This is a genomic window from Microcoleus sp. POL10_C6 (assembly GCF_036701585.1).
Lineage (GTDB): Bacteria > Cyanobacteriota > Cyanobacteriia > Cyanobacteriales > Microcoleaceae > Microcoleus.
In genome coordinates, this window is the sequence record NZ_JAUBRB010000032.1 from 1 (window position 1) to 57,671 (window position 57,671).

Annotated in this window: 55 protein-coding genes, 1 tRNA gene and 1 pseudogene; 28 read left to right on the plus strand and 29 right to left on the minus strand. The window is 45.7% G+C overall.

Annotated features, from left to right (window positions below; genetic code table 11):
* Positions 1-126 precede the first annotated feature (126 nt).
* From QUA34_RS18170 to QUA34_RS18195, 6 genes are all read left to right on the plus strand, one after another.
* Positions 127-208 (plus strand) — tRNA-Leu (locus QUA34_RS18170).
* 204 nt (positions 209-412) lie between these two features.
* Positions 413-3,775, plus strand: a complete 3,363-nt coding sequence (locus QUA34_RS18175; RefSeq protein WP_333388832.1) for a hypothetical protein — start codon at positions 413-415, stop codon at positions 3,773-3,775.
* A 295-nt stretch (positions 3,776-4,070) separates the two neighbouring features.
* The gene (locus QUA34_RS18180) at positions 4,071-4,946 is read left to right on the plus strand and encodes a DMT family transporter (RefSeq protein WP_333327882.1); all 876 of its coding nucleotides are present in this window, start codon (positions 4,071-4,073) and stop codon (positions 4,944-4,946) included.
* 352 nt (positions 4,947-5,298) lie between these two features.
* Positions 5,299-6,972, plus strand: coding sequence for a methyltransferase domain-containing protein (locus tag QUA34_RS18185; RefSeq protein ID WP_333388833.1), 1,674 nt, complete (start codon positions 5,299-5,301; stop codon positions 6,970-6,972).
* A 76-nt stretch (positions 6,973-7,048) separates the two neighbouring features.
* On the plus strand, positions 7,049-7,918 hold the full coding sequence (locus QUA34_RS18190; RefSeq protein WP_333327744.1) for a calcium-binding protein: 870 nt from the start codon (positions 7,049-7,051) through the stop codon (positions 7,916-7,918).
* Positions 7,919-7,958: 40 nt separating this feature from the next.
* Complete coding sequence (locus tag QUA34_RS18195) at positions 7,959-8,786, plus strand: Uma2 family endonuclease (RefSeq protein WP_333388834.1); 828 nt, start codon at positions 7,959-7,961, stop codon at positions 8,784-8,786.
* A gap of 12 nt (positions 8,787-8,798) precedes the next feature.
* Here the strand turns inward: QUA34_RS18195 and QUA34_RS18200 are convergent, their stop codons facing one another.
* The 3 genes from QUA34_RS18200 to QUA34_RS18210 all read right to left on the minus strand — a co-directional run bounded on the left by QUA34_RS18200 (position 8,799) and on the right by QUA34_RS18210 (position 10,935).
* Positions 8,799-9,605 (minus strand): MOSC domain-containing protein, encoded by an 807-nt coding sequence (locus QUA34_RS18200; protein WP_333388835.1) that lies wholly within the window; start codon positions 9,603-9,605, stop codon positions 8,799-8,801.
* 115 nt (positions 9,606-9,720) lie between these two features.
* Positions 9,721-10,020, minus strand: coding sequence for a putative quinol monooxygenase (locus tag QUA34_RS18205; protein ID WP_190656699.1), 300 nt, complete (start codon positions 10,018-10,020; stop codon positions 9,721-9,723).
* Positions 10,021-10,257: 237 nt separating this feature from the next.
* A complete protein-coding gene (locus tag QUA34_RS18210; protein ID WP_333081268.1) occupies positions 10,258-10,935 on the minus strand; it encodes a hypothetical protein in 678 nt (225 codons plus the stop codon).
* Positions 10,936-11,077: 142 nt separating this feature from the next.
* On the opposite strand from QUA34_RS18210, the gene QUA34_RS18215 reads away from it, so the two are divergent.
* On the plus strand, positions 11,078-11,557 hold the full coding sequence (locus QUA34_RS18215; protein WP_333388836.1) for a hypothetical protein: 480 nt from the start codon (positions 11,078-11,080) through the stop codon (positions 11,555-11,557).
* A gap of 118 nt (positions 11,558-11,675) precedes the next feature.
* On the opposite strand, the gene QUA34_RS18220 is transcribed toward QUA34_RS18215, so the two are convergent.
* Positions 11,676-12,179: a hypothetical protein gene (locus QUA34_RS18220; RefSeq protein ID WP_333388837.1), complete on the minus strand. Its 504-nt coding sequence runs from the start codon at positions 12,177-12,179 to the stop codon at positions 11,676-11,678.
* A gap of 445 nt (positions 12,180-12,624) precedes the next feature.
* Between QUA34_RS18220 and aroA the strand changes: the two genes are divergently transcribed.
* Positions 12,625-13,980, plus strand: coding sequence for a 3-phosphoshikimate 1-carboxyvinyltransferase (aroA, locus tag QUA34_RS18225; protein WP_333388838.1), 1,356 nt, complete (start codon positions 12,625-12,627; stop codon positions 13,978-13,980).
* 120 nt (positions 13,981-14,100) lie between these two features.
* On the opposite strand, the gene QUA34_RS18230 is transcribed toward aroA, so the two are convergent.
* From QUA34_RS18230 to QUA34_RS18250, 5 genes are all read right to left on the minus strand, one after another.
* Positions 14,101-14,538, minus strand: coding sequence for a CAAD domain-containing protein (locus QUA34_RS18230; RefSeq protein ID WP_333230982.1), 438 nt, complete (start codon positions 14,536-14,538; stop codon positions 14,101-14,103).
* Positions 14,539-14,734: 196 nt separating this feature from the next.
* On the minus strand, positions 14,735-15,742 hold the full coding sequence (locus QUA34_RS18235) for a 2-hydroxyacid dehydrogenase (protein WP_333327766.1): 1,008 nt from the start codon (positions 15,740-15,742) through the stop codon (positions 14,735-14,737).
* Between the two features lie 159 nt (positions 15,743-15,901).
* A complete protein-coding gene (locus QUA34_RS18240) occupies positions 15,902-16,636 on the minus strand; it encodes an ABC transporter ATP-binding protein (RefSeq protein WP_333327769.1) in 735 nt (244 codons plus the stop codon).
* A 135-nt stretch (positions 16,637-16,771) separates the two neighbouring features.
* Positions 16,772-17,428, minus strand: a complete 657-nt coding sequence (locus tag QUA34_RS18245; RefSeq protein WP_333388839.1) for an energy-coupling factor transporter transmembrane protein EcfT — start codon at positions 17,426-17,428, stop codon at positions 16,772-16,774.
* Complete coding sequence (locus QUA34_RS18250) at positions 17,421-18,350, minus strand: energy-coupling factor ABC transporter permease (RefSeq protein WP_333327775.1); 930 nt, start codon at positions 18,348-18,350, stop codon at positions 17,421-17,423. The genes QUA34_RS18245 and QUA34_RS18250 overlap by 8 nt, the downstream gene beginning before the upstream one ends.
* A gap of 628 nt (positions 18,351-18,978) precedes the next feature.
* On the opposite strand from QUA34_RS18250, the gene QUA34_RS18255 reads away from it, so the two are divergent.
* The 8 genes and pseudogenes from QUA34_RS18255 to QUA34_RS18290 all read left to right on the plus strand — a co-directional run bounded on the left by QUA34_RS18255 (position 18,979) and on the right by QUA34_RS18290 (position 26,030).
* Positions 18,979-19,614: a hypothetical protein gene (locus QUA34_RS18255; RefSeq protein WP_333327778.1), complete on the plus strand. Its 636-nt coding sequence runs from the start codon at positions 18,979-18,981 to the stop codon at positions 19,612-19,614.
* A gap of 69 nt (positions 19,615-19,683) precedes the next feature.
* A complete protein-coding gene (locus QUA34_RS18260) occupies positions 19,684-20,157 on the plus strand; it encodes a hypothetical protein (RefSeq protein WP_333388840.1) in 474 nt (157 codons plus the stop codon).
* A gap of 15 nt (positions 20,158-20,172) precedes the next feature.
* On the plus strand, positions 20,173-20,907 hold the full coding sequence (locus tag QUA34_RS18265) for a hypothetical protein (protein ID WP_333327784.1): 735 nt from the start codon (positions 20,173-20,175) through the stop codon (positions 20,905-20,907).
* Positions 20,908-21,023: 116 nt separating this feature from the next.
* Positions 21,024-21,458 (plus strand): ferritin-like domain-containing protein, encoded by a 435-nt coding sequence (locus QUA34_RS18270; protein WP_333075906.1) that lies wholly within the window; start codon positions 21,024-21,026, stop codon positions 21,456-21,458.
* Between the two features lie 96 nt (positions 21,459-21,554).
* A complete protein-coding gene (locus tag QUA34_RS18275) occupies positions 21,555-22,517 on the plus strand; it encodes an FTR1 family protein (RefSeq protein ID WP_333327786.1) in 963 nt (320 codons plus the stop codon).
* Positions 22,518-23,113: 596 nt separating this feature from the next.
* Positions 23,114-23,851 (plus strand): response regulator transcription factor, encoded by a 738-nt coding sequence (locus tag QUA34_RS18280; RefSeq protein ID WP_333081299.1) that lies wholly within the window; start codon positions 23,114-23,116, stop codon positions 23,849-23,851.
* 696 nt (positions 23,852-24,547) lie between these two features.
* Positions 24,548-25,042: pseudogene (locus QUA34_RS18285) on the plus strand (chlorophyll a/b binding light-harvesting protein); the annotation flags it as partial.
* A gap of 472 nt (positions 25,043-25,514) precedes the next feature.
* Positions 25,515-26,030, plus strand: a complete 516-nt coding sequence (locus tag QUA34_RS18290) for a transcriptional repressor (RefSeq protein WP_333327789.1) — start codon at positions 25,515-25,517, stop codon at positions 26,028-26,030.
* A gap of 149 nt (positions 26,031-26,179) precedes the next feature.
* Here the strand turns inward: QUA34_RS18290 and QUA34_RS18295 are convergent, their stop codons facing one another.
* Together QUA34_RS18295 and QUA34_RS18300 are read right to left on the minus strand one after the other, a co-directional pair.
* Complete coding sequence (locus tag QUA34_RS18295) at positions 26,180-27,034, minus strand: Npun_R2479 family HD domain-containing metalloprotein (protein ID WP_333327792.1); 855 nt, start codon at positions 27,032-27,034, stop codon at positions 26,180-26,182.
* A 311-nt stretch (positions 27,035-27,345) separates the two neighbouring features.
* Complete coding sequence (locus tag QUA34_RS18300) at positions 27,346-27,549, minus strand: hypothetical protein (RefSeq protein WP_333081254.1); 204 nt, start codon at positions 27,547-27,549, stop codon at positions 27,346-27,348.
* A gap of 454 nt (positions 27,550-28,003) precedes the next feature.
* On the opposite strand from QUA34_RS18300, the gene rpsL reads away from it, so the two are divergent.
* From rpsL to QUA34_RS18335, 7 genes are all read left to right on the plus strand, one after another.
* Complete coding sequence (gene rpsL, locus QUA34_RS18305; protein ID WP_006632197.1) at positions 28,004-28,384, plus strand: 30S ribosomal protein S12; 381 nt, start codon at positions 28,004-28,006, stop codon at positions 28,382-28,384.
* Positions 28,385-28,529: 145 nt separating this feature from the next.
* On the plus strand, positions 28,530-29,000 hold the full coding sequence (gene rpsG / locus QUA34_RS18310) for a 30S ribosomal protein S7 (protein WP_006632196.1): 471 nt from the start codon (positions 28,530-28,532) through the stop codon (positions 28,998-29,000).
* A gap of 343 nt (positions 29,001-29,343) precedes the next feature.
* Positions 29,344-31,416 (plus strand): elongation factor G, encoded by a 2,073-nt coding sequence (gene fusA / locus QUA34_RS18315; protein ID WP_333388841.1) that lies wholly within the window; start codon positions 29,344-29,346, stop codon positions 31,414-31,416.
* A 101-nt stretch (positions 31,417-31,517) separates the two neighbouring features.
* Entirely contained in the window at positions 31,518-32,747 is a 1,230-nt protein-coding gene (tuf, locus tag QUA34_RS18320) for an elongation factor Tu (RefSeq protein ID WP_242724596.1), read from the plus strand.
* Between the two features lie 217 nt (positions 32,748-32,964).
* Entirely contained in the window at positions 32,965-33,282 is a 318-nt protein-coding gene (gene rpsJ / locus QUA34_RS18325) for a 30S ribosomal protein S10 (protein ID WP_006632193.1), read from the plus strand.
* Between the two features lie 408 nt (positions 33,283-33,690).
* Entirely contained in the window at positions 33,691-34,332 is a 642-nt protein-coding gene (locus QUA34_RS18330) for an LON peptidase substrate-binding domain-containing protein (RefSeq protein WP_015174045.1), read from the plus strand.
* 201 nt (positions 34,333-34,533) lie between these two features.
* Positions 34,534-35,472, plus strand: a complete 939-nt coding sequence (locus tag QUA34_RS18335) for a PspA/IM30 family protein (RefSeq protein WP_333327796.1) — start codon at positions 34,534-34,536, stop codon at positions 35,470-35,472.
* A gap of 36 nt (positions 35,473-35,508) precedes the next feature.
* On the opposite strand, the gene QUA34_RS18340 is transcribed toward QUA34_RS18335, so the two are convergent.
* Positions 35,509-36,150 carry a pentapeptide repeat-containing protein gene (locus QUA34_RS18340; RefSeq protein WP_333388842.1) on the minus strand — a complete coding sequence of 214 codons (642 nt, stop codon included), beginning with the start codon at positions 36,148-36,150 and terminating at the stop codon, positions 35,509-35,511.
* 50 nt (positions 36,151-36,200) lie between these two features.
* Positions 36,201-37,148, minus strand: a complete 948-nt coding sequence (gene pheA / locus QUA34_RS18345) for a prephenate dehydratase (protein ID WP_333327802.1) — start codon at positions 37,146-37,148, stop codon at positions 36,201-36,203.
* A 208-nt stretch (positions 37,149-37,356) separates the two neighbouring features.
* On the opposite strand from pheA, the gene QUA34_RS18350 reads away from it, so the two are divergent.
* Positions 37,357-37,935, plus strand: a complete 579-nt coding sequence (locus QUA34_RS18350; RefSeq protein WP_333327806.1) for a DUF1997 domain-containing protein — start codon at positions 37,357-37,359, stop codon at positions 37,933-37,935.
* A gap of 145 nt (positions 37,936-38,080) precedes the next feature.
* Here QUA34_RS18350 and QUA34_RS18355 read toward each other — a convergent pair whose 3' ends face one another.
* From QUA34_RS18355 to pgl, 6 genes are all read right to left on the minus strand, one after another.
* The gene (locus tag QUA34_RS18355; RefSeq protein ID WP_333081247.1) at positions 38,081-38,533 is read right to left on the minus strand and encodes an FHA domain-containing protein; all 453 of its coding nucleotides are present in this window, start codon (positions 38,531-38,533) and stop codon (positions 38,081-38,083) included.
* On the minus strand, positions 38,530-38,979 hold the full coding sequence (locus QUA34_RS18360; protein WP_333327809.1) for a hypothetical protein: 450 nt from the start codon (positions 38,977-38,979) through the stop codon (positions 38,530-38,532). Before QUA34_RS18360 ends, QUA34_RS18355 begins: the two co-directional genes overlap by 4 nt.
* A gap of 280 nt (positions 38,980-39,259) precedes the next feature.
* Entirely contained in the window at positions 39,260-39,997 is a 738-nt protein-coding gene (locus QUA34_RS18365; RefSeq protein WP_333327811.1) for a PRC-barrel domain-containing protein, read from the minus strand.
* 55 nt (positions 39,998-40,052) lie between these two features.
* Positions 40,053-40,544: an FHA domain-containing protein gene (locus tag QUA34_RS18370; RefSeq protein WP_333081243.1), complete on the minus strand. Its 492-nt coding sequence runs from the start codon at positions 40,542-40,544 to the stop codon at positions 40,053-40,055.
* Between the two features lie 82 nt (positions 40,545-40,626).
* A complete protein-coding gene (locus QUA34_RS18375; RefSeq protein ID WP_333081242.1) occupies positions 40,627-41,418 on the minus strand; it encodes an FHA domain-containing protein in 792 nt (263 codons plus the stop codon).
* Positions 41,419-41,622: 204 nt separating this feature from the next.
* A complete protein-coding gene (gene pgl, locus QUA34_RS18380) occupies positions 41,623-42,342 on the minus strand; it encodes a 6-phosphogluconolactonase (protein ID WP_333388843.1) in 720 nt (239 codons plus the stop codon).
* Between the two features lie 463 nt (positions 42,343-42,805).
* On the opposite strand from pgl, the gene QUA34_RS18385 reads away from it, so the two are divergent.
* On the plus strand, positions 42,806-44,173 hold the full coding sequence (locus QUA34_RS18385) for a hypothetical protein (RefSeq protein WP_333388844.1): 1,368 nt from the start codon (positions 42,806-42,808) through the stop codon (positions 44,171-44,173).
* Positions 44,174-44,245: 72 nt separating this feature from the next.
* Here QUA34_RS18385 and QUA34_RS18390 read toward each other — a convergent pair whose 3' ends face one another.
* The 5 genes from QUA34_RS18390 to QUA34_RS18410 all read right to left on the minus strand — a co-directional run bounded on the left by QUA34_RS18390 (position 44,246) and on the right by QUA34_RS18410 (position 48,074).
* Entirely contained in the window at positions 44,246-45,412 is a 1,167-nt protein-coding gene (locus QUA34_RS18390) for an LptF/LptG family permease (RefSeq protein WP_333215896.1), read from the minus strand.
* 80 nt (positions 45,413-45,492) lie between these two features.
* Positions 45,493-46,221 carry an LPS export ABC transporter ATP-binding protein gene (gene lptB, locus QUA34_RS18395; protein ID WP_333034782.1) on the minus strand — a complete coding sequence of 243 codons (729 nt, stop codon included), beginning with the start codon at positions 46,219-46,221 and terminating at the stop codon, positions 45,493-45,495.
* Positions 46,222-46,394: 173 nt separating this feature from the next.
* On the minus strand, positions 46,395-46,865 hold the full coding sequence (locus QUA34_RS18400) for an LptA/OstA family protein (protein WP_333388845.1): 471 nt from the start codon (positions 46,863-46,865) through the stop codon (positions 46,395-46,397).
* A gap of 291 nt (positions 46,866-47,156) precedes the next feature.
* Positions 47,157-47,564: a DUF309 domain-containing protein gene (locus QUA34_RS18405; RefSeq protein ID WP_333388846.1), complete on the minus strand. Its 408-nt coding sequence runs from the start codon at positions 47,562-47,564 to the stop codon at positions 47,157-47,159.
* A gap of 147 nt (positions 47,565-47,711) precedes the next feature.
* Positions 47,712-48,074 carry a ferredoxin-thioredoxin reductase catalytic domain-containing protein gene (locus QUA34_RS18410; protein WP_194012549.1) on the minus strand — a complete coding sequence of 121 codons (363 nt, stop codon included), beginning with the start codon at positions 48,072-48,074 and terminating at the stop codon, positions 47,712-47,714.
* 311 nt (positions 48,075-48,385) lie between these two features.
* On the opposite strand from QUA34_RS18410, the gene cas6 reads away from it, so the two are divergent.
* Entirely contained in the window at positions 48,386-49,516 is a 1,131-nt protein-coding gene (cas6, locus tag QUA34_RS18415) for a CRISPR-associated endoribonuclease Cas6 (protein WP_333388847.1), read from the plus strand.
* A 56-nt stretch (positions 49,517-49,572) separates the two neighbouring features.
* Here cas6 and QUA34_RS18420 read toward each other — a convergent pair whose 3' ends face one another.
* Together QUA34_RS18420 and QUA34_RS18425 are read right to left on the minus strand one after the other, a co-directional pair.
* Positions 49,573-51,009 (minus strand): DUF2079 domain-containing protein, encoded by a 1,437-nt coding sequence (locus QUA34_RS18420; RefSeq protein ID WP_333388848.1) that lies wholly within the window; start codon positions 51,007-51,009, stop codon positions 49,573-49,575.
* A gap of 9 nt (positions 51,010-51,018) precedes the next feature.
* Positions 51,019-52,602, minus strand: a complete 1,584-nt coding sequence (locus QUA34_RS18425) for a DUF2079 domain-containing protein (protein ID WP_333388849.1) — start codon at positions 52,600-52,602, stop codon at positions 51,019-51,021.
* Positions 52,603-52,729: 127 nt separating this feature from the next.
* Here QUA34_RS18425 and dxr point away from each other — a divergent pair, with 127 nt between their 5' ends.
* Entirely contained in the window at positions 52,730-53,920 is a 1,191-nt protein-coding gene (gene dxr, locus QUA34_RS18430; RefSeq protein ID WP_333388850.1) for a 1-deoxy-D-xylulose-5-phosphate reductoisomerase, read from the plus strand.
* A 229-nt stretch (positions 53,921-54,149) separates the two neighbouring features.
* Here the strand turns inward: dxr and QUA34_RS18435 are convergent, their stop codons facing one another.
* Positions 54,150-54,662 carry a phosphoribosyltransferase gene (locus tag QUA34_RS18435; RefSeq protein ID WP_333388851.1) on the minus strand — a complete coding sequence of 171 codons (513 nt, stop codon included), beginning with the start codon at positions 54,660-54,662 and terminating at the stop codon, positions 54,150-54,152.
* Between the two features lie 54 nt (positions 54,663-54,716).
* On the opposite strand from QUA34_RS18435, the gene QUA34_RS18440 reads away from it, so the two are divergent.
* The gene (locus QUA34_RS18440) at positions 54,717-55,466 is read left to right on the plus strand and encodes a pentapeptide repeat-containing protein (protein WP_333388852.1); all 750 of its coding nucleotides are present in this window, start codon (positions 54,717-54,719) and stop codon (positions 55,464-55,466) included.
* Between the two features lie 148 nt (positions 55,467-55,614).
* Here the strand turns inward: QUA34_RS18440 and QUA34_RS18445 are convergent, their stop codons facing one another.
* Both QUA34_RS18445 and QUA34_RS18450 read right to left on the minus strand, forming a co-directional pair.
* On the minus strand, positions 55,615-55,815 hold the full coding sequence (locus tag QUA34_RS18445; RefSeq protein WP_333056545.1) for a hypothetical protein: 201 nt from the start codon (positions 55,813-55,815) through the stop codon (positions 55,615-55,617).
* A gap of 709 nt (positions 55,816-56,524) precedes the next feature.
* Positions 56,525-56,722: a hypothetical protein gene (locus QUA34_RS18450; protein ID WP_333231420.1), complete on the minus strand. Its 198-nt coding sequence runs from the start codon at positions 56,720-56,722 to the stop codon at positions 56,525-56,527.
* Positions 56,723-57,671: the final 949 nt, after the last annotated feature.

Consider the following 57,671-nt stretch of genomic DNA (forward strand, 5'->3'; position numbering starts at 1 on the left):
GGCTCAGTTGTCCCATCCTGTACCAGTATTGCGCGCCAGAGAGATCGATCGCTGGGCAAGTTCAAAAGATTATGAATATTTGCTTGCAGGAAATCGATCTGTGTGGTATGATGGTGAAACCAAAAAGGGCGGGTGGCGAAATTGGTAGACGCATCAGACTCAAAATCTGACACCGAAAGGTATGAGAGTTCGATTCTCTCCCCGCCCACTACTAAAAAGCTAGTGATGTCTTAATAAAGAACTGTGTGCTAGGTAGCCCAGTAGCTCCACTTGCATATCTCATCACTTGAGCTCGCCCTTGCTGGTGGCTGGCGTTGCTAGCCGACAATTTTCCCAAATCCAGTTGAAATAACTGATTAGCAACCGCACTATTACTTTCGTCTGCTTTTTTATGTAAGAAAAACAGAAAAAGATGAGTAATCAGGCAAGCAATATACCTTCTTTGGACTTAGCTATCGTTCCAGGCACAGTTTATATCCAAGATTGTGTCTCGAATCAGTTAAGTAAACTGTATACTCTTGATTTAGGCACAGGTAAAGCAACATTCATCGGTGAGCTCATTACAGAAGTGTATGATATTGCCTTTGTTGATTCACAACTCTATGGCATTGAGCAAGAAGGCGACACAACGCAGCTCGTAAAAATTGACATCAAAACGGGCAATACTATTGTCATTGGGGATACGGGCTTTGCTACAGCCGGCTTGGCTTATAATCCCCAACGTCAAACCCTTTATGCCAGCACAGCTAAACAACTGATTGCCCTGGATCTCAAAACAGGAAAAGGTACACCAGTAGCTACCGTAGCTAATAAAGACTACAACTGTGGCGAAATTGCCTTTGATAGCAATGGCATAGCATATATCACATTAATTGGTTACGAAAAGAAGAAATTACTTGCTAGATGCAATCTAGCTACTAGCGAAGTTAAAACTATTGGTGATACCGGATTTCCTGGTATTGGCAGTATGGAATTTGTTGGCAATGTCCTTTATGGCGTTACCGGCAGATTTTTTAATTTGGGAAAAGACGGCCAATTAATCCGCATTAATACCGAGACAGGTAAAGGCACATTAGTGGCTCAAACCAAGCCTAGCGGTCGTTGGGCAGGAATTGCGGTTTATCAACCAGCACCAGAAGCGATCGCAACCATCACTCCAAAAGTTAACACTGAAGCTACACAAGCGGCACAAACAACTACTACAACTAGGGAGGCAACTATGAAACTGTTAACAATTGATACCAAAGAAAACTGTTACGTTATCAATACCGATCAGATGAATAACTTGCAACAAAATGTTGCTAAGTCTCTGACATTAAACAAAGGAACTTTTGACATCCAAATTACCAGTGGTACTTACAGTTATAGTGCCAACAATACCGTTGGTGAGCCTTTTGTTTTTCTCTGGATTTATGGACTTGATGGCAGTACCTTTATCAACACAAAGACAGGTGTTGAGACAGGTGGAACTTGGGCAACTTTAAACGGCTATAACGACAAATTGCAGTTTGAGATCAAAGAAAAAGCTGTAGTCTGTGCTTTATTCTTTGATACCTATAGTGATGATAATGAAGGCCAAGTAACTGTTTCAATCACTGGCAATCAACAGAATCCCCAAACTTTAACCGTTGATAGCGAGACGAACTGCTATCCGCTTGATGGCAATTATCTCTCAACTCTTAAAAAAGCCAATGCTAATTCTATCGAGTTAGCCCCAGGGAACTATCGCGTCAAAATTCGGGAAAGCAATGCCACTTATGGAGCAGAAGCCAAAAATTTCCAATTAGAACCTTGGGCGTTACTGTTGATTCAAGGGGGAAAATTTATCTCCAAGTTGACAGGAATTGAACTTAGCGAAAGTTGGTGTTCCTTAAATGGCTTCAAAGATGAAGTTATTTTTGAAGTCAAACAAAAAACCACCCTCTCCGGCTTCTTTTTTGATACATACATAGAAGATAACGAAGGGCAAGTTGTTTTAGAAATCAATAACATCAGTGATCTAGAAGTAGCCCAAGAATATGCACAGTCATCAGTAAAGCCTGGTACGGGCAGCAGCGACAGCACTGTTAGTGGCAGCAGCGACAGCACTGTTAGTGTAGTGGGTGGTGGTAGCGCAACTAGCTCTGGTGGTAGCGCAACTAGCTCTGGTGGTACAACTAGCTCTAGTGGTGTATCAGTTACCACTGGTGGTACAACTAGCTCTGGTGGTATACCAGTTACCACTGGTGGTACAACTAGCTCGGGGACTGAAAATATCAATATTGGCAGTGGATTTAACTTCACTTTTGACCAAGATCAGATGGAACAAATGTGGCAGCAAATGGCAGCCCAAATCAATACTTCCATCACAGTAACAGGTGACCCGAACGAGAAAAAAGAAGCTTATTGGGACAATTTGGAAAAATGGCTGCTTAAAGGCTATCAAACTCAAGCTAAAGACTTAGCGATGAAGGTAGCACGGCTGGAGTTTATGCTTAAAACTCTTACCCAACAAATGGAAGTTAGTTTTAATCAGAATTTCCACAATTGGTCGGGATACTTCAACAAAAATCTCAACGACTTATTTATTTCCCGAATCCCCCGCATTGTTAGCGAGCAGGTGAATTTAAGAATCTCTGAACAAACCCAAGAGATTAAAAGCTTAGTGCTGCAACAAATGCAAACCGAACTCAATGAGCGTGTTGAGGCCGTCGTTAATCTCAAAGTGGCTAATCAGACTCAAGAAGTTAAGAACCTCGTAGTTCAGCAAATGCAAACTGAACTTGAGCAACGGATTGAGAATGTAGTTAACATCAAAGTTGCAAATCAGTCTACAGAGATTAATACCCAGGTAATTAATCAAATATCGACTGATATTGATGAGCGCATTAGTAACTCCGTTAATGTCCAAATCGCCAATCAATCTCAAGAGATCACTAATCAGGTAATTCAGCAACTCCAACATACTATTGATCAGCGTGTTGAGAATGTGGTGAGCATCAAGATTTCTGATCAAACCCAGAATGTGAAGAACCTGGTGATTCAGCAGATGCAAACTTACATCGATCAACGCATCGATAATGTCGTGAACCTGAAAGTGTCTAATCTATCTCAAGATATTAACACTCAAATTGTTCAGCAAATTCAACACGACATGGATCAGCGGATTAATGCGGTAGTTAATCTCAAAATTGCTGACCAAAGCCAAAACATTAAAAATCTGGTCATTCAGCAGATTGAATCTAACATTGATGCTCGCATCAATACGGCTGTTAATCAATCTAGCACTAGCAACGTGCAGTTAGTGACTAATAATATTGTCAACGATCTTGACAATCGCATTAATGTTAGCTTGGATAACAAGATTCTCAACTTCCGTAATGATGTCTCTACTATCGTCAAAAATGAGCTGAACCAAAACTTCACGCAGAACCTCAAAAATACGATTTTTGCAGATTTGAAACAGCAACAATTCTACCTGGATATGAACTTGATCAAGGCAGAAGTTGAGAACTTCTACTCTAATCTGGCACAGTTTGAGAATCAGTTCTATTTACGCATTGAACAAGGGGACACTCAACTGTATAACTGGACGCTGGAACAACTTATTGCTCTCCAAGGTTGCTTAACAGATCGTCAGGCGTTAGTCGATATGTTTGAATCTTTCGCCACTAAACTCAAAGACGAATTAGATAATGCTGAATGCGTTCGTCCCGATCGTTTTGGTTCTTGGGTAAGAACAGATATGCGGTCACAATTTCAACCTACCCAACCTCCGCAATTACCACAACGTTAATCAGTAGGTAGACATATATATTGGGTGTCCGAAGAAAGGAACGAAGCAATCCCAAACCGCAAGCGAATTGCTTCTTTCCTCTATTCGGACATGATGGTATTGATTTATGTTCACCGCCCACTGCTAAAAAAGCTTAATAAACCTAGGGTTCCAGGTAGGCCACCGGGAACCCTAATTTATATGGCATCGGGAATCGGGCATAGGGAATTGCGAATTGGTAACTAATGACAACAGTCAACAGTTAACAGTCAACAGTCAACAGTCAACAGTCAACAGTCAACATTCAACAGATTTTATGGGTGAAATCGCCGCTTTAGGCGCTGCATTTGTCTGGGCTCTATCTTCCACCATCTGGCAGCGAGTGGGACAGCAAATCCCCGCAGTCGTGCTAAATTTGCTCAAAGGCGCGATCGCCCTTTTCATGATCCTTGCCACTGTACTAATTTTAGGAAAATCTTTACCCGCAATCAACCCTAATATTTTAGCAATGCTGCTGATTAGCGGCGGCCTAGGAATTGGCATCGGAGACACCGCTTTCTTTATCGTCTTAAAATATTTAGGGGCGAGGCGAACGCTACTTTTAGAAACCCTATCTCCCCCTTTAACAGCTTTATTGGGCTTAATATTTTTGCAAGAAAAGTTATCGCCCATTGCTTGTACTGGCATTCTTTTAACAATCTGTGGCGTAGCTTGGGTAATTGCCGAACGAACAGCCGAAACAACCTTATCATCAAAACATCTTTGGCAGGGATTAGGTATTAGTTTATTAGGACAAACAACCCACGCCGTTGGAGCAATTTTATCCCGCGCTGCCTTCACTCAAATAGATATTGATCCCCTGTGGACAGCCGCCTTGCGTTTGAGCGGTGGTATGGCAGTCATGTTGTGCTTTTTTAAGCCAACAAACCTTGACAGTTTCAAACAATTAAAATCCTCACAAATATTAGGTGCCATAATTCTGGCAGCTTTTTTAGGAACCTATCTCGGAATTTTCCTGCAACAGACTTCGCTGAAATATGCACCCGCAGCAATCGCTCAAACACTCAGTTCTACCAGTCCCCTGTTTATACTGCCTTTAGCCGTGCTGGCGGGCGAAAAAGTCAGCATTCGGGCTGTTTTGGGGGTAGTTGGCGCGATCGGCGGAATCGCCTTATTATTAGGTTTGAAGTGATGAGATGTGAGACATAAGTGTTGGGGCTTGCTAAAAAATAAAAAAATAGGCGGTTTCGTACTTACTGTCCTTAAATATTAGTTTAAGTATCCAAAAACGGGTCTTCCATACTTAGTATGCTCAAATATAGCAATCCTTGTAGGATTGGTGAATAAGATTTAAAGTAAACGCTCTTAACGCAGACCAAGAGAATAGAAAATAAAAAAAGTTCGCAAGTGAGAATTTAAGGCTTGACAAATGTGCCGATCGCCATTGTATACTGGCATCGCAATGCTAACCTTCGGCTGGTTGTCTGTCGGCATGGGTTGCTCTGTTTTATTTTACGATCAACTAATCAGGAATTTTAGACAAAGTGATCGATCGCGCCAACCACGACTTCTTGAAGCTGCTACCGCCGGATGCTAAAGTCATTGTTGAAATTGGCTGCGGTACGGGATCGACGGGCGAACAGTACAAGCTGATCAATCCCCATTGTCAGTATATTGGCATTGAATGCGATCGAGAAAAAGCTAAAATAGCAGTCGATCGGCTAAACTGGGTGACGGTGGCCGATATTGAAGAAATTGCTCTCGAAAGTCTCGACATCGCCCCAGGAACCGTCGATTGTTTGGTTTTTGGCGACTTGCTACCCTACCTCAAAAACCCTTGGGAAGTCCTCAAGCAGTACAGTAGTTTGCTGAATCCAGAGGGGCAAATTCTCGCCAGAATCCCTAATGTTCAATACTGGCGGCGAATTGTCAATCTGTTGCGGGGACAGTGGGAGAATCCCGACAACAAGATGCAGCACTGGTTTACCCTAGAAAGTATTAAATCACTATTTGCTCAAGCGGGATTGCAGGTTTATGAATTTCAAGGGAAGGGACACAAAACCGAAAATTTTGTCCACTTTCAAGAATTACTGCATCCAATGGTAAAGGCTTTAGAACTCACATCGAGCAGCTTTGCTACGGAAACTGGTGCTGAACATTATATCGTGCGATCGACCAAATCGACCGTACCTGCGCGCAGACTGCTGATTCAGACTATCATTATGGCTCCTACAGGGTGCGATCGTGTGCGAGTTTTGGAACCGGACAAATTTAGCGCTACAATTCCCGGTGTCCGCACCGTATCCGGCGTGAAAACAGCAGGATTAATTCCCCCCCTACCGGAAGAAGAAAAAGTCTTCATTTGGCAGCGGACAATTATGCAATATCCCGGCTATATTCCCCAACTCAAAGAACTGTTGCAACAAGGCTATTTAATAGTAGCTGAAATTGACGACAATCCCATCCGCCGCCGCGAATATGCAGATAATAATTACCTCAGCTATCGCGGCTGTCATTGCGTTCAAACTTCTACAGAACCCCTCGCAAAAATTTTGCGCCAATACAATCCAAATGTTGCTGTATTTCCCAATCAATTAGCTTATCTACCTCCGCCGCGAGTTTATCCCGCAGAAGATACAGTCACAATCTTTTTTGGTGCACTCAACCGCGAAAAAGATTGGCAGCCGATTATGGCAGCACTCAATCGAGTTTTAGTTGCCCACAAGCACCGGATTAGAGTTAAAGTAATCCACGACAGAAAATTTTTTGAATCCTTGAAAATACAGCAAAAAGAATTTGAACCGTTTTGCAGTTACGAACGGTATCAAGAAATCATGTACAGTTGCGATATAGCTTTGCTGCCGCTCGTTCCCAACCCCGTTAACGAAATGAAATCCGACTTAAAATTTATTGAATGTGCAGCGCGGGGAGTAGGGGTGCTGGCAAGTCCCACCGTGTACGAACATTCGATTGTCGAAGGTGAAACCGGATTGATTTATAGATATGAAAAAGAGTTTGAAACCAAACTAAATTCGCTGATTTCTGACACTTCTCGGCGCCGGAAAATAGCCGCGAATGCTTACGAATGGGTGCGGGACAACCGCTTGCTGTGCGGACACTACCGACAGCGGCGAGATTGGTACTTACAGATGCGGGACGAGTTGCCACGTTTAAATGCTGAGTTGCGCGATCGCCTGCCGGAGTTATTTGGTGACTAAATGCGGTAAGATTTATACGGGTTATTGTGCGATCGTTCTGTTTTATTGTTTAATTTCTAATAGTTACTCCACACCAATGCGAATTCTATTCACTATTGCTCACTTTTACAATCCCAGCGGCGACGGGAAACACGCTTCCCAACGAAATGATCCGCAACCACGACTAAATGCTTTAACCGCTTGCGTGACATCGCTGCAAGCTTTGTACGGCAAATCTCAGTCCATGATTGACATTAGCGAATGTGCAACTATCCCAGCCAATCAATCTCAACAGCACGAAATTGACATTGTTGTTTGCACTACTCAAGGTTATCATCTGTTGCCTCAACTGCCAGTGCAGCCCAGATGTTTTATGCACCATGCTACAAAATGCGAACCGCTGCTGTTGGGGTTTGAGTGTCAAGCAGTTTTGCGAGCGTGTCTTAACAAATACGATTATTTCTGTTATTTGGAAGATGATTTAGTGCTGCATGATCCGTGGTTTTTTAGTAAACTAAAGTGGTTTACGCATCACGGAGGAAATGGCAATTTGCTGCAACCTAATCGCTATGAAATATCGCCTAAAGGCGCGGTTTTTAAAGCATATGTTGATGGTGATTTAGCAGACTCAGCGACTTCTCCATTTCAAAATGTAGAGGAGCAGCGGCAGTTAATGGGAAAAATCATGGAACAAACAGTCGCTTTTGAGCGGGCGTTGAATCCTCATTCCGGCTGCTATTTTTTGAATGCGGAACAAATGGCACATTGGGCTAAGCAGTCTCATTTTTTGGATAGGGATACTAGCTTTATCGGCCCGCTGGAAAGTGCCGCGACTTTAGGAATTATGCGGACTTTTAGAGTTTACAAGTCAACTCCTGCTTATGCTAATTTTTTGGAGGTTCAACATTTTGGAACGAGTTTTCTGAACTTAATTGGTAATAAGGTGAGAGTGCCGGAAGCAGGATGAGTTAAGATATTCAGGTAAGCTGCAATACTTGAGAGGTAGCATGAGCCAGGCAACCGAAAAAATTGTCCTTCCCTCTCCTTTCCCCGACCACACTCAACTGCCAGAGGAAGACGGCACTTTTGTGAAGAATTTTCAGGAGCATCCCCAGAGCATTCTTTTGACTGATTCTATCGGGTCGGTATTGCAACGGCTTCATCCCGATGGGCAATATGCTATAGGGCAAGACTGCGGCATCTACTGGCGAGAAACTGACCCGCTTGAAAAGGGAGCAGAAGCTCCAGACTGGTTCTACGTGCCCAATGTGCCACCAACACTAGGAAATCAGATTCGTCGCTCTTACGTGCTGTGGCGGGAATTTATGGCTCCGATGATTGCTTTGGAGTTCGCATCAGGAGATGGTTCAGAAGAGCGGGACACCACCCCACTATCCTACTCGGAAGTTGGAGCGGCGCAAAGACCTGGGAAGTTTTGGGTATATGAGCGGATCATGCGGATTCCGTTTTATGGCATCTATGAAATCAATACTGGCAGGCTGGAGGTTTACAACCTGAACAATGGGTTTTACCAGCAGTTGCTGCCGAACTCGCGCGGTCATTATCCGATCGCGCCCATGGGCGTAGAATTAGGACTGTGGCAAGGCAGTTATCAAAACCAGACAATGCTGTGGCTGCGGTGGTGGGACAGCGAGGGCAATTTGCTGCTGACAGGTACAGAACGAGCTTCCTTAGCAGAGCAGGCTTTGAGTGCAGAAGCCCAAGCGCGGCGGGATGCCATCCCTCGGTTGTTGGCAATGGGATTGAATACAGAGCAAGTGGCAGAATCACTGAGTTTACCCGTAGAAGAAGTTAGGCAGCATTCACCATCTTGATATCGCTTTTTATTAATAAGAAGTCAAAACATCGCCGATTTTAACTGTGCCGCTATTGATAATTTTGGCTAAAACTCCAGTCTGTGCGTGACCGAATTCCTTTTGGAGTAAACTGAGTAGGGAAATATCTCGATCGCCTGTTTCTGGATTCACTTCTATATTGACACAGCGACCGATTCGTGCTGTAACTTCTATGCGCGCCGTGCCTAATTGAAACTGTTTTCCAATCAACTCAAATTCTGACCAAGCTGCCATACCTTCTAGCACAATGTTCGGACGAAATCGGCCCACGTCAATGTTTTGAACAGCAATTTCTGTTAATTGGTCTAATGTGGCTTGACTGAGTAAAGAGATGTGTACGGGTTCTCGATCGGGATAACGAGTTTCGCCGCTGCTGTCGCCGACTAAGTGCAAAGGTGCAAACTGCGGGTGTCTCGCTTCTTTTGTGGGTTCAATTGCCGCCAAATATTCTGTGAAAAAACTGCCGATGCGATCGCGCCCCGCTGCTGTGTTCGTTTCTGCCGATAACACTGCAACTCCTTCACGCTTGACTGTTAAAATCGTCGTTTCCGGTTGATAATCGCATTCTAAAGCTGCTAACAAAGGCCAATCATTTTGAACAGCAAAATGTTTTTTGCTCATCCAAGGCACATTTTGGGCTGGCATCTTTGCAGCTTCCCGATTATCTGCAAACATGAGGGCAAAAGCTCGATCGCCCTTAATTCCGTGCCCGGCTGTTAAAGCAAACTCCGACATTGCTTGGGGTGTCAGCCCTTTAATTGGATAAATAAATAACTGTTTTATTGTTGCTACTGTCATAATTTTTTTAGCTCTGCTTCAATTTAAACTGAACTCTTGTCCCCCCCTTACTAAGAGGGGCTAGGGGGGTCGAAGCTAATTCACAAACATTAATCAAATTGCTATAAAAACCAGATTAAGCTAGCAATTCATAGCGACGGATATCTGGAGGTCCAACGGCCAAACCGTCTAATTTCTGCACGGCGTCTTGAATGTGAGTTGAACCGAGATGTAGTTCGAGCAAATCTGCACTTTCCCACTCTTCAACGAAGGTAAAATCTGTGGGATCGGCTTGATTTTGCAGGAGTTCGTATTTGATACAGCCTTTTTCTTTGCGAGTGGGCTCCATAATGCTCAGCAGCAGAGATTTAAGTTCTGCTACTTTGTCAGGAAAGGCAGCGAGGCGGGCGACTACTCGCAAGGTTGTTTTGGACATAGGAGAAAAAAGTCACAGATAGGACGATCGAATTTACCGATTTTTATTTGGCAGACTCAGCAAAACACGATTTTACTTAAAATAACCTAAAGAGGTTGCTCGGTCAACGGCAGTACAATTAGTCCAGGACGCGCTCATCTCTCAGAAACCCGCTTTCTTCCCAAATTCTTGGTTACTAACCGCAGAGCGTCGTATAAACCGGGTTTCTTGATATATTTTGGCGAAGACCGGAGAAACTCAATCTTTGGGATAAAATCGCTTGTTTTCTGTAGAATATTCCCAGGCGAGATCCTCCGGGTCTTTTTCGCGGCTCCACTGAGCAAACTCCGGCTTAAGTTTCCACTTGCCGATCGTAGTTGCGTGGACTTTGAACCTGCGGGAGAGTTCCGTCTGGGTAAAAGAGATTTTGGGCTTTTGAGGAGTCTTGGTTTGAGCAAGGGGGAATAAATTTGGTTTTTTATCTTGTGCTTTTTCCCGATTTGTGGGAGGCTCTTGAACAGCTATTCCCGCATTAGCTGTTTCGCTTTGATTGACAGGTGGAGCTATTTGAAAATAATACAAAATTCCGCCTTGTTCCGTCACTTCAAAATCTGCGGCAAACTCAGAAGCTCGTTCGTCGAGATACTCTTGAACTTTTTCTCCGGGGAGTTTCGCATTCATCGCCAAATCCAAAGCCGTAACTCGCCCTTGATTTTCCTTGATCAACTTATAGAAAACCGAGTCTAAATGAGCGAGTTTATGTTTTTGCTGCTGGTGGTAGAGTTTGTAAGCCCAAGCAATGCCCGCTGTGGTGGCGATCGCCCAAAACATCCTTCCCGACTCGAAACTGGCAACCGCCGTCAAGGAAATAGGCAAAAGCAGGGTAAGATATCCCCAAATGCTTCCCTTCTTTAGGTTATTGCTGTTTTTGACCATAGTTCCTAAACAGGTACGTAGTTTAGCTTAGTAGAGCGTGTCTGAATGTCGCGAAAGTTTTTCGACAGTCGATATATCGGCTAATCGCTGACGCACTCTACGACAAAATCCCAGAATCTACTTTTTTTGCAACCGAGGGTTCATGTACTTTTTTCGCAAACAGATTGCCATCCTGCTGATAGTTGTTGCTTGCTGTACGCTGACGATTAGTTGCAGCGATAGCCGAGCTGTCCAGTGTACTAAATTTACTGAAATTGTCAACAAAGGCAACGCTCTCCTTGAGGTTGATAAAGACAGCAACGATGCTACAACGACCGACAATTTAGCTAAAAATTTGAACCTGATAGCGAATGAACTTGAGGATCTGCGAATAACAGATCCAACCCTCAAAGAAATTCAGCAGCCATCGGTTAAATCATTCCAGGAAATTAGTCAAGCACTCGGCGACATAAGCAAAAGTCTTCAGGCTGGAAATCTCGCTTCTACAAGTATAGAAGGTCGAGAGCAAATCCAAACCGCTCAAGCAGATATTATTAGAGCCGGCCAACAGGCGAATCAAGCAGCCGCAAATCAAGACGCTTTGACTAGCAAACTGATTAATTATTGTAAGGGCGATCGCTAAAGGCTAAGAGTTTTGAGTTTTGAGATGGCCACGCGAACCCCAACAAACCACGGGGGGTGAATGAATTTGAGGAATGCGTCGCCTTCACCTACTATCTACCCCTTTGCAATTACCCAATTTAGTGATGAATTTCTAGATTCAAAATATAGCGACCGAGTTGTACTTTCTCCGACCACAACTCGTATTCTAACCGCAAGTGATCCGGTTCCGGCTTTCCTGTCAGCGTCAAGTTGCGAGTGAAGTTGCGGAGTCGCAACTGTTCGGGAGTCGCCAGCGATTCGCCCTGAAGCCAATAACGGCTCAGGCCGTACATTCCTCGTTCCCAGCAGTGGCGGTAGCTGTATTTGCCGTTTCCTTGCATGGTCATAATGACTCGATAGGGCGAAACTTCTAGCCAGAGCAACCGGGGTTTTGTAGTTAGGGGCAAGATTGTAACTTGCTCCCCAGATGCGTCGGAACCGTCGGAAAATTCGCGATCGATTATTGCTGGTTCGTGTAACAACAAGTGAAAGCGATCCCGGTCTTTTTGATAAACCGTAGCAGCGGTTTCAACGACTGACCACAAAGGTAAATCTGTGGATACCAGCGATAAACTTACAGGCTTGCGGTGATGGGTCAGCATAAATAAAAGTTTAGGAGTTGTGGTGGATCGGGCAGTTTGAGATTTGAAATTGTAGGCTTGAGATTTTAGATTTTAGATTGGCTGGGTTCCAAATTCCGGAGCTTTTGCTTAAAAAAATGAAAAACCTACAACTCGCAATCGAAAATCTAAAATTGTTCAGTCAAAATTCAATCATCTGGTCGATAACTGATAGCAGGACATGAAATCTACGCAGATACACGGATAATATTTGTGAAATTAAGGTGAAATTAATGTGAAATCCGTGCCGTTGCGTCCGCACTCCTGTGTCTTCGAGAACTGACAGCGGAGTCTCCGGGCGAGTTTAATCAGCCTTTAAGTTAACCGGACACATTGGGGAAAAACCCGCAGCCCGTACAAAAGACGACTGACTTAGGACTGGGAAAAAGGTAGGATAGCTAACGCCATCCAATCCTAGTTTATCTCAATGCAAGCTGACATTATCACTACTACGCTTCTTGACAAAAGCCAAACTTTAAGCATTAAAAAACCGGCCTCGGGCTTGTCACTGGTGGGCAGGATTCGAGTTCCGGGCGATAAGTCGATTTCTCACCGAGCTTTGATGTTGGGTGCGCTCGCCCAAGGTGAAACTACTATTGAGGGACTACTCCTAGGGGAAGACCCCCGCAGCACGGCTAAATGTTTCTCGCTCCTGGGGGCCAAAGTTTCTGAACTCAACGCGGAACGGGTGACAGTCACGGGCGTCGGAATTGGCGAGTTAGAGGAGCCTGTAGAAGTCTTGGACGCTGGCAATTCCGGCACAACGATGCGGCTAATGTTGGGAATTTTAGCGTCTCATCCGGGGCGTTTTTTTGCGGTAACGGGTGACAGTTCTCTGCGATCGCGCCCCATGTCGCGCGTCATTAAACCGCTGCAACTTATGGGAGCGCAAATTTGGGGTCGAAAGAGCAATTCTTTAGCTCCCTTAGCGATACTAGGACAGCAGTTAAAACCGATTCACTACCATTCTCCGATCGCCTCGGCTCAAGTAAAATCTTGCATTTTGCTCGCTGGTTTGATGGCAAGCGGAGAAACTACAGTCACAGAACCCGCTCTGTCGCGGGATCACAGCGAACGGATGCTGCGAGCGTTTGGAGCCCAATTGAGCGTCGATCCAGAAACTTGCAGCGTGACAGTTACTGGGCCGACACAACTGCAAGGGCAGAATGTGATTGTACCGGGGGATATTAGTTCGGCGGCATTTTGGCTAGTTGCTGGGGCGATCGTCCCGGGTTCGGAACTCCTAGTCGAAAATGTCGGCGTCAACCCAACTCGTACAGGCATTTTGGAAGCTTTGGAAATGATGGGGGCCGATATTGAACTGCAAAATCAGCGAGAGGCCGCCGGAGAACCTGTAGCGGATATTTTGGTTCGCAGTTCCGGCCAATTGCGGGGATGCACCATTGCGGGCGACTTAATTCCCCGACTGATTGACGAAATCCCGATTTTGGCAGTAGCGGCGATCTTTGCGTCGGGTACTACAATAATTCGAGATGCGGCCGAGTTGCGAGTCAAAGAGAGCGATCGGCTGGCCGTGACTGCTGCCGAACTCAACCGCATGGGAGCCCAAATTTCCGAGTTACCCGACGGTTTAGAAATTACCGGGGGAACTCCTTTGATCGGTGCGGATGTTGACAGCTACACCGACCACAGAATAGCGATGAGTTTGGCGATCGCAGCCCTCAACGCCACAGGTACTACTAACATTCACCGGGCAGAAGCTGCTGCCATTTCCTACCCCGAATTTACCGCCACTTTGCAACAAGTTTGCCATCCAAATTAAGATTGGACATTGGGCATTGGGCATTGGGCATTGGTTGCTGGTTACTTGTTATCGGTTATTGGTATAGCCTCAAAAATAACAAATAACCACTAACTAATGACTAATGACTAATGACTTCCTCTAAGAATCTTTCCCTACAACTTGTTCTTTTAAAGAATCAATTTCCGTTAACAACTCTTGGCGATTAGAAGCCTTGAGCAGATACCGGTAAACAAACCAACCCGTATATCCCATGCCAATCAACTCAAAAATTGGAGCTACCAAAGGGACATCATTAAGAGCACCTAAAACTCCCAGCATTACCTTAATACTAATACCGCCTGCCAGAATTAAACCAACAGTTATGAGGGGCTTTTGGTAGTCAGCAAAAAAATTAGAGAGATAGGCTGGGAGTTCCGACAAAATTGTAATAACTTGGTCTTTAATATCTTGGAACTGGCTCGCCGTTGTTTCCGTGGTTGTCACTGTAGTCATTACCCCCGGTTTGTCCTCCACCAGGTCTACTGTGACGACTTCAGTAACTGTTTGTGTCTCGTCCGAAAAGTTAGCTTGTGTCATTGGATACTTCCTCCGTTGTCAGGTAAAATTGCAGGCTGTGAATTGCTGCCAGTATAATTCTCCGGCAATTAGCACAGCATTCGCGCTGCAGGGACTAATTGATGAGACTAAGGCAGAGCTTCACAAATTGCAAGCAAAAATAAGGATAAGACTTGATTGTAAACAATTCCCCTCGTTGCTAAATCGGTCTTTTGACTCATTTTTTCACTTGATCGAGGTCAATTTGATTCGGGCAAGGGCGTCCTTGTTCAAAATCGGTGATATTGCCGATCGTGGTTTCGGCGATATTTTTCAAAGCTTCCTCGGTGAAAAAAGCTTGGTGTCCGGTAATCAGGACGTTGGGGAAAGTCAGCAAACGCTGAAATACGTCGTCTTGAATGACGTGATTTGACAAATCCTCAAAAAACAGATCCGTCTCTTGTTCGTAAACATCTAAACCGAGGTAGCCAATTATACCAGACTTCAGTCCTTTGGTAACAGCTTTAGTGTCAATCAACTGACCGCGGCTGGTATTGATCAGCATCATCCCCGGTTTCATTTGCTTGATCGCCTCTGCACCGATTAAATGGTAAGTTTCCGGTATCAGCGGACAGTGGAGGCTGACAATATCAGAGGTGGCGAACAGTTCGGGGAGTGCGACGTATTCCATGCCTAGGGCGAGGCAATCCGGGTTTTGGTAAACATCGTATCCCAGCAGGTGACACCCGAATCCGTGCAGAATTTGGGCAGTAATTGCGCCAATTCTGCCTGTTCCGACGATTCCCACCGTTTTGCCGTGGAGATCAAAACCCAACAAGCCGTCTAGGGCGAAATTGCCTTCGCGGACGCGGTTGTAGGCCCGATGGATTCTGCGGTTGAGGGACAAAATCAGAGCGACTGCGTGTTCGGCCACTGCGTAGGGAGAATAAGCCGGAACTCGGAGGAGAGTTAGATTTAAATCCTTCGCTGCTGCTAAATCGACGTGATTGAATCCGGCGGATCTCAGGGCCAGCAAGCGAACGCCTTTTTCGGCAATGCTAAGCAGCGTTTTCGCGTCCAAGGAGTCGTTCACGAACGCGCAGACTGCCGGAAATCCAGCAGCCAAAACGCTGGTTTCCAGGTTCAGACGCGGTTCAAAAAAAACTAAATCGTGTTTGTCGCCGACATTCGCTGCTTCCAGAAATGTGCGATCGTAAGATTTGGTGCTGAATACGGCTACCTTCATGATTTTTGCCTGCAAACCCAGTAATAGTGGGAAATTCTTTCCCGATCAACTCTAAAGTTTACTAGAACGCCGTTGCCCCAAACAACCCACTTTCCATGAGACATATCGCTTGTGGTTAGTTATGACTACTTTATGTAATGACTAATAAACAATGGTTAATTACCAATCTGGCGGCAAATTGTAATATTCGAGAGTGGATTTGTCTGCCAGCAAATCTTGGGTTTTTCTGTCAATTTTAATCTCGCCATCCGCCAAAACTAAAGCCCTTTGAGTTGTTTTCCCGATCCAATTCAAATTGTGAGAAGCGATCAAAATTACCTCGATCGGCAATTGGGACAAAACTGACGCCAAGTGACGCCGCCACGAGGGATCTAGTCCATTAGTCGGCTCATCTAAGATTAAAATTGCCGGCTCTAATGCTAAAATTGCTGCCAAGGCTGCTAACCTTCTTTGACCTCCCGAAAGTTCGTGGGCAGAACGGTTGGCAAATTCTACTAAACCAAATTCGTGTAATAGCGCTAAAGCTCGATCGCGCGCAACTCCCGGCGGCACTCCGTAATTGCGCGGCCCGAACATGACATCCTCTAAAATAGTGGGCATAAATAGCTGGTCGTTAGCATCTTGAAAGCAAAATCCAATCTGCCTGCGTGCCTGCGATAAAGTCTTCGGTTCCAACTTTTTTCCCTGCACTCTAATCTCACCGGATTGAGGCACTTTTAAGCCGATCAAGTTTTCGAGCAAAGTGCTTTTACCAGCACCTGTCAGGCCGAGTAGGGCAACTCTTTCTCCCGGTTGCAAAGTAAAAGAAATTCCCCGCAATATTGGCTTTTGATCGTGATATCCGAATACTAAGTTTTCTACTTCGATTGTTGGCACGGATTTGAGTATAGTCAATTTTTATTTTCCTCGATTTTAGGATTAAGAGTATTTAACCGCAGAGAGCACAGAGGGCGCAGAGAGGGGAAGGGAGAAGGCAAAAGGTAGAGGCATGAATTAATCAATTACAAATTACCAATTGCCCCTTCTAAATTACCAGTTACCATAAGAAGCTATTGTTAATCCTGCTGCCATTAAAATTGCTACTGTCAGCCAGAGTCGCTCTTTTGGTGTTGATTTTGAGTCAGCAGGTAAAGCTCCTTGATACCCGCGAATTAGCATGGCTGCGTGTACTCTTTCTGCCCGATCGAGACTTCGCAAATAAAGCGCTCCGATCATGGAAGCACTGGCGTAACGCAGCCATCCTCCGGTACCGGACAAGCCCCGGAGTTGGGCAGATATTTTCATGCGGTTGACTTCGGCCAGCAGGATTTCTAAGTATTGTCCTGTTAAAAGTACAATCTCTTGCAAACCTGCTGGTAGGGGTAATCCTTTGAGGGCGATTCCGAAACTGTGGGGTGGCAAAGTTAGCAGGAAGCTGTTCATAATTAGCAGGCAAATTAGGGAACGCAGCAACAGAAAACTGGCGCGTTCCCAACCTTGGGGCAGCACTAATAAGGAGAGAAAAACCAATTCTGCTCCTAACAGTTGCGCTAGGGTTCGTACCGGAGCCCTGAGCCGAAATGACCACAAAAGTGCGATCGCCCCATAAATTCCCAGCCACAGCCAAGCGCCTGTCTTCAGAAAACCCATGCCAATCACAATTGTGAGAGACACTCGCAATCGAAAAGGTATGGAGAGTTTAGACATCTTTAGGTTTTACCACCAACTGAGCAATCCCAAAAGCCGCGCCGAAGCTGAAGGCAGATCCTAAAAGTCCAGCAATGCTAGTACCAATAGGCTGTTCTTCTAATCCTTTAACCGTGTAATCTGCTAAAGGAGTGGGATTTTCGATCGCCACAGCTTCTTGATCTTTAAAGCCGTATTTTTCGGCTACCGCTTCTAACCCGTCAGGCCAAGTTGAAGCAAACAGTGAAAGCACCCCGGAAATTAATAAAACTCCGATTACTGGCACTACCCATTTCTGCAATTGTGGCTGTTGTCCCGGCAGTAAATCCGGCCGCACTTTGACGAGATAAGTTAAAACGCCGCCTGTAATTACCCCTTCGCCAATCCCAATTAAAATATGCACCCCTACCATTGCTGGCAATGCGATATTGAGTCCTACTGTTCCAGAAATTGCCAATTGGATCGCCACAGAAATCGAAGCAGCCACGACGCTAAGGGCGGCTGCAATCCCTGCAGCTAGCGGCAAACGATTTCTGGAACCTCCCAAGAGTTGCTGCAATGGCTGCAACAGCCACCAGCCCACCCAAATGCCAACTAGCCCCATGTTAAAAATATTGGCTCCCAGGGCGGTGATGCCCCCGTCGGCAAACAAGACGCTCTGAATTATAAAAACTGTGCTCATCGCTAAAGTTGCCGCCCAAGGGTTCCCCAAAACCACGGAAGCTAGCGCTCCTCCTAATAAGTGGCCGCTGGTGCCACCTGCTACGGGAAAGTTAATCATCTGAGCCGCAAATACGAAAGCTGTAGTTAAGCCCATGATTGGGGCTTGTCGAAGTCCAAGACTGGCGCGGGTTCGATTCAGGGCAACAGCAATTACTGCTGCGCTTGCTATGCCGGTGGCAACAGCTACTGGCGGTGAAAGGAAACCATCAGGTATGTGCATCGATCTATCCCAAACGAGAGAACTTCCAAGTCTTTAGTCAACTATTTTTTACAAAAATTTAAAACCCCCTCTGGGGGTATTGGTGCGATCGAGCGATCGGGGGATTGGTGGCGGGCAATCGCTTATGGGATATAGATTACCGCCTCAAAGGCTGAATTTTGAGGATGAGAAATTTTAGATTAAATAATCCTGAAGAATTATTCGGATATTTTACCTAGCACGCCTAAATAGAAGCTTTTTGATAAGAATTATCAATATTTGTTTACAGATTCAACTGCAAAATTGTATTCACCGTCACCCTCAAACAATAATATTAAAAAAATCTAAAGAATTTACTGAAAATCTCTCATTGGCTTTATTGTCAATTATTGAGAATAAATAGCATTAAATTTTGACGACCGCAGCAGTGAAATTAGCAGATAGCTAGTCAAAGCCAAAGTATTGCGTGTTATAGAAACTAAGAAGTGCGAATTATTGCGACTTAATATAGTTAGCAGTATGTTTGCGGTAGTCGATCGCGCCAATGTGCGATCGGCTTAGTCCGCACGAGCTGCATTATCAAGAAACTCAAAATACTAATGCGCTTATTCTCAAGTAATTTTCCGCACAACCTACAGGAGGTTTGCCAGTGGTGCAGCACTCAACCCAAGACTCAACTACCGATTTAGTTGCATCTGAATTTCCCAAACAGTTAGATATCGCTCAAGTTTCTGTCTACGGACTTAGCTTTTTATCCGCTGGTTTATTTCTGTTTTTACCTTTAGTTAACCTACTGCATCCGAGCCCTTGGCAGCGGTGGATGGGAACCATTCACGGCATGGGTGCAATGTTGGCATTAGTGGTAATGGTTTATACAGGACATCTAGCATTTCCATTGTTGCGGGGTGTCCCTAAAATCTTGCCACAAATGCGTACATTAGCCTTTTGGTCAACTCTTTTGAGTTTTTTGGCCATTGCTACTGGCAATTGGGCTTATATGCGGTATCGAGCAGGCATAGATTTCGGCGGAGCGAGAGCAGCGCTGAAAGAAAACTCTCCTCTAGCGCAGTACGTTTTGATGGAATATCACGAATTTAGCGTGCTGTTTACATTGCCTTTAACAGTAGCTTGTGCGTGGATTTTGTGGAACTATGGCAACTCGATTTTAGAAAAGCAAAATCGCCCAGTTTTAACAGCTACCTGCGTGGCTTTGATGGCAATCATGTTTTTCGCAATGGGCGGCATGGTGAGCGGGCTTGGTGTGGCTAAAATCCACGCTTTGTAATTAACAGTTAGTTGACTTTAGCATTAGCAACGGCTAATTACCTATTACCAAAATTAGGATATTTTTACAATGACTAGACAATTATCCCGCCAAAATAATGCGGGTAATGAACCTGTATACGGGAAATTTTGGAGCCAATTAAAACACTTTCCCAGCGGTTTAGCCGAAGGAGCAGAAACAGCACCTAGTGTTTCCGGGCCTGCCGCAGCCGCAGTAATTAGTGCAGCAATTGGTTGTTTTACAATGATGGTGACTCACCACTTGTCAGACACATCGAAAGCCACAGAAAAAATTGTTTGGAATCTCGGCACTTGGATTCCCGGAAGCAAGACGGATAGCGAATTGTGGGGAAATATCGGCAGTTACACTGGCAAAGAAACTATGTTGCTGGTGGGTTGGCTGATTAGTTGGCCAATTCTCCATACTCTCTGGAAGAATAAGAACATTAAAAGCCGCACCATATTTTTCTGGATGTTTGCTTTGTTGGTTGCTGCCACAGCTATGTGCTGGCATCCTCTATTTCCCTATTTACCGTTAACTTAAGTAATGTGAGGTTTGATGATGGAGACAAAAAATAAGCCGATCCCAGCCAGGGAGATGCACAAAATAGTTTGGGTTAGCGTCGGAGTTTTAACTCTTTTCTTTATGACTTTTCCCATCGCAATGTGGCGTGTTAGCCAAAAAGAAAAGTTTCGCGGTTTTCACGTCAAGTCTTTGACAATTGAGGGGCAAAATCCCGCTAATGCTGTTGCTAAGGGGCTGGCCCAACCAGCTATTGCCAGTAGCAGTGCGCTTCCGGCTGCTAATAATTCCTATTTAGCTCTTGACAGCCAAAAAAAGCTGCCTGACAAGTCTCCAGAGGTTGTACCTTTCACTAATACGTCTACTGAAACGGCTATGGCGAGTAGCCCTACAGATAAGACTGTCCAAGCTGTACCTGTATCAGCAGGCCAGCAGGAAGTTCAGGCGGTGGATGGAACAAATCACACAGCAGAAATTACGGATCGCGTCAAACTAGATGAGTTAGCTCTCAAAGTCTACGATCGCATCGATCGAAGTTGGCAAACTAGCCCTACATTCAATCAAAATCTAGTGTATCGAGTCACTACAAGTCAAGATGGGGCGATCGGCAATTTCGAGCCACTCAATCAACCAGCCAAGGATTACAGCCAAGAAACTCCTTTGCCAAATCTGCTGAAATCTTCCGAAACTAGCAGCCGTAACAGTGCAGCACCAGTTGCTAAGTTTACTGTAGTGTTTGCTCCTACTGGAACCTTAGAAGTTAACCCCTAACTCACATACAACATCTCTCCGGTAAGGTGCGCCATCAGCACCTTACTTTTCATTTTTAACTTAAATGTGATATTATAAACAGCGCCCTCTAGGGTCTGCTACTTCTAAAACAACAAATGAAAGAACTTGACGAGAAAAAAACCCAGGAACTGCTATGCACCATCATGGAATGGGAACTTGCAGGTGTCGTGCGCTATACCCACTATTCACTAATGGTGACAGGGCCAAACCGGATTCCCATCGTGCAGTTTTTTAAAGCACAAGCCACAGAATCTCTAATCCACGCCCAACAAGCAGGAGAAATTCTCACCGGTTTAGAGGGGCATCCTAGTCAGAAAATTGCTCCCATCGAAGAAACCTACAAACACTCGGTGAAAGACTTGTTAGAAGAAAGTTTAAATCACGAGAAAAAAGCGCTCAAAAAGTATAAATCTTTACTTGAAGTTGTGACCGACTCCAGCGTTTATTTGGAAGAATATGCCCGCAATTTGATTGGGCAAGAAGAATTGCACCAAGTAGAATTGAAAAAAATGCTGCGGGATTATAGTTGATTTAATCATTAGTTAGTTGTTATTGGTTATTGGTTATTGGTTATTTCCACTCACCAATGACCAATACCCCATGCCCATGCCCCATGATTATAAAAAATGAATTTTAGTGAAGCCATACCCACTTTTGTAATTACCCTGCGCGAAGGCGTAGAAGCCACCTTAGTTGTCGGAATTGTACTAGCTTGCCTCAAAAAAGCCGAGCAAAGTCACCTCAATTCTTGGGTTTATGCAGGTGTCGCAGCCGGCATTGGTGCTAGCGGTATTGTGGGTATTATCTTCAATGGATTGCTCGCAGCACTATCAACCTCAGAGCAGCCTTACGCACCAGTCATTAAACAGCTATTAGAGGGCGTGTTGGGCATGGTGGCGATCGCAATGCTAAGCTGGATGCTAATTTGGATGACTCAGCAAGCTCGCTTTCTCAAAGCAGAAGTTGAAGGAGCAGTTACAGCAGCTTTAACAGAAAATAGCAAGGCCGGCTGGGGCGTATTTGGCTTAATTTTTATTGCGGTACTGCGCGAAGGTTTTGAAACAGTTATATTTGTCAGCGCTCAATTTCAACAAGGTTTAACTCCTGCTTTGGGTGCTTTGGGCGGTTTGACTGGGGCCGCAATCCTTGGCGCGCTACTGTTCAAGTGGGGTGTCAAAATTGATATCCGCCTGTTTTTCAAGTTTATGGGGATTTTGTTGCTGTTAATCGTAGCAGGTTTGGCAGTATCTGCACTCAAACATTTTGACCAAGCCGCTGGGATTTTGTCGCAGATGAATAGCAAATATTCAGCAATTTGTGTTTATTACGATCGCCTCGCACCACTCCACTCTTGTATTTTAGGGCCTATGGTGTGGAATGCAGCGGAAATTTTGCCCGATCGACAATTTCCAGGAGTGCTTCTCAAAGCACTGTTTGGATACAGAGATCGACTTTATCTCGTCCAAGCAGCCGCTTACACAATATTCTTAGCCACCATCGGCGGTCTTTATTTCCAAAAATTAGGCGCTAAGGCGACTGTTCCCAACAAAAATACTCAGCCAGCTCGATCGGAAACTCGCCCTCAGTAGGTATGCAACCTGTTTTTATCGGTTGTTTTGCTGATTCCAGGGCGATAAAGAAATTAGCCCCACACGCAAAAAATTGACCAAAAACTTTCAGTTTGCGGGATTTATTATTTGACTTTTATATGATATCATTAAATGATGCCAACATTGTTTATTTATTTTATAAATAGTCATATTAATATTATTTGATAATACCGTCAATACCCCAAAAAAGCAAGCCCTACCGATCAAAAAACACAAAAACTTTATCAGCAAAATTAACTAACTTAAAAAAATTACAGTTAACGGTTAACAGGGTTATGCAAAACGCGGACTACCGTTAGGGCGATCCTGTGAAGCCCCAGGCGCACCCTGCAAAAGTTAAGGCTGTTCTTTCCGACCAAAAATCTGTCCCCAGCAAGATTTTTGGTAAACAGTTTTCTGATAAGCGCTCTTAGGGCTTATAATTAGTACAAGAATATTTACAGAGTTCCGAAAGTTCTTAATCAACCTTATAATCCTTAATGAAGCTTAAAATTAAAAAATTGTTCGTTAAAGTTACCTGGAACCCCCAGAAGGCTGTAGGATCTGCCATTCGGTTAGCGGTGAGATAAATAATGATGCCTCGGATACTTGTTATTGATGATGACGCGGCGATCGCCGAACTCGTAGCAGTCAACCTAGAAATGGCTGGCTACGAAGTCACCCAGGCAGAAGACGGCATCAAAGGTCAGGCACTAGCCATACAACTGCTCCCCGACCTGATCATGCTAGACCTCATGCTGCCTAGAGTAGACGGATTCACCGTATGTCAGCGTTTGCGGCGTGACGAGCGCACCTCAGACATTCCCGTCTTGATGTTGACAGCCTTAAGTCAAACTCAAGACAAAGTAGAAGGCTTCAACTCCGGCGCCGACGACTACCTGACCAAACCCTTTGAACTAGAAGAGATGCTAGCCCGAGTGCGAGCTCTACTAAGACGCACAGACCGCATCCCCCAAGCGGCCAAACACTCCGAAATCCTGAATTACGGCCCGCTGACCCTTGTCCCCGAAAGGTTTGAAGCTGTTTGGTACGCTCAGACAGTCAAACTGACCCACCTAGAGTTTGAGCTGCTGCACTGCTTGCTTCAGCGCCACGGTCAGACAGTCTCTCCTAGCGAAATTCTCAAAGAAGTGTGGGGTTACGACCCCGACGACGACATCGAAACTATTCGTGTACACATCAGACACCTGAGAACCAAGATGGAACCCGATCCCCGCCATCCTCGGTACATCAAAACCGTATACGGGGCTGGTTATTGCCTGGAGTTACCCAACAACGAGCAAGTAGCTGAACAAACAAAATCCTCTGCTTGAGCTAGCACGCCAGATGCAACAAGCAGTTAAAAGTTCCGCTAGAAAAGCCTGAGAGCATTTGCTCTCAGGCTTAGTTGTTTGGAGTTTGAGATGAATATGTCAACAAGTAGGCATTAACTCTCTTCATTCGGAAAAAACAATCCCACACCCCCCTCTAACCGCGCGGTTTCATTCTCTTGTAGGGGCTGCCCCCCGTGGCTGCCCCCATGTCTGAAACTGTGAAATCGCCTGTGGGGGGGGTAGGCACGGGGGCACTACCCCTACAAAATCGCGATTTTCGTGAGAATGAAACCGCCCTGCCTCTAACCGTACTTTTAGAGAAGCTTGTCCATAGGAAAGTACCGGATTTCTTTTTCCACCTTGTCTTTTCCGAGAGGATTGGATACCTACTTAAACAATACTCTAGCCATAGTACTCTTTAATAATATTATTTATCAATAAATTTAGAGGTATTCCTTTAGCTGCTATTTTGGCTAAGGAGAAGCCAAACTCCGCTCAAGCGCCAAAAACAGTCATAATCGTGATATAACGATGTTTTTTCCTACTGATTTACATACCTGAACTCAAATCAGTGAAAATTTTTCTCAAATACCCCTTGACTAAACTACTAAAATTGTTGATTATCTATATCAATAATCTGCGATCGCTTAAAACTCCACTGACATCTTTCTCAAGAGGTAAATCGCCGTGACCAGCATGGCAAAAAAATCCTTCCCAACCGAAGGAAAATCATTTCCCTGGTGGGTCGGCAACGCCCGCTTAATCAACCTTTCCGGCCGTTTGCTCGGTATCCACGTCGCCCACGCCGGCCTCATCGTCTTCTGGGCGGGAGCCTATACCCTATTAGAGCTTTCTCGCTTTAACTCAGAATTGCCCATGTACGAACAAGGCTTAATCCTGTTGCCAAACCTAGCCAGACTCGGCTTGGGCGGGGGTGCGGGAGGCAAAATTGTCGAGACTGATCCGTACTTCGCCGTTAGGGCGATTCACCTAATCAGCTCAGCCTTTCTCGGCTTCGGCGGCATCTTTCACTCCCTCAAAGGGCCAGCCACCCTCGAAGCAAGAACTTCTTTCTTTGGCTACACATGGGAAGACGCACACAAAGTGACCACCATCTTGGGCATCCACCTACTTTTGCTGGGTGTCGCTACCTTCTTGTTGGGGGCTAAAGCTATGTATCTCGGTGGTTTATGACTGTCTTTTTCTAATATTTATGTATTGCCACTTTGATTATTTTTGTGGAGTCTGTCCATAACATTGCCAGAAGGAGTGCATCAAATCAAGCGCTTGTATCCAATTCCTTGTGATTGGAATTTTTTTACTAACGACTACCGCCTCACATTTACAGTGCGCCCGTGCGTTGCTTGTGCTGAAGATGCGAGCGGTTGCACTGACTTTGAACCTAAGACTTGTTTTATCAATGCTTATCCGCAACATTGCTATAAACTTCACAAAAATTACGCAGAAATACCGAAAACAACTTTTTCAGTTCCACTTTTAGCAAAGGGGATAGGTGGCTAGCAGATTACCCTGGACTAAAGGGGGAGTCTAGAGTTATATGGATTATCACGGAAAATATACTTTAGGAGCATCTAAAAAATAGCACGAATAAATAACAGATAATCCATGACCATCCTCGTTCAACTTTTTTATTTTTTCCGACATGAATTTATACAGTGCTAACTCACTCAAAGTCGAACTCAACCAAAGAGGCTGCCGCCTGACTCCCCAGCGAGAAACTATTTTGAGTGTCTTTCAAAATCTACCGCAGGGTAATCATTTAAGTGCGGAAGAATTATACAGGACTTTGCAGAATCAAGGAGAACGAATAGGCTTGTCTACTGTCTACCGAACGCTGCATTTATTAGCAAGGATAGGAATTTTGCGTGAACTAGAATTAGCAGAAGGACACAAACATTACGAACTGAATTTTCCCGAATTGCACCACCACCATCATCTGGTTTGCATTCAGTGTCACAAAACCTTTGAATTTAGCGATGAATCAATTTTAAAAATTGGCAAAAAGCAAGTTGAAAAAGCTGGGGTTGAACTGCTTGACTGTCAATTAACTGTGCGAGCTGTTTGTTTGGAAGCGCTACGGGAGGGATGGCCTTCTTTGGTACCCAGCAATTGGTTGTGTCCCAGATATCATTCGGAAATGGAGGAGGAAATTAGTTGATTTGGATGAAATACACTTAGGTAATATGGAATTGGTGATAATTGGTAATTTGTGCTTTTTTATTCGTTATGAGCTGTTAGTTATTAGGACCTAAAAATAACCCATGATCATTGACAACTGACTGCTGACTGCTGAATTCACTTTTGCAATCAAGCAACCTCAGAAGAATCGCAACGTTGGTGTTCCATCCGAAATATGTTAGCGTACAAACTAGCAACAATCTGTTTGCCTTCCTGGGTCAACTGCAAGTAACCGAGAGATTCACTGATGTGAGGATAAATGCCGCTCCAGTAAAACTTAGAGTAGCTTTGCAGCAAGTCGCCCGGATGTCGATAGCCCAAAACTTTAGTAGCACCGCTTTCTTCCAACTCGTAAAAGAGCGCGCCAATTTTCTGCAAATATTGCGGGTTGCTGAGCTGACCTATCAAGTCAGCACCGCGAACTAAACTAGAGTAATTAACTGCCTCCTCGTCAGTGTTGCCGTCAAGGACCGAGAAACGAGTCTGTTCTATGTTCTGCTTAATTATCTCAGCATTAATTAGCTTATGGTTGCCGAAGCGCTCGTCAATAAACAATTTAGCTCTGTCAACTCGGTAAGGAGCTAAGCTAGCCGCTGTTGCACCGGGAGCAAGTGCAATTCTCATGCCATCTTTTCCCGTAGCATACAATCCTTCTGATTCTTGGTCTTGCCGGCAAACTCCTTTGACATATCCGATGTCTTGGCACAGCAAAGAAATAATGAAGTGCAGCCAATCTTCGCAGGAAACTCCGCCCTTGCGAATGTGTTTTCCCCGCAAGATTTCTTGACCGACTAAGCTAATGCAAATGGCGTGTTCTACATTGTGATAAAGAGCATCGCTGTTGGCGATGTTTTCTAACGCCATTGCCCCCACCCAGGCAATAATGTCAGCATAATCTGATTTGTAGCCTCCGTAAGTGCGGCTGTACCCGTTCTGAAGTTGTTCGATGAAAGCCTCGATCAGCAGTTCTGTAGAATTAAACATACCCTATCCTTTTACCTTAATATTTCCTTTTAAGAGCGGTGCATCTATTGGGGATTCGTCTACTTTTATGGATGAGATTTTAGCTCATACCAATTCACTATCAAGATACACTAAATGAGGCTGATGTCTTTTTGGTTGGAACTATATCCTTAGCGTTATATTAAATGCAGCTTGATAGTAAATTGGTATCACCACTCATGCACCCCGTGTGTGTTGTGCTCCGTGGGTGGTAATCTCAAAACTCATTGACGCAGCTACGCCCGGGGAGTCACGAAGCAATCTCGCGCCCTGACTCAAAACTCCCAAGCAACTCAGTCCATCACTGACACCCATCCCCGCCGTACTGCATACAGCAGCCTGCTGACAATTTTTCGATCCTCTGAACTTTTTAAACTGTGAGAATTAATTGCGTATTGAATTTCCTGGAACTGATCCCGATCGATCTTACCGGATTTCCAAATATTCAAGTAAAGTTCGGAAATTTTATATTCAGGAATATAAGCTTTGGTTGTCATCTGCAGTCAACTCAATGTATATTTCTTATTGTCCGGCAATTTTAGATAACTTTATGTGATGTAGATCGGCTATAGACTGTGATGCGATCCCAGGCTGGAGTTAATGCACCTCTCCTAACAATGGTAATTTGAGCGAAAAAGCGCGATATTGCGATCTCATAAATTTTGCTGACGGCTGTGAAAATCATCATAGTTGCGCCTAAATTATAGGATGTCACATACCATTCTCCCGTTGCGCTCGCCCCCGGACAACTTGCAGTAAGGAAGCAAGTTGGAGCGGTGGTCGCGCAAATTTCTTGCCAAAGAAACACGCGTCGTGTACAATACAGAGTCTGGTATCCTCACTTACCCATAATTATTTTCATTCATCCCGTCCCCCCAGAGGGGAAGGGACTTTCAGTGCGGATACAGCCAAATCACTATATTCAGCAAAAAGCTAGAAATGCCGTAACTCATGCCCACTATTCAGCAACTCATCCGTTCAGCACGGGAACAAACGCAGAAAAAAACCAAATCGCCAGCTCTCAAGAGTTGCCCCCAGCGCCGCGGAGTTTGCACCAGAGTGTACACGACCACCCCGAAAAAACCCAACTCGGCGCTGCGGAAGGTGGCTCGGGTACGGCTGACCTCTGGTTTTGAAGTCACCGCCTACATCCCTGGGATCGGTCACAACTTGCAAGAACACTCGGTAGTAATGATCCGGGGCGGTCGTGTAAAAGATTTGCCCGGAGTTAGATACCACATCATTCGCGGTACATTAGACACCGCTGGGGTGAAAGACCGCAAGCAGGGTCGTTCCAAATACGGGGCCAAGCGTCCTAAAGAGAAAAAATAACACGGAACTCGCCCGATCGTCGGGGTTGGGAAGCAAAAATAAATCCGATCGCGCCGCTCAATTGCACGCTCGATCGTCATCAATCGAGATGTGATCCCAAAACCCCAAACTCAATCATTCAAAATCAAAAATCCCAAATAGAACTATGTCTCGCCGCACAGTTATTCAAAAACGTCCAGTTCCACCAGATCCAACCTACAACAGCCGGTTGGTAAGCATGATGGTGAGACGGATCATGCAGCACGGCAAAAAATCCGTTGCCTCCAGCATCGTCTACGACGCCCTCAAAACCATCCAAGAACGCACAGGGGCTGAACCGTTAGACTTGTTTGAAAAAGCAGTCAAAAACGCGACACCCCTAGTCGAAGTCAAAGCCCGCCGGGTAGGTGGCGCCACCTACCAAGTGCCAATGGAAGTGCGTTCCGATCGCGGTACAACACTCGCCCTCCGCTGGCTGATCAGATTTGCCCGCGCCCGCACCGGCCGCTCGATGGCAGCCAAGCTAGCCAACGAACTGATGGATGCAGCTAACGAAACAGGGAGTGCTATTCGCAAGCGCGAAGAAACTCACCGCATGGCTGAAGCTAACAAGGCTTTTGCTCACTACCGCTACTAAGCAACATCGGGCATGGAGAAGAGCGCGATCGTGCGGTATAAAAGCATCGGGTGAGAAATTGGCAAGTGTAAGTTTTGAGTGTTGAGATTGCTTCTCTTGGCGCAGTTGCGATTCGTGAAGCAAACTCAAGACTCCCAAAATCAAAATTTACGCACTCAAAATTCACGCACTCTCTGAATCCTCCATGTCGCATCCTTAATATTTTTGTAAACAAATCTTGCAAAAAATATTAAAATGTAACAATAAACTCCAGAGACTTTTGTAAGTTACTGGGGAGTGCAAAATAGGGTTACTGTGTAGTATAATAGTATTATAACAGCAACACAAGATTAAGGAGGTAGCTGTGGCACGTACCGTCCCGCTAGAAAAAACTCGCAACATCGGCATCGCAGCCCACATAGACGCGGGCAAAACAACAACAACTGAAAGAATTCTGTTCTATTCAGGCATGGTTCACAAAATGGGTGAAGTGCACGAGGGAACAGCAGTCACTGACTGGATGGAGCAAGAGCGGGAGCGGGGAATTACGATTACTGCCGCTGCTATCACCACCAGTTGGAAAGATTACAAAATCAACATCATCGACACTCCCGGACACGTAGACTTCACGATCGAAGTCGAACGCTCGATGCGAGTGCTCGACGGAGTGATCGCAGTGTTCTGCTCGGTAGGGGGAGTGCAGCCGCAATCCGAAACAGTTTGGCGACAAGCCGATAGGTACCACGTACCCCGGATTGTGTTCGTCAATAAAATGGATCGGATGGGCGCAAACTTCTACAAAGTCTACGGCCAAATTCGCGATCGCATGAGAGCGAACGCCGTACCGATCCAAATCCCGATCGGCAGTGAAGAAAACTTCCGGGGAATTGTAGACTTAGTGCAAATGAAAGCCTATATCTACAACAACGACACGGGAACCGACATCGAGGAAGTAGAAATCCCCGATGAAGTAAAGGATCTAGCCGTAGAATACCGCACCAAGCTGATCGAGTCCGTAGCAGAAACCAGCGACGCCCTCACGGAGAAATACCTCGAAGGCGAAGAGTTAACGGAAGACGAAATCCGCTTGGCCCTGCGTCACGGCACTGTCGAAGGTACGATCGTCCCCATGTTGTGCGGTTCGGCCTTCAAAAACAAAGGCGTTCAGTTGTTGTTGGATGCAGTCATCGACTATCTGCCGTCGCCCTTGGAAGTTCCTCCAATTCAAGGACTCCTGCCCAACGGCGACACAGCAGAACGATTTGCAGACGACAGCGCCCCGCTGTCAGCCCTGGCATTCAAAATCATGGCTGACCCCTACGGCCGGCTGACCTTTGTTCGCGTCTACTCCGGTATCCTCAAAAAAGGTACCTACGTCCTGAACTCCACCAAAGACAAAAAAGAGCGAGTTTCTCGCCTAATTGTACTCAAAGCGGACGATCGGATAGAAGTTGAGGAACTGCGGGCCGGAGACTTGGGAGCAGCCTTGGGTTTGAAAGACACCTTCACCGGCGACACCCTCTGCGAAGAAGGAGCGCCAGTGATTCTGGAATCTCTGTTTATTCCAGAGCCAGTCATCTCGGTGGCTGTCGAACCCAAAACCAAACAAGACATGGAGAAGCTCTCCAAAGCCCTCCAGTCACTCTCGGAAGAAGACCCCACCTTCCGAGTCAACGTTGACCCAGAGACCAACCAGACAGTCATCGCCGGCATGGGCGAACTGCACCTGGAAATCCTGGTAGACAGGATGCTGCGGGAATTCAAAGTAGAAGCCAACGTGGGTCAGCCACAAGTAGCCTACCGTGAAACCATTCGCAAATCCGTCCGCGCCGAAGGTAAATTTATCCGCCAAAGTGGCGGTAAAGGTCAGTACGGTCACGTCGTGATCGAACTAGAACCCACCGAAGTCGGAAGCGGCTTTGAATTTGTCTCCAAAATTGTTGGTGGCACTGTACCCAAAGAGTACATCGGCCCGGCAGAACAAGGGATGAAAGAAGCGTGCGAATCAGGTATTGTAGCAGGATATCCCGTGATTGACCTCAAAGCTACTATGGTAGACGGGTCTTTCCACGACGTAGACTCCTCAGAAATGGCATTTAAGATCGCCGGTTCAATGGCGATCAAAGAAGCCGTGATGAAGGCGTCGCCAGTGCTGCTAGAGCCTATGATGAAAGTAGAGGTTGAAGTTCCTGAAGATTACATCGGGAACGTCATCGGAGACCTCAACTCGCGTCGGGGTCAGATCGAAGGTCAAGAGACGGATCAGGGGATAGCCAAAGTTTCTGTAAAAGTTCCACTAGCAGAAATGTTTGGTTACGCCACCGACATCCGCTCGAAAACCCAAGGTCGAGGCATCTTCACAATGGAATTCAGCCATTACGAAGAAGTGCCGCGAAACGTGGCTGAAGCCATTATCGCTAAGAACAAAGGGAACTAATGATTTTGGATTTTAGATTTTGGATTTTGGATTGAATCCAAAGTCTAGAATCTAAAATCTCAAGTCTAAAATCGCTAAAAAAAACAAGGAACAGATCAAGAATGGCACGCGCAAAATTTGAACGGAATAAACCCCACGTAAACATCGGCACGATCGGTCACGTTGACCACGGCAAAACAACTTTGACCGCCGCGATTACGATGACTCTCTCTGCACTAGGTCAAGCAAAGGCTAAGAACTACGCCGACATCGACGCTGCGCCTGAAGAAAAAGCACGGGGTATTACGATTAATACTGCTCACGTTGAGTACGAAACAACAGGTCGGCACTATGCCCACGTAGATTGCCCCGGACACGCTGACTATGTGAAAAACATGATCACCGGTGCAGCTCAAATGGACGGCGGCATCCTAGTAGTGTCAGCAGCCGACGGCCCCATGCCTCAAACTCGCGAACACATCCTGCTAGCTAAGCAAGTTGGCGTTCCCAGCTTGGTTGTCTTCTTGAACAAAGAAGACATGGTGGATGATGCTGAACTGTTGGAATTGGTAGAACTGGAAGTTCGCGAACTTTTGAGCTCTTACGATTTTCCGGGCGATGACATCCCCATCGTCACAGGTTCGGGATTGAAAGCTCTCGAAGCGATGCTTGCTAATCCCAAGACTGTCAAGGGCGAAAATGAGTGGGTTGACAAAATCTACAAGCTGATGGAAGAAGTAGATGCTTACATCCCCACCCCAGAACGCGAAGTTGACAAGCCTTTCTTGATGGCAGTTGAAGACGTATTCTCGATTACTGGTCGGGGTACGGTCGCCACTGGTCGGATCGAACGTGGAACTATCAAAGTCGGCGAAACAGTCGAATTGGTGGGTCTTAAGGACACTCGCAGCACTACAGTGACTGGTGTGGAAATGTTCACCAAGTCTCTGGAAGAAGGTTTGGCCGGCGACAACGTTGGTCTACTGCTACGGGGGATTTTAAAGGCGGATATTGAACGCGGAATGGTGATTGCCAAGCCGAAAAGCATCCTGCCTCACACTCAGTTTGAATCTGAAGTGTACATCCTGAAGAAGGAAGAAGGCGGCCGGCACACGCCCTTTTTCTCTGGCTATCGCCCTCAATTCTACGTCCGTACCACTGACGTGACCGGCACGATCGCACAATTCACGGCTGATGACGGTACTGAAGCAGAAATGGTGATGCCCGGTGACCGGATCAAAATGACTGTTGAGTTGATTCACCCGATCGCGATCGAACAAGGAATGCGCTTCGCTATCCGCGAAGGCGGCCGCACCGTCGGCGCCGGCGTTGTTTCCAAAATCCTCAAGTAGGACTCCGATAACAACTTAAATAGCAGAAAAGCCACCAAATTTAATCAGGCTTTTCTGCTATTTAGTGAGTAGTCAGCAGTCATCAGTCAGTAGTCATCAGTCAGCAGTCAGCGGTTAGTAGTTAAAGATTAAATAACTAATGACTAATAACTAATGACGACTAACTAATAACTAATGACTAAAAATAAACTGAACCTAGAAAATTAAAGAAACAAAAATGGCAACAATTCAACAGCAAAAAATTCGCATCCGCCTCAAAGCTTTCGATCGCCGAATTCTAGACGCATCCTGCGAAAAGATTGTAGATACAGCAAATCGCACAGCAGCCACAGCGATCGGCCCGATTCCCCTACCGACAAAACGGCGGATTTACTGCTTGCTGCGATCGCCCCACGTAGACAAAGATTCTCGCGAACACTTTGAAACCCGCACGCACCGCCGCATTATCGACATTCACCAGCCATCGGCCAAAACAATTGACGCTTTGATGAAACTGGATTTGCCAGCCGGCGTAGATATCGAAGTCAAGCTGTAGATTGAGTTATCGAAAACTCGGAAAGAAGGAACAAAGATTAAATAAATTGTTCCTTCTTTTTGTTGAAATTTTCCTAGTCATTAGTTATTAGGTATTAGTTATTAGTTAATAATCACCCATAATTTCTGCTCCGACACGAATTTAAATAATTATTGTTAATTAAGGGGCGCTCACTACAAAAACGCTCCTTTAGCAGTCGCTATCATCGCCTTCGGACTCACTTAGTTTAGCAAAAAGGTATATTTAACATTTTGACGAAATAACGCCTTGGTCAAGCTGTCAGCACCAGAGATAGCGAGCCGTCGCTCCCGTTGCCACCGAAAAAGCCCGATCGCTCCTGCCCCCGAATTGCCTTTAATCAGTTAAAGTAAGAAAAATAAGCGCAAGTACCGTCACTTTTGAGCGACAATGGCATCCTCTTCCTCTGTAGCAGTTCGCGAACTCCCCTTATTTCCGTTGCCGGAAGTGGTTCTATTTCCAGGTAGGCCACTCCCGCTGCAAATCTTCGAGTTTCGCTATCGAATCATGATGAATACGATTCTGGAGGGCGATCGGCGTTTCGGTGTACTCATGTGGGACCCCAACCAAAACAAAGTCTCTGCCGTTGGCTGTTGCGCCGAAGTGATTCACTGTCAGCGCCTCCCCGACGATCGCATGAAAATTATGACTCTCGGCCAGCAGCGGTTCCGAGTCCTCGACGCCGTTCGGGAAAAACCGTATTTAGTCGGTCTAGTAGAATGGATCGAAGACGCACCGCCGCAACAAGACCTCAGACCTTTGGGAAAAGATGTCGAACAACTGCTGAGAGATGTAGTTCGCCTCTCCAGTAAATTGATGGATCAGCCGATCGACCTGCCCGAAGACATTCCCAGTTTGCCTACAGAATTGTCCTACTGGGTAGCCAGCTACCTTTACGGCGCCGCGACAGAACAGCAAACTCTTTTAGAATTGCAAGATACTGCTGCGAGATTGGAACGCGAAACCGAAATTTTGACTTCTACTCGCAATCACTTGGCAGCGAGGACTGTACTGAAAGATACGCTCAAATAGTCAATGGGGCAGGCAAAAAGTACGATCTGTTTGACCTCCATTGCAGAAAGAATTACACACAAATCATTCGATTTTTGATTTTCGATTGACTGATGAACTAAGGGTTTGGATCGCGCGCTTACAGTTCCATTATTTTTGCGAACTGGTATCTGTTCAATTCTTAACTTCAAACAGGTTCGGATAGGTTCCTTATAGCAGTAAATGCTTGTGTTAGAAAATCACGACCAACCGAAACCATACGATGCAGTTAGAGGCGGTCAACTGCCACCTCCTGTGGGCGGTGTAGTGCTTGGCGGACTAGCAGGAGTTAAACATCGGCTGTCTAGTTCTGTCAACGAACATCGAATTGCCGCCCTGAGAGAGACACTGAATTACGGCGATGCTGGCTTAAAAATAGTCATCAAGATTTGTCAAAGCGAAACAGGGCCAGTGCAGCGGGCGGCCTCCGATTTGCTTCGACAAAGGCTTAATTTGATCGCCCGCGAAAAGTTACAAGCCTTTGTAGCTTCAAGTTCAGATTCAGAAGCTGAGTTAGACAGCACGGAAAAAATATTAAAGCACTCATCCGGTGCAGTCTCAGAAAAAAATTACGATCGGCAAATGTCCGAAGCACAGTTAATATTTGAGACAATTACGCAGCAAATGCAACCAAATTTGTTGCTATTAGAAGCACTGGTAGCCTCTGTAGAACGCGAAGAATTTACCAGCGAACTGATGAATCTTTGGGAACTATTAATCTTAGAAATTCAGGAACCTCTCAAAGAACTGCGTCAGGCTGTTGGCATTGCGATTTCCGCCCAACTGCGGATTCAGTGGCTGTACAATCAAGCTGAATCTCAAGCCAACCAGTGGCAGCAGCGAGCTTTGCTAGCTCTTCAGACACAGGATGAGAATTCAGTTCGCCTCGCCGTGGTTCGCAAGCAGGTTCAATTTGATCAGGCGGCAGAACTAAAAATTGACTTAGACTACCAAACTGTGCGAGTAGAAAACCTCAACCGCAACTTGCTGGCTTTGGAAAGTAAGATTGCTCAAGCTAATTCTAAGAAAGAGATCCTCAAAATGCAGCTTCATTTTGCTAAGGTACAGCAGCAAATAGACTTCACTTTCAGCCAAGTCAATAGTATATTTTTTAGTCCTTAGTTGTCGGATTCTCCGGTTATATATTATTGCGTGATTTCAAACTTGTCTGACGCAAAAATGTATAGCCCCACTTAAAATTGCCTTATCTAGCTGAGCTCCCTCAAGATTAGCACCGCACAAAAATGCCCCGCTCAAATTAGCACCCCTCAAGTCAGCTCCTCTCAAATCGGCGCCCTCAAGGTTACTTTCACACAAAAAAGCGTTTCTCAAGTTGGCTTTTTTTAGACTTGCTCCCCGCAGTTTAGCCTCGCTTAGATTGGCTTCTTCGAGGTTTGTATTGTCCAAGCAAGCATCTATGAGGTTTGCTTCCATTAGGTTGGCGGCGTACAAGAAAGCTCCGCTCAAATCAACACCGATCATTTTGGTGTCGCTCAAGTTGGCGTTTTTCAGTTTTGCTTCAATCAGGTCAGCTCCTGTTAATCTGGCGAAACTTAGATCGGCTCGGCTCAGGTTTGCCCCATTGAGTTTGGTCATCACCAGGCAAGCATTCTTGAGATTGCTACCTATTAAGTTTGCCCCCATTAGGTTGGCCAAAGCAAAATTTATTTCTTTGAGATTCGCGCAGGCTAGATTAATATGAATTAGGAAAGCTTCTCGCAAAGAAGCCTCTTTCAAGTTTGTTTCATGAAAATTTCTTTCTCCGGCGGCGTATCGCTTGAGAAGTTCATCAGCATTCATCTCACCAGCCTCCTAAGGTTGACTTAAAAAGTATACTACATAAAAGAAAATTATACTACTGACAGTAAATTGTAGCAACCAAAGATTTTTAAAGTTTCTGTGTGATTTTTTAATTCTTCGAGTGCCGCTCGAACAAATGCTTGGCAGGCGTTAGCCTCAACGTCCATAAAGAAAATATATTCTCCGAGTGATCTTTTAGTCGGTCTAGATTCAATCCGACTTAAATTAATACCGCGACTGGCAAATACTTCCAAAGGTTTTACCAGTGCTCCCGGCATATTGGCCGGTACGCTAAAAGCTAGTGAGGTATGGGTGCAATTAGACGGTGAAGTATCGAGGATCAACTTAGCAGCAGATGTTGTGCTGGATTTAAGGGATGAGTGTTCCCCTGGTTCTACGTTGGCGATTTCTCCACCACTCCTGCTGAGTACCCAAAAGCGAGTGTAATTATCGGGATAATCATTAATGGGGTGAGCTAACACTGGCAAATTGTAAAGTTCAGCCGCTCTTGGCGAAGATATCGCTGCTACATTTCTATCTTCCAGATATTGCAATGCTTCCGTCGTAGAGTTCGCCGGAATTAATTGAGCTGAGGGAATAAACTGCCCCAACCATACCTGACACTGAGCTAGCGCTTGCGGGTGAGAGTAAACTTTTTGAATCTCGTTAAAATTTTTGGCATTAGACACTAAGGCGTGGGAAATTGGCAAAACTAAGGCGTGTTGAATGCGGAGTTGATCGAGTCGCCAGAGTGTATCTAAGGTGACAGTCACGCTGCCTTCGATCGAATTTTCGACGGGCACAACTGAATAGTCAACCTGCCCTACGGCAGATGCCTCTAGCGCTTGGGAAATGGTGGAATAAGGACACAGGGTGCATTCCAAGTTAGTTTCCAGGCTCAACCAATTGAGATAAGCTAGAGCCGCTGTTTCTGCATTTGTACCAACAGGGCCGAGATGTGCGATCCTCTTCGAGGGCTGCGCTAACGAAATTTTCATGTAGAGGCAATTTTAGGTTACAAATGTTTGCTTTACTCTCATCAGCTAGGAAGTATGATGAAAAATTAGCGATGTCCAGAAAGCTTTAATCAGTGATTTCTCGGATGACATTGCTGGGCGTGCGACTTAGTGCGCTACGTATGTCACCTTAAAAAAGGTGATACTTTATTAAGATATGCTTAGGAATCCTATATTTTGATATTTTCTCATGTATACCCGCTTTAATTCTTCCCAATCCGTTGAGATCGCCGTACCAGAGGAACGGGTTCCCATTCAACATTATCTGCGCCAGCCGAGGCGACTGGTGAACGCCCTCGTTGATCAAAGTCGCACACAACAGCTAAGCGATGACTGTTTCCGCCTAAAAATGCGACCGTTACAATTTATGATGCTGAGCATTCAACCCACAGTAGACATGAGGGTGTGGGCCCAGTCGGATGGCACAATCAATTTGCAGTCCGTCGCCTGCGAAATTCTCGGCGTGGGTTATATCAACGATCGCTTTGCTCTCAATCTCAAAGGAAAGCTTTGTGTACACCAAAGCAGCGGGGTAGCATACTTGAAAGGAAAAGCGGATTTGGAAGTGCAAGTAGAATTACCGCCGCCGTTTTGGCTGACGCCCAAACCCATTTTAGAAGCAACGGGGAATGCTTTGCTCAAGAGCGTACTGCTGAGCGTCAAACAGCGGTTGATGCACCAGTTGCTCTTAGATTACCGCCGCTGGGCAAACAGCGAAAGTGAGCTAATATCGATCGATCTCCCCCCAATCTTATCTTTAGAAGGCTGACATCCTACTAGATAACCTGTTAATTAATGTATAGGGATATTTAGGCACAAATCAGGCCACTTACCCCAATATTAGTTAGACGCTCGAATTGGGCATCGGTCACTTTGTGGGAACTAGCCAGCAGGGATAGATAGATAGCGGCCGGTCAGTCAAGATCGATTTGAGTCAGCCCCCCAAGTTCATCGTCTTCGAGGATTCCCACGCCCCCAGGCCAAGCTGTTGACCTGTTTTTTGAAACTTCGTCCTTTTGGCGGAGTTCGCGCTGCGGTGGCTTAATGATTTTGCCCGGTTGATTCGTGGCGGCCACCCGAATCCTGATTTTTGGCCCGGAATTGCCCAAGCGAATTGTCATACCGTCCACAACGGACACCTGAGCGATCGGTCTATCATCTACATAAGTGCCGTTAGCACCAAAATTAATAATTTCCCAGCCATTAGCGTGATTCCACAGCTCTACGTGGTGGCGGGAAACTACAGCGCTGTAAATAATTACATCATTGTCGTTCGATCGACCGATCCGAACCACCGGTTCTGATTCAAAACACCAACTTTGAACTGGGACAGACTGGATAGGATGTAAAAGAGTTAAGGTAATCACTGATGTTTTGACACTCCACCGCCAGACTGAAACGGGGATACTTCCAGAGAGATTTTTTGGGAGAAAACTGCAAAAAATTTGCTTTTTAAAGGCGTCGTCAGTGCGCCCCTATTCCCTCTATCGGCAGTAAAAGTCGAACTTTTGGCTGCTTGAGGCATTTGAAGCAACTTTTGAGGGTGAGCTTTTGGCGCAGGCGCCAATTTTTGCTGTCCTCGGTAACAACCAAACACGATGTGATTAGTCGGGTGAACTTCCCAGTGATGGACGGCGGTTTTAACCGCGTGATTAATGTGGTCTGTGAGGGAGCGATTCTGCCGATGGGTGAGCCGCTCAATTCGATCGGCTAAATAATCCTTTTCCCGCTGATGAACCAGAGACTTTAACTCAGACCCGCGCTGGTTGCACCGCTGATTCGACTTCTCGATCAGGCGACAGTCACTGCTCAAGGACTCGCTGTTTATAAAGAAAAAAGTTAACCAATTATTAATCCTGGGGTCTCTAGATAAAATACTTGTTGATTGTATCAAACAGCATAGGTCATTTTGAGTTGCTAACATTTTCCTTATTGATGCGATACCTTTAAAATACAATGCTTTGAGCAGCACTGGAATTTTAAGCGACAACGCATCAATTTCTCATAGCGAAAATACCGATCGACCTTCCTCGCGCGCGCCGCCCGAAAATGCGATCGGCAATTAGTCCCCCAGCGAGCGGGAAGACCAAACTTCAGCTCAAATCTGAGTCAGGCGGCTCCGGTTTCGGCTCTGGCTGGACAGATTCTTGCCTTTGCCGTTTCAACTCTGCAACTTTTTCTTGAGCTACATCCCTGACTTCGAGAGCTTTATCTTGGAATTTTTCCGCCAGACTTTGAGCGCCCCGCTTCACACCGGCCACATTTTTGAGAGTTCTGTCGAAATCTTCGTGTAAAAACTCTGCTACCAGACCGACTTTTTTGTGCAGTCCCTCCGCGTACTGCACTGGCTCTGATACAGCAGCTTCAGAGACGATCGCCCGCTTGCTGCCAATGGTCGAAATAGCTGCCACAGGTAACAAGTAAATGTCGTCTAAAACACCGCGCCAGCCGCTTGATTTAAATAGGTAGTGGGTGACTGAACCCGTGCGGATATCAAAAAGGTAGTCAACCACTGCACCTGCCTGATTCCCAGCGTCCGTGAGCACCTCAAGCCCGATCGGACAAACAGCTTGTTCCGGCTGATGCAATTCCGGCAGTTCCGGGTTAATGGTGACAAAAACATTTTCCCCCACCGTATCAACTTGTGCCCAAGCGAACCAAGTTTTTTTGCTACCCAAAAGGCCCGACTTGCAAGTAAAGCCGATCGCCCGCTGGGAGTGAGCATCGAGCCAAACCCGATCTACCCTGCCGACCTCTTCCGCCGTTCTGCGGTCGATGGTGCGGCGGCCCTGCAGTTCGCTGCGCCTAACAATCTGTGGTGATGTACTCATAAATAAACTCCTGAGTGCCGCCTTTGAAAAATGTCGATCGTCCAAAGAAGCCGATTTAATATTCTTCTTCCGAATAATGGCGATTATTATCTGCCTGGGTTAACTCCTCCTCTTCCCTGGAATTGCCAACTTCTTTGTGGTCGGGAACAGGAATCGTGCTAATGTGCACGCCGCCCGAGGGAGCGTGAATTTCCTTAGCCTCCCTAGGCTTGACGCTAATTTGTCCTAACTGGACTGAGGACTGATTCGGGCCTACGTTGATTTGAATTTTCGGCCCAGAGCGAGCCAAGTGAACGATCAGACCGTCCACAATGGGAACCTTAGCGATCGGCTTACCATCGAGATAAGTGCCGTTGGTACCTAAATTGATCAGTTCCCAAGTTATGCCGCTGCGCCGCAATTCGATGTGGCGACGAGAAACCACAGCGCTAAAAAGAACGACGTGGTTTTCGGTCGAACGCCCGATCCGGACGACCTGCTCGTCTTCAAAGATCCAACTGCGGACGGGTATAGACTGGAGTGGATGTAGCAAGGTCAGCTTAATCACATTGGCTGCATTGAGTTTTGGTAGAGCGCCTCAAGATGCGATTTTAGATTTTAGACTTTCGATCGCCCAATCCAAACTCGCTCTAAGAGATTTGAAATAAAAACGTAACCAGGTCTCCTTTGCCCAGAGAGATGCGGTCTCCCGGTCGCAACCGGTGGCGGTTTCCCTTGGGTAGCGGAGTATTGTTGACGTAAGTGCCGTTGGAACTACCTACATCTTCTAGGTAGCAAGCATCTCCCTCCACCCGGAGATTTGCGTGTACCCGAGAAACTATCTCAGAATTAGCAAATCCCGAAACATCAATATCCGGGGGCACTAAATCATTTGGCTTGCCTATGTGAACCACAGCCAGACTGTGAGGCAATTCCATCGGGGTATTTGTCTGAACGTGTAGCAGGCGCGCCGACTGCTGTTGCAGTTGAGTTTTAGCTACACCTGCTGGCTGTAGGCCCGGAACCGGAGGAGAGATAGTTACTGGTGTTGCCACCGATTCAGTTGTAACAGGAACCGAGGGCAAAGGCGGGGGATCTGGAATCGTCGGAATGCTGGCAGGAGTTTTTTCCAAGTTAAGCCCCTTATTCAGGGTAACTAGAGGTTCCATTGCCATCAGGGGATCGGGTGGCACTAAATCCGGCGCCGGTGAGGATACCACTGTCGGGCCTACAGGCGAGGGGGACGGTACTGTCACCTCAACTTCTGGAACTATGGAACCCGGACGCAAATTAAAGCCACACTGACCGCAAAATGCTGCATCTGTCTGAACTGCTGCACCGCAGTTCGAGCAACTTGCGGTAACAGGTAAAGGCGTGTAGCAAGCCTCACACTGGCTGGCCCCGTCGGGGTTCTGGTGATTGCAATTGGGACAGACAATCATCGATTTCTCCTTGCTATCGGCCAGATTTTCAAATCAGCCTCATAAAAATACTCGTGTATATGGTCAAATTTTAACTTTAACCGCCACAATTCTTATATTGCTTCTAATACTAGCAACTGAGCTGACGCCGTGACGTTAGCTGTGATGGGCAAGATTGAGTTAGTGATAATGCTGACTGTGTTGGCACGCTTGCGGCTCTGTCGGCTATTTTACTGCTTCGCCAGCCGCCGCATCGAACAGCCACCAAAGCTCGCCTTCTGGTTGAACGAGTCTGGCTGGATAAGTCATTGCGTCGGCTGCAGGGGCAAAAATTTGAGCAAGGGCGGGTTGTTTGCTGGCTCCTGCGACCATGAAGATAACGCATCGGGCCCGGTTGATTAAGGGGACTGTAAAGGTAATGCGGGGTTGACCGTCTTTGTTGCCGACGGTTACTAGGGCATCCCGGACCTCCAAGGCTGCTGTGCCGGGAAATAGAGAGGCTGTGTGGGCGTCGTCTCCTATGCCCAATAAAATGATGTCGAAGGCCGGAAACTCGCCCTCGGATATTTTGAAGAACTGCTGTAATTCGGTTTGGTGCGCTGCAGCGTCGGCTGCGGGGTCGCCGGCGCCTGTGGGCATGGGGTGGATGTTGCTGGCGGGGATATTCACTCGATCGAGCCATGCGAGGCGCGCCATTTTTTGATTGCTGTCTGGGTGTTCTGGGGGAACGTAGCGTTCGTCGCCCCAGAAAACGTGAATTTTGTCCCAAGGCAGGTCTTGGGCTGCTATCGCTCTGTAGAGGGGTTCCGGTGTACTTCCGCCCGCTGCGGCGATCGTACAAAGTCCGCGTTCTGCTATGGCTTCTGAGATTTTCGACAGCACAATCTCGAGGGATCGATCTATCAGTTGTTCCCGATTTGCTAATACTTCTACGATTTTTTTCATTAATTTCCTCTCAACTTTTCTTGGGTGTTGTTCTCAGCAATTGCCAATTTTACCTTGACATTTTGGTTTGAGGTCGAGCTGCTAACAGACCCGGCTGGCCGGACACAGCATCCCATAAAATTTTATCATCTTATGCCCCTTGATTTAAGGAAAGCAAGACATATTTCTACCAGTGCTTTATTGATTTTCATCGGTTGCATTGAGCTTTCGCAACTTTCAATCAAAATTTCGATCGTACTCGGAGCATCTGGGCAGAAAGTAAAAAGCGTTTTTTGGGAGTGCGATCCGTCCCGCACAGCAAAATCTATAAATATAGCCAGCCGGACGATCGCACACCGACAGTAAAAGCCAAACCGAGATGCTCCCGATCGCACTTACCCCCGCATAGCAAAAATAATCAAGATTGATGTGGTAGACTAGGAAAAATAGTTTTAAATCCGCATGATCGGAAGGAAGCAAAACTATGTCAATTTTTAAGCGATTTCCTACATCTGTCCGCTATCTAATAGCGCGGTTGCGCCACTGGACGCAACCCGCCGTTTGGGCTCCCTTAGCCGTGCTGTGTGCGGGGGGGTTATTTATCTGGGAGGTCTCTGTAAATCCAGAAAGGTTGAGTATAGATGGCGAAGAAGAACCAGCCTCAAACACTCCAGCTTCGCTATCGGGACTATCTGCTGAAGATACCGCCATTGCGGCTGAAATCGACAGCTCACCAGTGCTAGTCAATCAGTTTAATGGCTCTACTGCTTCTGAACTAAACTTGTTAAATTCATCAGTAGTAAAAAGCAAAGGTTTATTCGAGGAACTTCGAGATCGGGACTTAGAAACTCCTCAGCCATCTTTAGCCCCCAAGCGGGTAGGAAGCAGCGGATTTTTATCCTTGTCAAATTTAGCAAATTCTGCTGTCGAGGCCGGAAACAATAACCTCCAAAATTCCACCTTGCCAAGTTCAAACGCAACATCAGCGTTGAGTTTATCTAGCAGCGGGAGACTAACTTCCGGGATAAAAACGATCAAGCCTGAGTCTGGGGGTACAGCGACAGCAACTTTATCGCAGGCGTCGAGTGATGCTAATTCAGATAAACAAAACGAAAATTCTCTGCCTTTGAGTCCGCTGCAAGCAGCTATGAAAAAATACGTCGTTGCTAACACTTCGCCAACGGCGGCTTCGGCTGAAAAAACAGCAGACTCGGCTAAATTGCTCGATCGACCGGCTTCCGATCCGGCGGCAGGAAATGCGACCAATTTGCTCCCAACGACCGCTACAGCTCAAAGTGGAGCCACTCCAGTGAATGTTCCCACAGCACTTCTCCCACTTGTGGCTCCGACAAATAATGTGAGCAAGGAATCTCAAGAATTCTTAAAACCGACAGCTACAGTCCCTGAATCATTAGCGGGGTTAACTTCCCGAGTACCGAGCCTTCCCGAAATTAATGCAGGGGCTGCAACGGTGGCTTTGCCGAAAAATCCCTACCAAACTAATTTATCTGGCTCAGGCTTCGCACCTGAAGTTCAACCTGTGGCACTTCCAGTAGCCATACCTTCGCCAACACCTCTACTTCCCAATGTCGGTGCATCTCCCTTTCCAAGTGGGATTGGGGGAAGCAAGATAATTAGCCCTCAATTCTCTCCCAATGCAGCGAATTCTCAATTTCAAACACCTCCACCGAGTCAGCTTAATTTGCCACAGCCGCCTAACTTTGGAGTTGTTCCCCAAAACACAAATCAGGGCGTGCAGCCCATTCAACCTCAAACTTTTTCTACACCCCGCTCCCTGGCTCCGGGACGCTACATTGGCGGTGGCGAAATCAATACTTTTTCTAATCCTTAAATGATGGAAGTGGGGCTACGAAAACGATATTATCAATTCCCAATGCCCAATTCCCAATGTTAGTGGTAAAACTTACCTAGCGGCGGCCCGCACCAACAACAATCCCCCGATTCCCAAGCCAAACACGATAGGCAACCAAGCCGAAAGAATCGGAGTCAAAACAGCTTTCACGCCCATAGAACTGGTGATGAAAGAAAATACGTAGTAAGTGAAAATCACAACTACGCTAATACCAAAACTCGTTCCTCGCCCGGAGCGGCGCGGTTGAGTTCCCAAAGCTGCTCCCACTAAACCGAATACCATGCACACGAAAGGAAAAGCATATTTTTCTTGAATTCGCACCTTTAATTTGCGAATTTGCGGTTCGTCGCCACTGTTTTTAAGGATATCCAAACGCTCTAAGGCTTGGGCAATGTTCATTTCCTTGAAATCCCGCGCTCTAGCCGCTAAATCTAAGGGCGTGCGGGGGAGTTGCAATTGCTGGTGTTGAAACCTAACTATATTGCGGTAAGAGCCGTCAGGAGCAACTATATAAGCGGTTCCGTTGAAAAAATCCCAGGTATTTTCTGAGGGATTCCAAGTAGCTGATTCTGAAGAAACGATTTGATTGAGGCCTGGGGTGGAGCGATCGATAATTGTTAAACCTTTCATTTGCTGGCCGTCAAATTGTTCTGCATAAAAAAAGCGGGCCAGGATTTCGTCGCCGCCTTTTTCTGGTTTGCGAAATTCTGTGTAGATAATATTTCTATCTTGAAATGTCGGTTTTTCTCGCTTGAGGGCTCTGTCTAAAGTCAGAGTTGCTCTGTAGCTGGCGGCGGGTACAACTAGCTCTTGCAAACCAAAAGTTAAGCCTGCAACAATTAAACTCATTATCACAGCAGGCAGTATTAATCGGTAAACGCTAACTCCGCAACTGCGAAGGGCGATAAGTTCGCTGTCGCTGGACATTCGGCTGTAGGCCATTAAGGTTGCTAGCAGCATTGACATGGGGAAAGCCAATACTACGAAGTAGGGAATTTGCAGGAGAAAAATTTCTATGGCTGCGCTGTAGGGGAGGCCGGATTCTGCTACTCTGCGGACTAATTCAAATAAAGCTCCAACTGTGACGGCGACGGATGTAAAGAGTCCGACGCCAAAGAGAAATGGCCCGATTAGTTCTTTGGTAATGTACCAGTCCATTACTGAAATTCTCGGCAGCCAGTTGATGGGATTCAAAGAATTGGATATTGCTATTTTCATAGTTTGGGCTTTTTGCAGTTTGCTCCTCAATCTAACATCTCAAATCTAAAATTATGGCCATGGGGAATGCCTTCAAAAGACTATCGCACGAAGTTGTCGCCTAAGTAATACTGACGCACTAAAGGATTGCTGTAGAGTTCTTCTTCAGCCCCGGAGGCTAAAATTTGGCCGTCTCGCATGATGTAGGCTCGATCGGTAATTTCGAGGGTTTCTCGGACGTTGTGATCGGTGATGAGGATGCCGATTTTACGATCGCGCAATTTAGCAATAATGGTTTGAATTTCGTCTACGGCGATCGGATCGACGCCTGCAAACGGTTCGTCTAAAAATAGGAACATCGGGCCGTCGCGCCCCGCAGCTAATGCTCTGGCCAGTTCAGTCCGCCGCCTTTCTCCCCCCGATATTTGAATTCCCAAACTGGATGCTATTTTTTCTAAGCGAAATTCTTGCAATAGGAAATCGACTCGCTCGCGCCATTCCCAGCGCGGCACTTGAGTTTGTTCTAGGACTAACAAAATGTTGTCGCGCACGCTCATGTTGCGAAAAATGCTTGCTTCTTGAGCGAGATAGCCAATTCCCAAATGTGCTCGCTGGTGCATCGCCAATTTAGTGATGTCTAAATCATTTAGCCAAACGGTGCCTTGATTTGGTTTTTCTAATCCGGTTGCTATGTAAAATGTTGTGGTTTTGCCGGCACCGTTGGGGCCGAGCAGTCCTACTATTTCTCCTTGGGCTACCGAAAGGTTGACGCGACTGACTACATTGCGTTTTCCGTAGGATTTGTGAATATTTTCGAGTACAATTTTCATTTTCGCTCCCGGCAAGCTCTACAAGCTAAATTTCAGACTGCTGCTGTGTGCGATCGAGTCTCTAATTTAAATTTTACCTTTTCAAGTTTGTGAGTTTTATAAAGACGAAATTTCGCATCTATCCCAAGTAGTATGTTTTGGCTGAGGCGAAATTTCGCTGCTGCAAGCCACTGTTACCGGGGGGCTGTAGTTGGACGTGGGGAGCCAACTGTATTTTGGGCTGCCGCATCTTGTTCCGGGGCAACCAGATAAACAGATTCTACCTGTCCTGGGTTGTCTGGCAGGGCAATAAACCGCCCTTCGTCGATCAGGTATGTTATGGTTTCGCCGCGTAGGCTGTTGCCCTGCTGCAATACGTAAACGTCTCCGCTGAGAATGATCCGGCGCTCGCGGCTGAAGTATTGAGCTTGAGCTGCGGTTGCTTGTATTTGGCGGGCTGGATAGTTGATTTGGACGTTGCCGCGGGCTGTCACGATGCCGGTTTTGGAGTCGGCTTCTTGAATGTCCGATCGCACGCTGAGAGTGCGGGGCGGCCCGGCTTGCGGGTAGGTGGGAGAGGCTATCGCGCCTGCCAGAGTCAGGGGCAACAGCAGCGATAATCCTTTGAATATGCCGGAATTGAGCAGTTTAGCGGAGGGCATCATAAGCTTGGAGCCTCAATATTTGTGAAATTACTGAAGGGCATTATATCCAGTTAGATATTTTATCTTAACGGCCAGAAAGATTCCCGTGAGGTCGATCGATTGACCCGATAGTCTCAACCAATTATCCTAGCAAGACAACAGCGAATTTAATTGGCTATTTTGCTGAGTGGCTGCAACTGTCTTACCCAGAAACCGGCAAGATACTCGTTCCACAGTCAATTAATCTGCTTGGGCAGCCAGCCCTCCTCTGTGTAGAGGCTAAGTATACTGCACCCTAATACAAATATTTATTTAACTTTTTGGTACTTTGATAATTAGCGGCAATTGCAAGCCGGCAACTTCTGTACCTGCGAACAACGGTTGAAATTTAGCTACTTCTTCCGGGCCAGCTTGTTGCAAAGCGCTCAAAAGTTTAGCACTTTGTCCGAGCAAGTCTTCAACAGCAATTCCAGCATAACTAGGCTGATAAAAACTGAGCCGATTTATTCCTTCTCCCAGCAATATGACTGCACCGCGCCAGTTTTGATTTCCTAAGTGATAAAGCGCGACCGCAATTTGCAAGATTCCCTGATAAAACCTTTTTTCCGGCTCGCAGGCTTCCATCCACAAAGCCTCTAAAGTATCGTGACAAGCGTAAAATTCTTGGCTGTTAAACTGTTCAACACCTTGCCAAAACTCGATCGGGATTTCCTCTGTCATTCGATTGGGGATTGGGGATTTTCGATGGCGGATATATGTTTGAGTAGGCGGCGATCGATTGTTTTTTAATAGCTAAGTCTTAAAAATAGGAAAACTTCCGAATGATTTTCAAAACTACTGCCATTTCACGACCGCCTACTTAACCAATTACATAGTCTCTCTGACAGCTTGAATCTGATCCATTCCTATTTCCTGATTAGTTCCAGCAAAATCGTTGTCTGGCGTCAGAAATAACATACAGTGACACTCTTTCCGCTCGCGCATGGGAATGCAGGGACAGTTCCAGTAGGCGGCTTTTACTTCGGCTTCTTTATCTTCGTAATGGCGACAAGGGCATAAGGGAGCGCCTAGTTCATCCTTGTGTTTTGCTAGTCCTTCTATCACGACAGCAGTGACGGAAGGTTCGGAACAAAAGTAAGTTCCCGTGCGCTTGGCGTAGGTTTCGGAGAAATTCTTCATTGCCTCCAAAGTTTTTTCGTTGGATAGTTTAGATTTTTCTGTTGTGTTCATAGTTTAGGATCGGAGTTGAGGATGCTACGAGCTTTTGACAATTGTAGCGCAGAATGTGATTTTAAACACTGGTATATTTCTGTTTAGTTACAAGGAAGAAAACCTTGACAAAGATTGAGTTTTAGGTTGTTGGTTTTTTAGTGGTTTTTGTCTATCCCGGAGGGTGCGGGAAACTGGCGGCAGAGCGAGTTTTTGAAGCTACCAAAAGATTTGGGCGATCGATCGCCCTCAACAATCATCCCCCAAAGGGGATAAAAATCGGCTAAGATAGCACGGCGCTCTTTCTGTGACGGTTATAGGCACGGCATCTGATGGCAACTTCCCCGAACCGCACCGGCACCCGTGATCGAAAATCTCCTCCGTCTGGGCTGATTTGGCCGGCTGACACCGAGTTAGTCGGATTAGTGTTTGAATTGACTCCCCGCGCTGCTAGCTATCTGTACGCGCAGTATGCTATAGGTTTGCACGCTTGGTTTTTAGCTCAAGTGCAGCAAACTGACCCGGATTTATCGCAACTTTTGCACGATGAACAGTCAGAAAAAGCCTTTACTATTTCGGGATTGGAAGGTGATTTGCTCCCTGGTGGCAAAGAATTTCAGCTTTTGGGCGATCGAATTTATCGCTGGTACGTAACAGGACTTTCAAAGCCAGTAGTGCAGTGGCTGAGTCAGTGGCTGCCAAATTTGCCCGAAGAGATAGATTTACGAAATGCTCCGCTGCTAATTCGCTCTTGGGATATTGCTTTTGCTCCCACAACTTACCAGCAATTACTAACAGCAGAAATCCCATTATCCCACAACATAAAACTTAGTTTTGTGACTCCTACAAGCTTTCGCAGCAAAGGCCATCATTTCCCTTTGCCAGTTCCCGAAAATGTTTTTCACAGCTATTTGCGCCGCTGGAATAACTTTTCGGGGGTAAATTTTGACCAAACAGAATTTTTGAATTGGATTGATGAAAATGCAATTATTAGCCGCCACAAATTGGAGTCGCAAAAGGTAGTGGCGGGCAAAAAAGGCATGGTAACGGGGTTCACTGGGGCTGTGGAATTTGGTCTAGGGCGATCGGCTCACAATCGCCCTGATTTTGTACAATTATTTTATGCTTTGGGGCGGTTAGCGCCTTATTGCGGCACAGGCCACAAAACAACTTTTGGATTGGGACAAACGCGAGCACAATGGTTGACAGAAGCCCTACCTGAAGTGTCAATACAAAGCCTCTTGGGGGCGCGAATAGAGGAATTGACAAAGAAGTTTATGGCACTGAGAAAGCGTAAAGGTGGAAGTCGCGCTGCTGAGATTGCGGAAACTTGGGCGACGATTTTGGGACGCCGGGAATTGGGGGAATCTTTGTTTGATATTGCTGCTGATTTAGAAATGCCTTATGAAACTGTGAAAACTTACGTGAAGTTGGCAAGAAGGGCTTTGAAAGTGGAGGATTAGCGCGAATTTGTTGACTGTTGACTGTTGAATGATGACTGATGACTGATGACTGCTGACTAAGGACTCTTAGTAAATAGATATATGTTGTCTCGCTGATATTTGAGTTGAAATTGAGGGTTGTTTTTTAGTTGAGTTATGAGGTTTTCCACAAAAGCTCGATCGCTCATCCAGCCAGGATATCTGAGGTTAAGTAATACATAATCAAATTCTGCGAGAGTTGCAGGCGGCGCCTGAGCCTGAGTTAATCTTACTACAGGGCGGTGCGCTAAATGCGGAGCAATCTGAGCAGTTGTTAAAACACTGCCTTTGGTTTCAACAAGAGAAATTGCTTCTCTGGTAGCTGGCAAAGTGTCGATCCCATTTAAATAAATAGTCCAAAAATACCCGTATTTCGCTAAAGCTAAGAAAGCAATCAATGACCAAATTACAATGACTCTAGGCAATGGATAATTAGGAAGTGGCAATCTATCAAATACTGTTTTTCCCTTTTGCTGATTGCTAGCTGCTAAACTGGAAATTATGGCCACCAATAAAAACGGCAATATCGGCACAGAATATTGATGAATTAAATCCCGCTGAGCGGGGATATCGGAAAGAATATTCATCGCCAACATTGGCACAGCACTAATTAAAGATGACAGATGACGCGGAGACAGCCACCAAATTACTGGTAATAGCAATAACGCTAAATATTCAAAAGTTTCTAAAGAAAACAAACGCCCTAAAACTATATTTGGTTTCACTATTAAATTAATAGCAATTTCAAAAACTGAGTTGCCCAAATATTGATATCGCCCTATTCCCGCGTGTTCTCTTCCCTGATTAAAATACGGTATAACTGCCTGAGTAACTACCAGGAACCAACCCGCGCCTAGAAAGAGAGCTATGAGTCCACAATTGCGTTTTTTGTCAAAACATAACAGCCACAAACCCATCGCAGCCACAGTTAAAGATAGCACGGCTTTGCAGCTCAAAACTAATACAATCGCAGCACAAAACCACAAGGTTTTATTCAGCCTCGCGGTTAAGATTGCTGCTAGCAGTGCTGGTAAAGCAATGACTTCTGGGTGGAAGTCGAAGAGATTGACATTAAATACTGCGGGATAAAGTAGATATACGGCTGAAATTGCCATTGCTTTTCGTTCGTTTAATCCCGCTTGACGTGCCAAACTCCAACTCGGCCAAGCGCCTAAAGCTAGGGAAACAGCTTGCACTAAAAAAAGCCAGTGAACATCGGGATATATTTTGTAAAGTAAAGCTAGTGGATAGAAAATAAAAGCAGCGTGATCCCCCCAAATATTTATTGCCATTAAAGAGGAAAATGGCGTTTGATTTTGGGAGATTAAATAAATTGCTTGGTCAAAAATTGCTAAGTCGAATGCAGTTGACTGAAACAAAGCGTGCCGCGCGCTGCTGGCGGCAAATAAGACTATCGTTGTCACGACAATCATTAAAAATACTGGATGAGATTTTAGGGATTTGAAAGTTAGCATTTTATTGGTTTAATCAGCCCTTCGTTTAAATAGCAGGACTTCGTTTTTTTGATAAGTTAATTTAAAATCGGGAGAAGTTTTAAGTTTATTTGCTAAAGTAGCACCAAGTTTTTCAGTATCGGGCCAGGGATGGCGCAGGTTTAATAATATGTATTGAAATTCAGCTAAATTTGTTTGGGGGGAAATTTGTGACAGCAATTTTACTATTGGGCGGTGGGTAAAGTGAGGGGCAAGTCTATTATCTGTTAAAATACTGCTTTGGGGTTGAACTTGTGCGACTGCTTCGCGTGTAGCTTGCCAGGTATCTACTCTATTTAGGTACAGATAAAAATCTTTATATTCGCCCACACATAGGAAGATTAGTAATGACCAAATTATCATGATTCTCGGCAATTGAATTCCCTGCCAAAGTTGAGAAATTCGGAAGTTTTTAAATTGTGGCAGATTGACCCATGTTAAAAAATGTTGCTTATTTACTTTATCCTCTTCCTTGTTGCCTTTTATTTCTTCCCTGTTCCTTGTTTCTTCCTTCGCGATAACTGCTAAAAATAAGAATGGAATTACAGGCACTGAATACTGATAGGCTAAGCTGCGTTGAAATGACAAGTCAGAGAGGATATTGATCAGCAGGGTAGGGAGGGCAGGAATTAGCGCTGTTAAATATTGTAGGCGTAGTTTGCCAGAGAATGGCAATAGCAGCCAAATCACAGGTAAGGTGAGGAGAAATAAATATTTGAATGTATCGAAGGAAACGATTTTTCCTAATACTAACTGTGGTTTTAATATGAGATTGATGATAATTTCTAGTACGGATTTGCCTAAATAGCTGTAGCGCCCGACTCCAGCGACTTCGCTGCCGCTAAAGAAGGGGATGATTTTCTGGGAAGCTATCAAAAACCAAGCTGCACCAAGCAAAAGTGCGATCGCCCCGTACCGTTGCTTTTTTTCGCAAAAAAACAGCCAGAAGCCCATAGCAACAACGGTTAGGGACAAAACCGCTTTGCAACTGAGAACTAACACAATAGCGGTACAAAACCACACAATTTTATTTAAACGTGCCGCCAAAATTGCTGCTAAAAGTGCGGGTAAAGCGATTACTTCCGGGTGAAAATCAAATAAATTGATGTTAAATACCACCGGATAGAGCAAATAAATCAATGCGATCGCACGGGATTGTTCTTGATTCAAACCTGCCAAACGCGCTAAACTCCACGTAGGCCAAGCGCCCAGGGATAATACAACTGCTTGTACCAACAGCAGCCAATGCACATCCGGGTAAATTTTGTACAGCAAAGCTAGCGGATAATAGATTACCGCTGCGTGATCGCCCAAAATATGAATCCCCATTAAAGAAGAAAAAGGCGTTTGGTTTTGGCTGATTAAGTAAATTGCTTGGTCAAAAATTCCCAAATCGAAAGCTGTTGATTGGAATAAAGCGTGGCGTAAACTGCTACACAAAAAGAAAATTGTCGCAGCAGTAGCGATCGCCCAAACCAAACTCGACGGTAGCTGCGATCGACCTTCCTCTCTATTTTCGCCGATCGAGACACTGATGTCCTCACGGTCATCAGCAAAATTTTCCCTATTCTGCATGAAATATGGCACTAGGTGGTCACTCAAAATATGATTCCATCGAATGTGCTTTCCACGCAATAGTTAACCACTAATTTTTATCCCCGCAATCGTAATATTAGAATAATCCACAAAACATTACAAAATTGTGAAAGCAATAACTCTTCTCGGCTCCACAGGCTCCATCGGCACTCAAACTCTGGATATTGTAGCTCAATACCCCGATCAATTTCGGATTGTCGGGTTAACCGCCGGACGAAATGTAACGTTGCTGGCCCAGCAAATTCGCCAGTTTCGACCGGAAATTGTCGCGATTTGCGACGAAGATCAATTACAGGAATTGAAAGAGGCGATCGCAGATCTCGACCCTCAACCTATTTTACTTGCTGGCGAGTCAGGCGTTGTCGAAGTTGCCCAATACGGTGACGCTCAAGCCGTCGTCACGGGAATAGTTGGCTGCGCCGGTTTGTTGCCAACAATTGCGGCTATCAAAGCAGGCAAAGATATTGCCTTAGCCAATAAAGAAACATTAATCGCAGGGGGCCCCGTTGTCAACCCCTTAATCGAAAAATACGGCGTTAAAATATTACCTGCTGACTCGGAACATTCGGCAATTTTTCAGTGCCTCCAAGGTGTTATGGTTGGCGGGTTACGGCGAATCATTCTCACTGCTTCGGGGGGTTCTTTTCGAGATTTACCGATCGAGAAATTAGCAGGAGTAACAGTAGCCGATGCTTTGAAACATCCGAATTGGTCGATGGGGCAGAAAATCACAATTGATTCTGCTACTTTGATGAATAAAGGATTAGAAGTAATTGAGGCTCATTACTTGTTCGGAATGGATTATGACGACATTGATATTGTCATCCATCCTCAGAGCATAATTCACTCGTTAATTGAGCTGCAAGATACCTCGGTTTTGGCGCAATTGGGATGGCCGGATATGCGATTGCCGCTGCTTTATGCTTTGTCTTGGCCGGAGCGAATTCATACAGATTGGGAACGGCTGGATTTGGTAAAAGCTGGGGATTTAACTTTCCGAGAACCCGACCACGAAAAGTATCCTTGTATGCAGTTGGCTTATGCGGCGGGACGTGCGGGCGGTTCGATGCCTGCGGTGCTGAATGCGGCAAACGAACAGGCGGTAGCGCTATTTTTGCAGGAGAAGATTCAGTTTTTGGATATTCCGAAGTTGATTGAGAAGGCCTGCGACAAACATCAAGCCGATAACTGTGAAAGTCCTGGTTTAGACGATATTTTGGCCGCGGATAGGTGGGCGCGGCAGGAAGTTTTGGCAGATAGTATGGAATTGGGCGATCGTATTCTTTCGGTTCGCTAATTGTATCAGCAGACTTGCAATTACCCACAAGCCCGCCGGGGAATGAATTCCCCGTCTCATAGCTAAAGTCGGTTGAAACCGACTGCCCAACGTTGATAAATATCCAGTCCTCTTTCAGAGGACTTTAGCTATGAGACAGGGGTTTTTAACCCCTGGCGGACTATGCCAAAAAGTGCAAGATATCGGCAAAACCCTATAAAAAATTGACCTGATTTTAGTCTTTTATTGACTAATTCCCAACTTTTACCGCCAAATCAGCAGCACTCATCTTTTCGTACATTTCAAAAGGTTGGTGAATCCAAGGATTGTCAGCCAAATAATCTACATAATAATCCGGCTTTGCAACAGAACAAGCCTTGTACCAGAGTACAGCAGTCCGAATTTCCTGAATATCCTCGCCGTAGCGACTCTTGAGCCAAGCGATACCTTGCTCTAAACTAATTCCCGAATCGACCAAATCGTCAACCAGGAGAATGCGGCTGCCCAAATTATCGCCCACCATTGTCAAATCGCGGGCAAACTCGATCGCGCCCCGGACATTTCCCTCGGCCCCACCATAAGACGAGGCCGCTAAAATGGCCAAAGGTTTGTCGAAAATCCGCGACAGAGTATCCCCAACCCGCAGCCCTCCCCTCGCCAGACAGACAATTTGATCGAATTTCCACCGAGATTCCTCAATTTTTACAGCCAAATCCTCAATTTTTCGATGGTATTGAGACCAAGAAACGTAAAGGTCGCTCATGCCTAATATTATTGAAATATCAAAGGTATTATTAAATATTTTGGGGGAAATGACATGGATGCAGAGGAACTTCTCAGACGGTATGCAGCCGGAGAACGGGTTTTTCACAAAGTAGACCTGAGCGGTGCCCATATCTCAAGGACAAATTTGCGCGATATTGACCTGAGTCACGCTAATTTAAAAGGTGCAAATTCGATCGGTCTCACCCTCTACAGAGCTAATCTGTATCAAGCAGATATCAGTCAAGCCAACCTCTCCCAAGCCAACCTCATGTCCGCTAATTTTGGCGAATGCGAGGCGGTGGGAGCGAACTTGAGCGGAGCCATCTTGCGGAGTGTCGTCTTCAGCGGGGCCGATTTAACGGGGGCGAGTCTCAGGGGTGCAGACATGAGAGATGCAAACCTTCAGGGGGCAATTTTGATTCAAGTTTATGCAGTTAACGCTAACTTGCAAGGTGCAAACTTGACAGAAGTAAAGCTTTGCGGAATCAACCTGAGCAAAGCAAATTTAACGGATGCGAACTTAACACAAGCTGACCTCAGCCGTGCTAACCTAACTCAAGCAAATCTGAGTTGGGCTAATTTGACGGAAGCAAATCTGGAAAAAGCTGATTTGAAGGGAGCCGATTTGAGCGGAGCTAACTTGAGTTGTGCAAATCTCCATCAAGCAGATTTGAGCGGAGTTTCCCTTAAGGGAGCAAATCTCCGGGGAGCAAACTTGCATCAAGCTTCTTTGCGCGGGACAAATTTGGATGAAGCGAATCTGAGAGAGGCCATGATGCCTGACGGGACAATCTGTGACTAAATAAGCTGAGAAAATAGAAGTTAAAACCGCAGGGTGCCTATGGCGCACCCTACATTTAGGCTAATGCCTAATTTTTTTAAGGGGATTTAATTCTGCCTTCAAGTGACAGTGCATTTAAAGAGTAGTGGCAAAAAATTTAGAACCGAGTTTAATCTACAACCTTCAGCCAGCCCCGGCGAACGGCGTGGAGCAAGCGGTTGATGGCTGTTTGATCTTCTTCGGTAAGACAGTCATTTAACAGCGCTGTCTTGAGCTGTTGTCGGTGAGTGGGAGTCAGCAGACCGGAGTGATATACCTGAAAGACTAGCTCTGCAATAGTAAATTGAGGTAAAAGCGTTTGGGTTGTCATCATGTGTTTTTTTTTGAACTCACTTTTGACAGTATTGACTGATTTTTCCAAAATTGATGTGATTCAACTACGGGAGTAAATGTGATCGATTGGCTATTGATGAGTGATTTGTGTCAGCCGAACTTGGGGATCTGATATTTCCTCGATCGCCCTGCTACTTGAAACATAAACCCCGTCCCGATTCCTTGCTTCTGGCAACCCCCACGTCTCTACTTTTGGTTAAGAAACGGTGACAAATAAATTAATATTTATCTATTAAGAGATTACTAATGACTGCTAGCGAAATCGCTCTGCTTAATTCAAGGTAAAACTTTTAGCCTGTTTATAAACCCGCTTTTACCTACATTTACCTAGTTTCTTGCTGTGGTCTGTTTTCCGTGGATATACTTAATAACCCGCCCAAAGACAGATACAAGTTTCCGATAGGAGCGGGCATCCGCCCCAAATTTTAACCTTTAGTTCAAGCTCCCAGATTCATATGTGAAGTCAATCTAAAATCTAAAATCTAAAATCTAAAATCTAAAATCGACTGACTGCTTAAAATCAAAAATCCCGGCTTCTTCAAGAAACCGGGTCGAGCTTTTCGATCGCAGTACAAATTTTTTTTGAGAAGGCTAATGGAGCGACCTACTCACTTCAATCTTATTGTTGGGAAAGCTTGACAGGAGAGAAAGTAGAAATACTCATCTCAACTTCTTGTGTGAGGGGACTAATCGGAAATCCTGACCCATCCGCGGCGGATGGCGTGCAGCAGGCGGTTGACTGCATCTCTGGCGTCTTCGCTGAGAGCGCTTTGGCAGAGTTCGCGCAATCCGTGGCTTTCAGTGCGAGTCAGATTGCCTGAATTGGTGACTTGATAGAACAGTTCAGCGATCGCGCGATCAGATTTTAAAGTCAGAGCTTGCATGAAATCTCGTTGAACTCGACTATTATAATATCGAGCATTTGAGAAAAAAGTAGGGTGATTGCAGTCGGCTAAGCTTTGTGATCGTTCTTGGCTCGATTTGTGACCGAAGTCTGCCAGTATACGTGATTTAAATCACAAACAACCACAGACCTCGATCGCATAAGCTATAATTGGGGTGGTAGCCTCAAGGTTTGACAAAACCTCGAAAAGCGCTGAACGCAAGACCTTTAGCACCTCGCGCCGCGCAGCAGGAGTAAGTCAGCTCAACATCGCAGGCTCTGGACTTGGATAGCTGTGAAACTTTGGCTTTTAGACACTTGCAGCTTGCAGCTCAGAGCATAAAGTTGCGATCGGCGAGCCACGGCCTGAGATACAATAATTATAAATACTTCTATCCCATCTATAGACAGGGAGGTAAAAAAATGATAATGATTAGCTACTTTTCGATTGCCTTAATCGTTTTTCTTGTTTGGTTCAAAAGTTTTTGGAATGATACTGCGACATCTAAAAAAGACGTGATATCTTGGATAGCCTTAATAATCGGCCCTCTGGTTTGGCCTGTTGTTCTGCCCCTATCCCTTTTGCAAATTACCAGCAAAAAGTCTGTGGTACAAACAGCTCAATGCGAGCAAGAATTATAATAAATTGTGGAAGTAACTGGCTTCAACACACTTGCTTATCTCTTCCTAAATTATTCGGCCTGCATCGCTCCTGGCAGCGAGTAATTTATCTTGTTTCATTGTAAAAAAAATGCAGCGAGAAGGTAGAATCCCCTAAAAATTCTGAATCCTAAAACAGTATTTTTTTACAGCTATCAAATTCTGCCTTCTGCTTTTTTACCCCGCCCAAAAACGGCTACAAGTTTCCGACAGGAGTCGGCTGCTGCCCTAAAATTGAGGCTTTTCTTCAAGCTCTCCTATTCCTCTGTGGAATAAATCTCAAATCTCAA

Excerpts from the sequence above, each read along its gene's own strand:
- QUA34_RS18330 (WP_015174045.1), top strand. The coding sequence starts at position 33,691 with ATGGCATCCTCTTCCTCTGTAGCAGTTCGCGAACTCCCCTTATTTCCG.
- QUA34_RS18350 (WP_333327806.1), top strand. The coding sequence starts at position 37,357 with ATGTATACCCGCTTTAATTCTTCCCAATCCGTTGAGATCGCCGTACCA.
- QUA34_RS18340 (WP_333388842.1), bottom strand. The coding sequence starts at position 36,150 with ATGAATGCTGATGAACTTCTCAAGCGATACGCCGCCGGAGAAAGAAAT.
- QUA34_RS18280 (WP_333081299.1), top strand. The coding sequence starts at position 23,114 with ATGCCTCGGATACTTGTTATTGATGATGACGCGGCGATCGCCGAACTC.
- lptB (WP_333034782.1), bottom strand. The coding sequence starts at position 46,221 with ATGAAAATTGTACTCGAAAATATTCACAAATCCTACGGAAAACGCAAT.
- cas6 (WP_333388847.1), top strand. The coding sequence starts at position 48,386 with ATGGCAACTTCCCCGAACCGCACCGGCACCCGTGATCGAAAATCTCCT.
- QUA34_RS18385 (WP_333388844.1), top strand. The coding sequence starts at position 42,806 with ATGTCAATTTTTAAGCGATTTCCTACATCTGTCCGCTATCTAATAGCG.
- QUA34_RS18425 (WP_333388849.1), bottom strand. The coding sequence starts at position 52,602 with ATGCAGAATAGGGAAAATTTTGCTGATGACCGTGAGGACATCAGTGTC.
- QUA34_RS18450 (WP_333231420.1), bottom strand. The coding sequence starts at position 56,722 with ATGCAAGCTCTGACTTTAAAATCTGATCGCGCGATCGCTGAACTGTTC.
- QUA34_RS18410 (WP_194012549.1), bottom strand. The coding sequence starts at position 48,074 with ATGAACACAACAGAAAAATCTAAACTATCCAACGAAAAAACTTTGGAG.
- pgl (WP_333388843.1), bottom strand. The coding sequence starts at position 42,342 with ATGAAAAAAATCGTAGAAGTATTAGCAAATCGGGAACAACTGATAGAT.
- QUA34_RS18375 (WP_333081242.1), bottom strand. The coding sequence starts at position 41,418 with ATGATTGTCTGTCCCAATTGCAATCACCAGAACCCCGACGGGGCCAGC.
- QUA34_RS18260 (WP_333388840.1), top strand. The coding sequence starts at position 19,684 with ATGACTAGACAATTATCCCGCCAAAATAATGCGGGTAATGAACCTGTA.
- QUA34_RS18195 (WP_333388834.1), top strand. The coding sequence starts at position 7,959 with ATGAGCCAGGCAACCGAAAAAATTGTCCTTCCCTCTCCTTTCCCCGAC.
- QUA34_RS18265 (WP_333327784.1), top strand. The coding sequence starts at position 20,173 with ATGATGGAGACAAAAAATAAGCCGATCCCAGCCAGGGAGATGCACAAA.
- QUA34_RS18335 (WP_333327796.1), top strand. The coding sequence starts at position 34,534 with ATGCTTGTGTTAGAAAATCACGACCAACCGAAACCATACGATGCAGTT.
- QUA34_RS18290 (WP_333327789.1), top strand. The coding sequence starts at position 25,515 with ATGAATTTATACAGTGCTAACTCACTCAAAGTCGAACTCAACCAAAGA.
- pheA (WP_333327802.1), bottom strand. The coding sequence starts at position 37,148 with ATGAAAATTTCGTTAGCGCAGCCCTCGAAGAGGATCGCACATCTCGGC.
- QUA34_RS18400 (WP_333388845.1), bottom strand. The coding sequence starts at position 46,865 with ATGATGCCCTCCGCTAAACTGCTCAATTCCGGCATATTCAAAGGATTA.
- QUA34_RS18405 (WP_333388846.1), bottom strand. The coding sequence starts at position 47,564 with ATGACAGAGGAAATCCCGATCGAGTTTTGGCAAGGTGTTGAACAGTTT.
- QUA34_RS18300 (WP_333081254.1), bottom strand. The coding sequence starts at position 27,549 with ATGACAACCAAAGCTTATATTCCTGAATATAAAATTTCCGAACTTTAC.
- QUA34_RS18445 (WP_333056545.1), bottom strand. The coding sequence starts at position 55,815 with ATGACAACCCAAACGCTTTTACCTCAATTTACTATTGCAGAGCTAGTC.
- QUA34_RS18215 (WP_333388836.1), top strand. The coding sequence starts at position 11,078 with ATGTACTTTTTTCGCAAACAGATTGCCATCCTGCTGATAGTTGTTGCT.
- QUA34_RS18435 (WP_333388851.1), bottom strand. The coding sequence starts at position 54,662 with ATGAGCGACCTTTACGTTTCTTGGTCTCAATACCATCGAAAAATTGAG.
- rpsG (WP_006632196.1), top strand. The coding sequence starts at position 28,530 with ATGTCTCGCCGCACAGTTATTCAAAAACGTCCAGTTCCACCAGATCCA.
- rpsL (WP_006632197.1), top strand. The coding sequence starts at position 28,004 with ATGCCCACTATTCAGCAACTCATCCGTTCAGCACGGGAACAAACGCAG.
- QUA34_RS18245 (WP_333388839.1), bottom strand. The coding sequence starts at position 17,428 with ATGTCTAAACTCTCCATACCTTTTCGATTGCGAGTGTCTCTCACAATT.
- QUA34_RS18295 (WP_333327792.1), bottom strand. The coding sequence starts at position 27,034 with ATGTTTAATTCTACAGAACTGCTGATCGAGGCTTTCATCGAACAACTT.
- QUA34_RS18230 (WP_333230982.1), bottom strand. The coding sequence starts at position 14,538 with ATGACACAAGCTAACTTTTCGGACGAGACACAAACAGTTACTGAAGTC.
- tuf (WP_242724596.1), top strand. The coding sequence starts at position 31,518 with ATGGCACGCGCAAAATTTGAACGGAATAAACCCCACGTAAACATCGGC.
- QUA34_RS18420 (WP_333388848.1), bottom strand. The coding sequence starts at position 51,009 with ATGCTAACTTTCAAATCCCTAAAATCTCATCCAGTATTTTTAATGATT.
- QUA34_RS18440 (WP_333388852.1), top strand. The coding sequence starts at position 54,717 with ATGGATGCAGAGGAACTTCTCAGACGGTATGCAGCCGGAGAACGGGTT.
- QUA34_RS18200 (WP_333388835.1), bottom strand. The coding sequence starts at position 9,605 with ATGACAGTAGCAACAATAAAACAGTTATTTATTTATCCAATTAAAGGG.
- QUA34_RS18390 (WP_333215896.1), bottom strand. The coding sequence starts at position 45,412 with ATGAAAATAGCAATATCCAATTCTTTGAATCCCATCAACTGGCTGCCG.
- QUA34_RS18205 (WP_190656699.1), bottom strand. The coding sequence starts at position 10,020 with ATGTCCAAAACAACCTTGCGAGTAGTCGCCCGCCTCGCTGCCTTTCCT.
- aroA (WP_333388838.1), top strand. The coding sequence starts at position 12,625 with ATGCAAGCTGACATTATCACTACTACGCTTCTTGACAAAAGCCAAACT.
- rpsJ (WP_006632193.1), top strand. The coding sequence starts at position 32,965 with ATGGCAACAATTCAACAGCAAAAAATTCGCATCCGCCTCAAAGCTTTC.
- QUA34_RS18365 (WP_333327811.1), bottom strand. The coding sequence starts at position 39,997 with ATGAGTACATCACCACAGATTGTTAGGCGCAGCGAACTGCAGGGCCGC.
- QUA34_RS18190 (WP_333327744.1), top strand. The coding sequence starts at position 7,049 with ATGCGAATTCTATTCACTATTGCTCACTTTTACAATCCCAGCGGCGAC.
- QUA34_RS18180 (WP_333327882.1), top strand. The coding sequence starts at position 4,071 with ATGGGTGAAATCGCCGCTTTAGGCGCTGCATTTGTCTGGGCTCTATCT.
- QUA34_RS18220 (WP_333388837.1), bottom strand. The coding sequence starts at position 12,179 with ATGCTGACCCATCACCGCAAGCCTGTAAGTTTATCGCTGGTATCCACA.
- QUA34_RS18270 (WP_333075906.1), top strand. The coding sequence starts at position 21,024 with ATGAAAGAACTTGACGAGAAAAAAACCCAGGAACTGCTATGCACCATC.
- QUA34_RS18210 (WP_333081268.1), bottom strand. The coding sequence starts at position 10,935 with ATGGTCAAAAACAGCAATAACCTAAAGAAGGGAAGCATTTGGGGATAT.
- QUA34_RS18175 (WP_333388832.1), top strand. The coding sequence starts at position 413 with ATGAGTAATCAGGCAAGCAATATACCTTCTTTGGACTTAGCTATCGTT.
- QUA34_RS18250 (WP_333327775.1), bottom strand. The coding sequence starts at position 18,350 with ATGCACATACCTGATGGTTTCCTTTCACCGCCAGTAGCTGTTGCCACC.
- QUA34_RS18275 (WP_333327786.1), top strand. The coding sequence starts at position 21,555 with ATGAATTTTAGTGAAGCCATACCCACTTTTGTAATTACCCTGCGCGAA.
- QUA34_RS18235 (WP_333327766.1), bottom strand. The coding sequence starts at position 15,742 with ATGAAGGTAGCCGTATTCAGCACCAAATCTTACGATCGCACATTTCTG.